Annotated in this window: 45 protein-coding genes and 1 tRNA gene (1 of these 46 only partly in view); 30 read left to right on the top strand and 16 right to left on the bottom strand. The window is 31.4% G+C overall.

From position 1 onward, the window contains the following. A protein-coding gene (locus ACFQ1R_RS00250; protein WP_379924064.1) for an N-acetylmuramoyl-L-alanine amidase family protein crosses the window boundary here: on the bottom strand, positions 1-545 show its 5' portion. The gene continues 604 nt to the left of window position 1, outside the view; 545 of the gene's 1149 nt are visible here — the first part of the coding sequence; its start codon is at positions 543-545; the stop codon falls past the left edge of the window. A gap of 188 nt (positions 546-733) precedes the next feature. On the opposite strand from ACFQ1R_RS00250, the gene ACFQ1R_RS00245 reads away from it, so the two are divergent. Together ACFQ1R_RS00245 and ACFQ1R_RS00240 are read left to right on the top strand one after the other, a co-directional pair. Then, the gene (locus ACFQ1R_RS00245) at positions 734-3511 is read left to right on the top strand and encodes a putative LPS assembly protein LptD (RefSeq protein ID WP_379926288.1); all 2778 of its coding nucleotides are present in this window, start codon (positions 734-736) and stop codon (positions 3509-3511) included. A 35-nt stretch (positions 3512-3546) separates the two neighbouring features. Next, positions 3547-3927, top strand: a complete 381-nt coding sequence (locus ACFQ1R_RS00240; RefSeq protein WP_379924063.1) for a RidA family protein — start codon at positions 3547-3549, stop codon at positions 3925-3927. A gap of 15 nt (positions 3928-3942) precedes the next feature. Here the strand turns inward: ACFQ1R_RS00240 and ACFQ1R_RS00235 are convergent, their stop codons facing one another. Beyond that, on the bottom strand, positions 3943-5361 hold the full coding sequence (locus ACFQ1R_RS00235; protein ID WP_379924062.1) for an ATP-binding protein: 1419 nt from the start codon (positions 5359-5361) through the stop codon (positions 3943-3945). 148 nt (positions 5362-5509) lie between these two features. On the opposite strand from ACFQ1R_RS00235, the gene ACFQ1R_RS00230 reads away from it, so the two are divergent. From ACFQ1R_RS00230 to ACFQ1R_RS00195, 8 genes are all read left to right on the top strand, one after another. Further along, a complete protein-coding gene (locus ACFQ1R_RS00230; RefSeq protein ID WP_379924061.1) occupies positions 5510-6550 on the top strand; it encodes a GMP reductase in 1041 nt (346 codons plus the stop codon). Positions 6551-6593: 43 nt separating this feature from the next. After that, on the top strand, positions 6594-7598 hold the full coding sequence (locus ACFQ1R_RS00225) for a sugar kinase (RefSeq protein WP_379924059.1): 1005 nt from the start codon (positions 6594-6596) through the stop codon (positions 7596-7598). A 242-nt stretch (positions 7599-7840) separates the two neighbouring features. Beyond that, a complete protein-coding gene (locus ACFQ1R_RS00220; protein ID WP_379924058.1) occupies positions 7841-11176 on the top strand; it encodes a transglutaminase family protein in 3336 nt (1111 codons plus the stop codon). Between the two features lie 13 nt (positions 11177-11189). Beyond that, entirely contained in the window at positions 11190-13751 is a 2562-nt protein-coding gene (locus tag ACFQ1R_RS00215) for a circularly permuted type 2 ATP-grasp protein (RefSeq protein ID WP_379924056.1), read from the top strand. A 91-nt stretch (positions 13752-13842) separates the two neighbouring features. Further along, positions 13843-14733 carry a transglutaminase family protein gene (locus tag ACFQ1R_RS00210; protein WP_379924054.1) on the top strand — a complete coding sequence of 297 codons (891 nt, stop codon included), beginning with the start codon at positions 13843-13845 and terminating at the stop codon, positions 14731-14733. 123 nt (positions 14734-14856) lie between these two features. Beyond that, positions 14857-16104 (top strand): toll/interleukin-1 receptor domain-containing protein, encoded by a 1248-nt coding sequence (locus ACFQ1R_RS00205; protein ID WP_379924053.1) that lies wholly within the window; start codon positions 14857-14859, stop codon positions 16102-16104. Between the two features lie 190 nt (positions 16105-16294). After that, positions 16295-16666 carry a transposase gene (locus ACFQ1R_RS00200; protein ID WP_100613106.1) on the top strand — a complete coding sequence of 124 codons (372 nt, stop codon included), beginning with the start codon at positions 16295-16297 and terminating at the stop codon, positions 16664-16666. Next, complete coding sequence (locus tag ACFQ1R_RS00195; RefSeq protein WP_379926287.1) at positions 16666-17517, top strand: IS3 family transposase; 852 nt, start codon at positions 16666-16668, stop codon at positions 17515-17517. The genes ACFQ1R_RS00200 and ACFQ1R_RS00195 overlap by 1 nt, the downstream gene beginning before the upstream one ends. Positions 17518-17580: 63 nt before the next feature. Here ACFQ1R_RS00195 and ACFQ1R_RS00190 read toward each other — a convergent pair whose 3' ends face one another. The 5 genes from ACFQ1R_RS00190 to ACFQ1R_RS00170 form a co-directional block, all read right to left on the bottom strand. Next, positions 17581-18801 carry an ATP-binding cassette domain-containing protein gene (locus ACFQ1R_RS00190; RefSeq protein ID WP_379924052.1) on the bottom strand — a complete coding sequence of 407 codons (1221 nt, stop codon included), beginning with the start codon at positions 18799-18801 and terminating at the stop codon, positions 17581-17583. Positions 18802-18816: 15 nt separating this feature from the next. Further along, a complete protein-coding gene (locus ACFQ1R_RS00185; RefSeq protein ID WP_379924051.1) occupies positions 18817-19677 on the bottom strand; it encodes an N-acetylglucosamine kinase in 861 nt (286 codons plus the stop codon). 84 nt (positions 19678-19761) lie between these two features. Continuing rightward, positions 19762-20766, bottom strand: a complete 1005-nt coding sequence (gene gap / locus ACFQ1R_RS00180) for a type I glyceraldehyde-3-phosphate dehydrogenase (RefSeq protein WP_379924050.1) — start codon at positions 20764-20766, stop codon at positions 19762-19764. A gap of 17 nt (positions 20767-20783) precedes the next feature. Beyond that, complete coding sequence (pfkA, locus tag ACFQ1R_RS00175; protein ID WP_379924049.1) at positions 20784-21770, bottom strand: 6-phosphofructokinase; 987 nt, start codon at positions 21768-21770, stop codon at positions 20784-20786. 158 nt (positions 21771-21928) lie between these two features. Next, complete coding sequence (locus ACFQ1R_RS00170) at positions 21929-26305, bottom strand: translocation/assembly module TamB domain-containing protein (RefSeq protein ID WP_379924048.1); 4377 nt, start codon at positions 26303-26305, stop codon at positions 21929-21931. Between the two features lie 275 nt (positions 26306-26580). Here ACFQ1R_RS00170 and tsaD point away from each other — a divergent pair, with 275 nt between their 5' ends. The 7 genes from tsaD to ACFQ1R_RS00135 all read left to right on the top strand — a co-directional run bounded on the left by tsaD (position 26581) and on the right by ACFQ1R_RS00135 (position 33201). Further along, positions 26581-27603 carry a tRNA (adenosine(37)-N6)-threonylcarbamoyltransferase complex transferase subunit TsaD gene (tsaD, locus tag ACFQ1R_RS00165; protein ID WP_379924047.1) on the top strand — a complete coding sequence of 341 codons (1023 nt, stop codon included), beginning with the start codon at positions 26581-26583 and terminating at the stop codon, positions 27601-27603. 558 nt (positions 27604-28161) lie between these two features. Continuing rightward, on the top strand, positions 28162-28800 hold the full coding sequence (locus tag ACFQ1R_RS00160) for a peptidylprolyl isomerase (protein ID WP_379924046.1): 639 nt from the start codon (positions 28162-28164) through the stop codon (positions 28798-28800). Continuing rightward, positions 28800-29510, top strand: coding sequence for a 16S rRNA (uracil(1498)-N(3))-methyltransferase (locus ACFQ1R_RS00155; RefSeq protein WP_379924045.1), 711 nt, complete (start codon positions 28800-28802; stop codon positions 29508-29510). Before ACFQ1R_RS00160 ends, ACFQ1R_RS00155 begins: the two co-directional genes overlap by 1 nt. Next, on the top strand, positions 29507-30151 hold the full coding sequence (locus ACFQ1R_RS00150; protein WP_379924044.1) for a DUF4159 domain-containing protein: 645 nt from the start codon (positions 29507-29509) through the stop codon (positions 30149-30151). Before ACFQ1R_RS00155 ends, ACFQ1R_RS00150 begins: the two co-directional genes overlap by 4 nt. A 245-nt stretch (positions 30152-30396) precedes the next feature. Next, positions 30397-30897, top strand: coding sequence for a TrmH family RNA methyltransferase (locus ACFQ1R_RS00145; protein ID WP_379924043.1), 501 nt, complete (start codon positions 30397-30399; stop codon positions 30895-30897). A 21-nt stretch (positions 30898-30918) separates the two neighbouring features. After that, positions 30919-32007 (top strand): AI-2E family transporter, encoded by a 1089-nt coding sequence (locus tag ACFQ1R_RS00140; protein ID WP_379924042.1) that lies wholly within the window; start codon positions 30919-30921, stop codon positions 32005-32007. Positions 32008-32013: 6 nt separating this feature from the next. Next, positions 32014-33201, top strand: a complete 1188-nt coding sequence (locus ACFQ1R_RS00135) for a THUMP-like domain-containing protein (RefSeq protein WP_379924041.1) — start codon at positions 32014-32016, stop codon at positions 33199-33201. On the opposite strand, the gene ACFQ1R_RS00130 is transcribed toward ACFQ1R_RS00135, so the two are convergent. After that, positions 33198-34199, bottom strand: a complete 1002-nt coding sequence (locus tag ACFQ1R_RS00130; protein ID WP_379924040.1) for a hypothetical protein — start codon at positions 34197-34199, stop codon at positions 33198-33200. The two genes, ACFQ1R_RS00135 and ACFQ1R_RS00130, sit on opposite strands and share 4 nt — an antisense overlap. A 74-nt stretch (positions 34200-34273) precedes the next feature. Beyond that, positions 34274-34347 (bottom strand) — tRNA-Arg (locus tag ACFQ1R_RS00125). Between the two features lie 206 nt (positions 34348-34553). Here ACFQ1R_RS00125 and ACFQ1R_RS00120 point away from each other — a divergent pair. The 11 genes from ACFQ1R_RS00120 to ACFQ1R_RS00070 all read left to right on the top strand — a co-directional run bounded on the left by ACFQ1R_RS00120 (position 34554) and on the right by ACFQ1R_RS00070 (position 46977). Then, positions 34554-35186: a Crp/Fnr family transcriptional regulator gene (locus ACFQ1R_RS00120; RefSeq protein ID WP_379924039.1), complete on the top strand. Its 633-nt coding sequence runs from the start codon at positions 34554-34556 to the stop codon at positions 35184-35186. Positions 35187-35255: 69 nt separating this feature from the next. Then, a complete protein-coding gene (locus ACFQ1R_RS00115; protein WP_379924038.1) occupies positions 35256-36047 on the top strand; it encodes a sulfite exporter TauE/SafE family protein in 792 nt (263 codons plus the stop codon). Positions 36048-36081: 34 nt separating this feature from the next. Beyond that, complete coding sequence (locus tag ACFQ1R_RS00110) at positions 36082-37491, top strand: MBL fold metallo-hydrolase (RefSeq protein ID WP_379924037.1); 1410 nt, start codon at positions 36082-36084, stop codon at positions 37489-37491. Positions 37492-37544: 53 nt separating this feature from the next. Next, positions 37545-37844: a thioredoxin gene (gene trxA / locus ACFQ1R_RS00105; RefSeq protein WP_379924036.1), complete on the top strand. Its 300-nt coding sequence runs from the start codon at positions 37545-37547 to the stop codon at positions 37842-37844. A gap of 227 nt (positions 37845-38071) precedes the next feature. Further along, entirely contained in the window at positions 38072-39403 is a 1332-nt protein-coding gene (locus ACFQ1R_RS00100; RefSeq protein ID WP_379926286.1) for a cytochrome ubiquinol oxidase subunit I, read from the top strand. A 2-nt stretch (positions 39404-39405) separates the two neighbouring features. Continuing rightward, a complete protein-coding gene (gene cydB, locus ACFQ1R_RS00095) occupies positions 39406-40482 on the top strand; it encodes a cytochrome d ubiquinol oxidase subunit II (RefSeq protein ID WP_379924035.1) in 1077 nt (358 codons plus the stop codon). A gap of 130 nt (positions 40483-40612) precedes the next feature. Further along, on the top strand, positions 40613-41923 hold the full coding sequence (locus ACFQ1R_RS00090; protein WP_379924034.1) for a TolC family protein: 1311 nt from the start codon (positions 40613-40615) through the stop codon (positions 41921-41923). A gap of 74 nt (positions 41924-41997) precedes the next feature. Beyond that, positions 41998-43077, top strand: coding sequence for an efflux RND transporter periplasmic adaptor subunit (locus ACFQ1R_RS00085; protein WP_379924033.1), 1080 nt, complete (start codon positions 41998-42000; stop codon positions 43075-43077). A gap of 127 nt (positions 43078-43204) precedes the next feature. Continuing rightward, positions 43205-46399 carry an efflux RND transporter permease subunit gene (locus tag ACFQ1R_RS00080; protein ID WP_379924031.1) on the top strand — a complete coding sequence of 1065 codons (3195 nt, stop codon included), beginning with the start codon at positions 43205-43207 and terminating at the stop codon, positions 46397-46399. A gap of 74 nt (positions 46400-46473) precedes the next feature. Beyond that, positions 46474-46779, top strand: coding sequence for a hypothetical protein (locus ACFQ1R_RS00075; protein ID WP_379924030.1), 306 nt, complete (start codon positions 46474-46476; stop codon positions 46777-46779). Between the two features lie 12 nt (positions 46780-46791). After that, on the top strand, positions 46792-46977 hold the full coding sequence (locus tag ACFQ1R_RS00070) for a YgaP family membrane protein (protein ID WP_379924029.1): 186 nt from the start codon (positions 46792-46794) through the stop codon (positions 46975-46977). Positions 46978-46988: 11 nt separating this feature from the next. On the opposite strand, the gene ACFQ1R_RS00065 is transcribed toward ACFQ1R_RS00070, so the two are convergent. The 7 genes from ACFQ1R_RS00065 to ACFQ1R_RS00035 form a co-directional block, all read right to left on the bottom strand. After that, positions 46989-48950 carry a protein-disulfide reductase DsbD family protein gene (locus tag ACFQ1R_RS00065; RefSeq protein ID WP_379924028.1) on the bottom strand — a complete coding sequence of 654 codons (1962 nt, stop codon included), beginning with the start codon at positions 48948-48950 and terminating at the stop codon, positions 46989-46991. Between the two features lie 15 nt (positions 48951-48965). Then, a complete protein-coding gene (locus ACFQ1R_RS00060; protein ID WP_379924027.1) occupies positions 48966-49415 on the bottom strand; it encodes a protein-disulfide reductase DsbD domain-containing protein in 450 nt (149 codons plus the stop codon). 374 nt (positions 49416-49789) lie between these two features. Then, positions 49790-51289, bottom strand: a complete 1500-nt coding sequence (locus ACFQ1R_RS00055) for an FGGY family carbohydrate kinase (protein WP_379924026.1) — start codon at positions 51287-51289, stop codon at positions 49790-49792. A gap of 64 nt (positions 51290-51353) precedes the next feature. Continuing rightward, on the bottom strand, positions 51354-52325 hold the full coding sequence (locus ACFQ1R_RS00050) for a transketolase family protein (RefSeq protein ID WP_379924025.1): 972 nt from the start codon (positions 52323-52325) through the stop codon (positions 51354-51356). A 5-nt stretch (positions 52326-52330) separates the two neighbouring features. Further along, complete coding sequence (locus ACFQ1R_RS00045) at positions 52331-53155, bottom strand: transketolase (protein WP_379924024.1); 825 nt, start codon at positions 53153-53155, stop codon at positions 52331-52333. A gap of 28 nt (positions 53156-53183) precedes the next feature. Continuing rightward, positions 53184-54599 carry an L-fucose/L-arabinose isomerase family protein gene (locus tag ACFQ1R_RS00040; RefSeq protein ID WP_379924023.1) on the bottom strand — a complete coding sequence of 472 codons (1416 nt, stop codon included), beginning with the start codon at positions 54597-54599 and terminating at the stop codon, positions 53184-53186. 393 nt (positions 54600-54992) lie between these two features. Next, the gene (locus ACFQ1R_RS00035) at positions 54993-55352 is read right to left on the bottom strand and encodes a hypothetical protein (protein WP_379924022.1); all 360 of its coding nucleotides are present in this window, start codon (positions 55350-55352) and stop codon (positions 54993-54995) included. Positions 55353-55508: 156 nt separating this feature from the next. Here ACFQ1R_RS00035 and ACFQ1R_RS00030 point away from each other — a divergent pair, with 156 nt between their 5' ends. Both ACFQ1R_RS00030 and ACFQ1R_RS00025 read left to right on the top strand, forming a co-directional pair. Next, positions 55509-56615 (top strand): tyrosine-type recombinase/integrase, encoded by a 1107-nt coding sequence (locus ACFQ1R_RS00030; RefSeq protein ID WP_379924021.1) that lies wholly within the window; start codon positions 55509-55511, stop codon positions 56613-56615. A 476-nt stretch (positions 56616-57091) separates the two neighbouring features. Further along, positions 57092-57538: a hypothetical protein gene (locus tag ACFQ1R_RS00025; protein WP_379924020.1), complete on the top strand. Its 447-nt coding sequence runs from the start codon at positions 57092-57094 to the stop codon at positions 57536-57538. Positions 57539-57671 lie beyond the last annotated feature (133 nt).

Raw genomic sequence — 57671 nt, 5'->3', positions numbered from 1 at the left:
AACATGATACTTTGATCTAAATATTCTTCTTGAACTACCAAAATACTCATAACAGATTCAGGAGAATTAGGATCGAAATTACCATATTTGGATTTATAATCGTCTTCTAAAAAAATAACCGAGTTTTCTTTTTTAGCTACTTCAAAGTTTGTTTGATTTCTATGCGTTCCTAAAACAAAGGTTTCAGTGCCATGTGCATCCGATTTGTGAGCATTACAATGCACCGATACAAATAAATTAGCTTTGGCTTTATTGGCAATTTGGCCTCTTTCAAATAAATCTACAAAAACATCCGTTTGTCTTGTGTAAACAACTTTTATGTTAGGGTTTTTTTCTAATTGTTTACCAATATCTAAAACAATATTTAATGAAATTTCACTCTCTTTATACCCATTTCCTTTATTACCATGATCATGTCCACCATGGCCAGCATCTAAAACAACCACAAATTTCTCTATAGGTTTGGTATCATTAACTGAGCGAAATGAAGAAAAAGTTAATACTTTTATAAATAATACGAAAAGTAATACTTTGTACGTTTTCATAGGATAATTTTATGGTTTTAAATCGGTTTTACACTTAACATTACAATAATTATTATGCTTAATAACTATAGTTTCTTTTACATTTTAACGATTAATAAACTTGGTTTATTACTTAAAAAAGATGCCACCTAGTTTAATTTAAAATTTAATTGAATAATAAATTTTATCACAGAAAAATATATGTAATTTTGGCTTTTCAAAAATCGAGCCATACTTTTACAAAAATACATTTAAAAGCGTTGCACACAAACAACTTTAAAATACTTTTTGCACTAAGTTTTACAATGTTTATTAACATGTTAAGCTATGCACAAGACATCCCAAAGGGTGGAATTCCTTTAGACCGAACTGTTAAAGACAGTATTCATATTTCTATTGATAGCTTAGGTATTGCTAAAGCTTCAGAAAAAGCAAAAGATTCTACCTTAAAAGATTCAATAAAACCTAAAAAAGGACTTTTGGAGCATATTGTAAAATATCATGCTACCGATTATACACGATTCAACCAAAAAGAGCATAAATTACATTTATATAATGAAGCAACTATAGATTATGGCGACATGAATATTGCTGCTGGAAGCATTACTATAGATTACACAAAAAACACTGTTTATGCTAGAGGCATTAAAGATACTTTGGGTGGCTACACACAAAAACCAGTTTTTACACAAGGTGCTAATGTGGTAGAACCGGACTCAATTATTTTTAATACTAAAACAAAAAAAGCATTAATTTTTAATTCTAAAACCGAACAAGGTGATGGGAAAATAATAGCTTCCATTACCAAAAAAGAAAATGATTCGGTTTATTTTTTAAAGAATGCAAAATATACGACCTCTGAAAATGAAGATGATCCTGAATATTATATTAGGCTTTTAAAAGCTAAAATTGTACCAGGCAAGAAAATAGTAACTGGTGCTGCAGGTTTATATATTTATGACATTCCAACGCCTGTTTGGTTGCCTTTTAGTTTCTTTCCACAATCTGAAAAACAAACATCTGGTATTATTATCCCAAGTTTTGGCGAACAAAACGACCGTGGTTACTTTTTACAAAATGGTGGTTATTATTTAGCCATAAGCGATTATGTAGATTTAGCCATTTTAGGTGATTATTACACTAATGGTAGTTATGGAACCCGACTAGAAAGTACATACGCAAAGCGCTACAAGTTTAGAGGTAATTTGGCTTTTAGATATGAAAACTTAATAAGTAGTGAACGTGGATTTCCAGATTATTCAAAATCTACTATTTACAACTTACGATGGTCGCATAGTCAAGACGGAAAATCGAATCCAAATTCGCGTTTTTCAGCTTCAGTGAATTTAGGTAGTAGTACGTTTTTTAGAAACTCACTCAACCAAGTTAATTTTGGAAATAGGCTTAATAATACACTTTCATCTTCAGTTTCCTATTCAAAAACATTTCAAGGTGAACCACAAGCCAACATAAGTTTAACAGCATCACATTCACAAAACACGCAAACGCAACAAATAAACATGACGCTTCCTACCTTTCAAGGAAGTTTAAGCAGAATATATCCGTTTGCTTCAAAAACTGGCACAAAAAAAGGCATAATACAGAATATAAATTTGCAATATAACATTCGAGGTGAAAACCGAATTCAAACAACCGATTCATTATTCTTCAAAAAAGAAATGTTTGATGATGCTAAAGCTGGTTTTCAACACAGCATACCACTAACTACCAACTTTAAATTGTTCAAATATTTTAGTTTAAGTGCTAGCAGTAATTTTAATGAAGTATGGACGTTTAATACTATAAACAAGACTTATGATGCCGTAACTAAAACATCAACTATAGAAGATGTAAAAGGTTTTGATGCTTTTAGAACTTATAACTTTAGCACCAGTTTAGGAACCACCATTTATGGTATGTTTAATTTTGAAAAAGACGGAAAAGACACTAAAATAAAAGCTATAAGGCACATTGTTCGTCCATCTATTAGCTATAATATTAATCCTGCTTTTGATAAATATTATGAAAGTGCTGAAGTGGTAAATGCTGATGGTTTAACAGCTGCCGAATTAAACCTTTTACAAAACAGTTCTACATTACAGTACACAAGGTTTGAACAAGGTATTTTTGGAACACCTGGTCAAAATTTTTCAAGCTCAATGGGTATTTCAGTTTCTAACAATTTAGAAGCAAAAGTACGCGATAGAGATAGTACTGCTACCGAGCCCAAAAAAATCATCCTTTTAAACAACCTAAACTTTTCAACATCATATAATTTTGCTGGCGATTCACTACAATGGAGTCCTGTAAGAGTAAGCGGTGGTACACAAATTTTTAATAATAAAATGAGCATCAACTTTGGTGCTACTTTAGACCCTTATGCTTTAGACAATAACAATACCAGAATTAATAAATTTAATATTGATAATGGCGGCAGTCTTTTTAGGTTAACAAGTGCCAATTTAACTGCAAGTTGGTCACTATCTAGCAGTAAAGGTGATAAAAAAGAAGATAATAGTAGGGCTATACAAGAAAATATACAAGGTGGCGGACGTGATGATGATTTATTCGGAATTTCACAAGATTTTTCAAGTCAGCAAATTGATGAAAAGAAAAACGATGAAGAAGAAGAACCAAGTGAATATTACCACTATAAAATTCCGTGGAATTTGCGTGTTGCTTACGCCGTAAATTATTCAAATGATAGGCGAAATAGTGAAATATCGTCGCATTCCTTAATGTTTTCGGGCGATATTAAACTTTCTGAAAAATGGTCTATCGGTGCATCATCTGGTTACGATTTAAAAAATGCTGGTTTTACATCAACCCAATTACGTTTTGAGCGCGATTTAATGAGCTGGCGTATGAATTTTAGTTGGGTACCATTTGGTACTTACACCTCGTGGAATTTCTTTATTGGTATCAAATCTAACATTTTAAAAGATTTAAAATATGAAAAAAGAAATCAAGCAGACTTACAGCTTTAGTTTATTATTTATTAAAAATTTAATACAACTCCGTTATGAAAAAAATTATCAATACACCAAATGCGCCTGCTCCTATTGGTCCATATAATCAAGCTATTTTAAGCGGTAACACGTTGTACACCTCAGGACAAATTGCTATTAATCCTGCAACTAGCGAACTTGTTTTAACCAATATTAAAACCGAAACAAAACAGGTAATGCAAAATTTAAAAGCTGTTTTAGAAGCTGCAAATATGACTTTTGATGACGTAATAAAATCATCAATTTTTATAAGTAATATGGATGATTTTGCTCAAATAAACGAGGTTTATGGAAGTTATTTTGACGAGGCAAATGCACCTGCACGCGAAACGGTTCAAGTAGCACGTTTACCAAAAAATGTGAATGTTGAAATTAGTATGATTGCAGTAAAATAACTTGGTACAATCTAATTAATCAAGTTTTATTTCTTGCTTAGCATATTTTGCTAAAAGTTCCTTTAATTTAACAACTTCTATAGGTTTTGCTAAAAAATCATCGATACCTGCTAGTTTAGCGTTGGCAATATCATCTTCAAAAGCACTGGCTGAAACTGCAATGATAGGTGTTTTACTTTCAGAATATTTTTCTGTGGCTTTTATGGCTTTTGTGGCTTGGTATCCATCCATATCTGGCATGTAAATATCCATAAACACCATATCAAAATCTAAAATTTTATATAATTCTACTGCTTCCAAACCATTTTTAACAAAGGTACAATCGGCACCTTGTTGTTCTAATAAAAACTTTATAACCTTTTGGTTCATTCTATTATCTTCAGCAACCAATACACTAAATTTATCAGAAAACATAGGTTTTTGTACTTCGGCTTCTGCCGTAATATTTAGTGTTTTTTTAAGTTGTAAGCTAAAATAGAACGTTGAACCTTCATTTTCCTTACTTTCTAATTTCAATTCTCCACCCATTAATTGTACAAGTTTATGAGAAATTGAAAGTCCAATACCACCACCTCTATAATCTTTTGATGCAGATGTACTAAATGTTTTAGAATCGTAAAAAATTTGTTTAATAGCTTCAATGCTCAAACCAATACCAGTATCTTTTATATAAAATGATACAATTTGATCATCATCAATACCTATCGTTTGGTCTACAATTATAGATATCTTACCTGTGTTGGTAAACTTAATAGCATTATTAATAAGATTAATTAAAACTTGTTGAATGCGAACGGTATCACCTAAAAGTGAAAATTTGCGTTTTTCATCAATTAAAAATTTATAATCAAAATGCAAGCCTTTTTCCCAAGCTTGATATTCAAATACTTTAAAAAGTTGTGATAAATCGGCTTCTAAATTTAATGCCAATAAATTAAGCTTAACGTCATCATTATCAATATCCGCATTGTTTGTAACCATATCCACCAATTGCAACAGGTGTTTTGAAGAGTATTCGGCTATCTCAACTTGGGCTTTTTGGTCGATATCTAAATTGGTTTGTTTTAAAATGTTTAACATGCCCAAAACAGTACTTAGTGGCGTACGAATTTCGTAATTCATATTTGCTAGATAAATAGATTTGTGGTCGGCTAATGTATTGGCAGCTTCAAGGCTTTGTTTTAACTCGTCTATTCTAAGGTATAAATTTGATATTCTTAAATCATTTTTTAACTGATTCTTAAAAAAATATTGAAGTATTAAAATTTGAGAAATTATAATTCCGAATAAAATTATAATCAAAATAGTGTTGCTTATTATTTGCTCAAGAAAAAAATAAGCTAATATTAAGACTATTGTTATAGAAACAAAAATAATGATTGAAAGTATTTTTTTTGTTTTTATAGATTTTACTAGCTGTAATGGGGATTTCATTTATTTTACGCACGTTTTAACAAACATATCTATAATTATACGAATTAACAAAAGTATTAGTTGTAATTAACTGCTATATTTTTATTTTGTTTTTTTAATTTTATAACTTTAGATAAAATACTTTTAAGCTTCATAAATTCATAATTACATGCGAATAGAATACGATATAAAACTAGGATTTAAAGATGTGATGATTCGTCCAAAACGTTCTACCTTAAAAAGCAGATCGGAAGTTAGTTTAGAACGCGAATTTAAGTTTTTACACAGTCCGTATTCTTGGACAGGAATTCCTATAATGGCAGCAAATATGGATACCGTTGGCACTTTTGAAATGGCTCGTGCATTAGCCAATAAAAAACTATTTACAGCCATACATAAACATTATTCAATATCAGATTGGAATGTATTTTCATCAAGTTTACCTAAAGGCATAGAAAATTATATTGCTGTAAGCACAGGCATAAGCAAAAAAGATTCTGAACATTTAGCTGCGGTTTTTAAATTTAACCCCTATTTAAAATTTATTTGTATTGATGTAGCCAATGGGTATTCTGAACATTTTGCAAATTTTGTAAAACAAACAAGAGCATTATATCCAGATAAAGTTATTATTGCTGGTAATGTTGTTACTGGTGAAATGGTTGAAGAGTTATTACTTTCTGGTGCCGATGTTGTTAAAGTTGGTATTGGTCCTGGTTCTGTATGTACAACTCGTGTAAAAACGGGTGTTGGTTACCCACAACTTTCTGCCATTATAGAATGCGCTGATGCTGCACATGGTTTAGGCGGACAAATAATTAGTGATGGTGGTTGCACCATACCAGGCGATATTGCTAAAGCATTTGGTGCAGGAGCCGATTTTGTAATGCTTGGTGGCATGCTTGCTGGACATACTGAAAGTGGCGGCGAACTAATTGAAAAAGAAGGCAAACCATTCAGGAAATTTTATGGTATGAGCTCTTCTACAGCTATGGAAAAACATGTTGGTGGTGTTGCCGATTATAGAGCAAGCGAAGGAAAAACGGTTGAAGTACCTTATAGAGGTGATGTAGAAAACACATTGCAAGATATTTTAGGTGGTTTAAGAAGTACATGTACCTATGTTGGCGCGCAACGTTTAAAAGAATTAACAAAACGAACAACATTTATTAGAGTTAACGAGCAAGAAAACAGAGTTTATACAAACTAATTAATATATTACAATAAAATTAATTAAACCAACAATTTAAGCTATGAAGCAAATAATAACATTTGGAGAAGTTTTAATGCGTTTATCGCCAGAAGGAAATAAAAAATTTATACAAGCTAACTTGTTAGAATTCTATTTTGGTGGTACTGAAGTAAATGTTGGCATTTCAATAGCAAATTTTGGTGAAAAAGTAAAACATATTAGCTGTGTTTCAAACGATTTTGTTGGAGATACAGCCTTATCATACATTCAAAAATTTGGTGTTAGCACATCGGCCATTGTGCGTTCAAAAAAACCATTAGGTGTTTATTTCTTAGAAGTTGGTGCAGTTATGCGCCCAAGTTCAATTTCATATAACCGTTCGCATTCATCGTTTTCAGATATACAACCAGAAATGGTTGATTGGAAAAAAATATTATCAAAAGCAAAATGGATTCATTGGACAGGAATAACACCAGCACTAACCAAAGGCGCATACACTACTCTAAAAGAAGGTTTAATGCTTGCAAAACAAATGGGAATTGCTGTTTCTGCTGATCCTACCTATAGAAAAGGTTTATGGCAATATGGTGAAAACGCAAAAGATGTCCTTTCAGATTTAATAAATTACTCAACAATTTATATAGGTGGTATAAACGAAATTAATGAAGTTTTAGATACTAATTATAGCTATTCAAACGACGATTTTATTGAAGCCAGCAAAAAATTAATGGAACGCTTTCCTTCAATTGAAAAAGTGTTTGATAAAATAAGAACACCAATAAACGCTTCTTGGCATAAAATAAGAGCTAGAATGTGGAATGGCAAAGAGTTTAGAGAAACAAGTGATTTCGATATTACACACATTATAGATAGAATTGGTACAGGTGATGCGTTTGCTGCTGGTTTAATTTATGGTTTGCAACAGTTTGACGATTATAAATCTATGGAATTCGCTAGTGCTGCATGTGCTTTAAAACATACTTATGAAGGCGATGTTAACTATGCTACCGTTCCTGAAGTTATGGGAATTTTAGATGGAAATACGTCGGGTAGGTTTAATAGATAATTAAACATTAAAAACCGCCTTTATTTATTAAAACAATAGTCTTATTAAAAAAAATCTGAGCAATACTTGGGTATTTCTTAGATTTTTATTTTTTTATCAGAAAAAAACCATGCCTTAAATTATAGAAATAGCAATTTAAAATTGAAAAAATAAACTTTTTATATTCTTTTGCTTTTTTAGTCTGTTCGTTAATTTATCAGATAAAAATCACTTAAATTGTAAGCTCTTTAATTGGATTATTTATGGCTTTAAAAATTGTAATTTCACACAAAACTTTATACAAATACGATAGATCTGTATCATTATCACCACATATTTTCAGGCTTCGTCCGGCACCACATAGCAGAACGCCTATTGAAGCCTATTCAATAAAAATAAAACCCGAAAATCAATTTTTCAATTGGCAACAAGACCCATTTGGAAACTATTTAGCACGTTTAATTTTTCCAGAGAAAACAAAAGAATTATCCATTGAAGTTGAAATTATTGCCGACTTAAAAACCATAAATCCTTTTGATTTTTTTGTTGAAGAATATGCCGAAGAATTCCCGTTTAAATATAATGAAACAGTAAAGAAAGAACTACTTCCCTATCTTGAAATTACAGAAAAAGGGAAACTTTTACAAGACTTCTTAAAAACCATCGATAAAACACCTAGAAAAACCATTTATTTTTTAATTGATATTAACAGAAAAATATATGAATATCTTAAATATAACATTCGATTAGACCCAGGTGTACAATCCTGCGAAGAAACACTTGAACTTAAAAGTGGATCGTGTAGAGATTATGCATGGTTATTTGTACAAACATTAAGACATTTAGGTTTTGGCGCTCGCTTTGTGTCGGGCTATTTAGTTCAATTAAAATCGGATGAAAAATCATTAGATGGTCCTTCAGGTCCTGAAGAAGATTTTACCGATTTGCATGCTTGGGCAGAAGTATATCTTCCTGGTGCAGGATGGATAGGTTTTGATGCTACTTCTGGTTTATTAGCTGGTGAAGGGCATATTCCTTTAGCTTGTACTCCTTCATTTGAAAGTGCTGCACCAGTTTCTGGTATGACCGATATTTGCGAAACCGAATTTTTCTTTGAAAACTCTGTAACCCGCATTTTTGAATCGCCTCGTGTTACAAAACCCTATACCGAACAACAATGGGATGCTATAAATGAACTTGGTTTAAAAGTTGAAAAAGATTTACAAAAAGGCGATGTAAGACTAACTATGGGCGGTGAACCAACCTTTATTTCTATTGATGATATGGAAGGTGAAGAATGGAATACCGAAGCAGATGGCGACCATAAACGTGCATTAGCCAAAAACTTAGCGGCTAGATTGTATGATGAGTTTAGCGAAAACGGAATTATACATCAAGCACAAGGAAAATGGTATCCTGGTGAACCATTACCACGATGGAACATAGAATTATGCTGGCGAAAAGATGGTAAAGCCATGTGGCGAAACAGAAATAAAAACTTATTTTCTGTATTCTCTGAAAATGCAAAATTACCAAAAGATGCCGATAAATTGTTTTTAGAAACATTAACAAGTTTTCTAGGTATTACAGACAAAACTATTAAACCTGTTTACGAAGACAGTTTCTATTTTCTGTGGGAAGAAGGCAAACTACCTATTGACATTGACCCAACCAAAGAAGATGGTAATATGTTAATTAAAAACAAACTAAAAGAAATTTTAAAATCAGGAACTACAAAACCTGTGGGCTATATAGTACCATTAAATAATTATAAAGATAAATGGTTTACTTGCAATTGGTCTTTTAGGCGCAAACACATTTTTTTAATTCCAGGTAATTCACCCATAGGTTTAAGGTTACCACTAGACTCACTTTTAAGAGAACCACAACAACAAGAATTTCCAATATTTGAACCAGATCAATTTTCAAAGCAAGATGAGTTGCCACAATATTTCTACTCTGTTTTGGTTCGTCGAGAAAAATTTCTAAAAAACAAATTGAATGAACATCACGATGAATTTTTTATACGAACAGCTTTATGTGCTGAAATTAGAGATGAAAAATTACATCTATTTTTACCACCTACAACTTCAGCTGAAGTTTTTTTAAACCTTATAGCTTCCATTGAAGCAACATCGTCTGCATTAAAAATACCTGTAGTATTAGAAGGTTATGGCGCACCAAAAGACAACCGTTTAGAGTCTCTAAAAATTACACCAGATCCTGGTGTAATTGAAATTAATGTACATCCATCTAAAAATTGGTTTGAGTTAACCAACACAACATTTAAACTGTATGACCATGCTAAACAAGCACGATTAGGCACCATAAAATACATGGTAGATGGTAAGCATACAGGTACTGGTGGTGGTAATCATGTTACACTTGGAGGACTTACTCCTGCAGATAGCCCATTACTAAGAAAACCAAGTTTATTACGAAGTTTACTTACGTTTTGGCAACACCATCCTGGGTTATCCTACTTATTTTCTGGTGCTTTTGTTGGTCCAACAAGTCAAGCGCCACGTGTTGATGAAGGCAGATTAGAAAATTTATATGAATTAGAAATTGCATTTAGCAACATCCCTAAAGATGGCGATGTGCCTTTTTGGTTAACTGATAGATTATTTCGTCATTTATTAACAGATTTAACAGGAAACACACATCGTGCTGAGTTTTGTATTGATAAATTATATTCGCCAGATTCTTCTTCAGGGCGATTAGGCATCTTAGAACTTCGTGCTTTTGACATGACACCACATCCACAAATGAGTTTGATGCAAAATTTATTGGTTAGAACTTTAGTGGCTTGGTTTTGGAAAACACCTTATGAACACAAATTAATTCGTTGGGGAACAGAATTACATGATAAATTTTTAATAGAACACTTTGTTAAAGAAGACATTAAAAGTATTGTTGAACAATTAAACTTAGCAGGTTATGAGTTTAGTGAAGATTGGTTCGATCCGTTTTTTGAATTCAGATTTCCATTACTTGGGCTACAAACCGTTGGCGATATTCATCTAGAATTACGTGCTGCAATAGAACCTTGGCATGTGTTAGGTGAAGAAATGACTGGCGGTGGTACATCGCGTTATGTAGATTCTTCAACAGAACGTGTACAAATTAAAGTTTCTAACTTCATTAATGAAAGATATATATTAACTTGCAACGGTGTAAAAGTCCCTTTGAAAAAAACAACTGTAAAAGGAGAGTATGTTTCTGGTATTCGATATAAAGCTTGGAACCCATATTCTTCCCTTCACCCTACTATTGGTGTTGATACGCCTTTGGTGTTTGATGTAGTTGATACTTGGAACAAACATTCCATTGGTGGATTTACGTATTTTGTTTCGCATCCTGGAGGGCGTTCATATGAAACCTATCCTGTAAATAGTTACGAGGCAGAATCAAGACGAATAAATCGTTTTTGGGAAATTGGACATACACAAGGCGATGTAGTAAAAGTAATGGATACTAAAATTGAGGAAAAGGAAATTGAAAACTATAGAATTAAAGCAAATCCTAAAAAATTCAAATACACTGAATTAGAGGTAAATGCTGAATTTCCAAACACCCTCGATTTAAGAAAAAAGTAAGCTAACTAATTAAATGACAACCCGTTCAAATATATTATTTCAAAATTATTTCTCCGATTTTAAGAATTATGACGAAGTTCTAAAATCAAACATGACCATTAACCCCAATTGGGAAAAGTTACTTGATAACTTAACCCAAATGGGTACAGAAACCTTAATATCAAAACAAAATGAGATTGATTGGTTAATGGACGAAAATGGCGTTACCTACAATGTTTACAACGATCCAAAAGGCATGCACCGCACTTGGGAGTTAAATATTGTTCCTTTTTTATTGCATCAAAAAGAATGGGAAACTATTGAAAAAGGCATCAAACAACGTTCAGAATTACTAAACCTAATTTTGAAAGACATTTATGGTGAACGCAAACTTATTAAAAACGGTATCATACCTCCAGAAGTTGTTTATGCACACAGAGGTTTTTTAAGACAGTGCGACCAAATTCAATACAAAACAGCAAAAAATTTATTAATTTATTCTGCCGATTTAGCACGTGGACCCGATGGTCGTATGTGGGTAGTTAATGATAGAACCCAAGCACCTTCAGGTATGGGATATGCTTTAGAAAATAGGTATTCTGTTAGTAGAGTATTACCCGATATTTTCAATAATATTAATGTTAAGCATCCTACGCATTTCTTTTATGATTTTAATCAAATGCTTATCGAAGCTGCTCCTCAAAATAATAACAATCCAAACATTGTTATTTTAACACCAGGACCATTAAACGAAACCTATTTTGAGCATGCTTATATGTCATCATTTTTAGGTTATCCGTTAGTAACAGGAAACGATTTGGTTGTTAGAGACGGAAACGTATGGATGAAAACCCTAAAAGAACTTAAACAAGTTGATGTAATTTACAGGCGTGTTGATGATGTGTTTATGGATCCTTTAGAACTTCGTGAAGACTCCTATTTAGGTGTAGCAGGATTGCTAGATGTAGTTCGAGTACAAAACGTAACCATAGTTAACCCAATTGGTAGTGGTGTTTTAGAAAATTCTGGTTTAATACCGTTTATGAATGCCATTTGTAAATACTTTTTAAATGAAGAGTTAATTTTACCACAAATAGCATCGTGGTGGTGTGGACAAGAAAAAGAACGTAATTATGTTTTAAATAATCTGTCTAATTTAGTAGTAAAACGCATCGATAGATCTAATCGCGAAAGCATCTTTTTCTGTGAATTTTTAAAACCTAAACAATTAGAAAACTTAAAAAAAGAAATACTTTCAAACCCTTATAGCTTTGTAGCTCAAGAAAAAATTTCATTTTCAACAGCACCAGATTTTGTAAAAGGAACATTAGAACCACGCAAAGTTATGTGCAGAACATTTTCAATTGCACACAATGATGGTTACTCCGTTATGCCAGGAGGTTTGGTACGGGTTGCTGCCGAACGTGAAAACCTATTTGTTTCAAACCAACGTGGTGGTGTAAGTAAAGATTGTTGGATAGTTACAGATGAACACCAAACAAGCATACAAAACTACGCTTGGGATAACACCTGTAAAATTTCAATTTCAGGCATAAACGATTTACCAAGTAATACTGCCGAAAACTTATATTGGTCTGGCAGGTATTTAGGTCGCGCTTTAGTTACCGCTCGTTTTTTGCGAACCGTACTAAACAAAATGAATAATGAACAGTATAACCATAACAAACAACAATCGGAAAGTTTAACATTACTGTTACAATCTATTACAAATATAACATCCACATTTCCTGGCTTTGTAGGTGATGAAGAAGGCGAAGATGCTTTACAAAATCCTGTTGAAGAAATTGTCTCATTAATGCTTGATAAAAGCAGAATTGGTAGTTTTGCACAAACACTATCTAGTTTTAATCATTCATATTATACGCTACGCAATTTATGGTCTAAAGATATGTGGCGTGTTTTTGATGGTATTCAAAAAATATGGAAACGCTTTGAAGAAGAAGATGATAAAACATCCATTTCTGTACTCATTAAAGTATTAGATAGAATTATTACAAGACTCATTGCTTTTATGGGTCTAATTGAAGAAAGTATTTTAGTTGAACAAGGTTTGCTACTTTATTTCATTGGTTTACAAACCGAACAAGCCATGATGAATATAGCAAAATGCCGTTCGCTATTAGTAGTAAATTATAAAGAACAACCGCAGTACGAAATATTAGAAGCACTACTAACAAGCCACGAAAGTTTAAATATTTACCGTTACAGTTACCGCTCGTATTTAAGTATTGAAAATGTGATAAATCTTATTTTGTTAGATAAAGAATACCCAAAATCGTTAACCTACCAATTACGTCGTATTCAAAAAGATATTGATAGATTACCACATTCTGAAGTTACAGGAAAAGCAACCGATAGCCAAAAGTTTATTTCGGAAGCCGATTTTAAAATTAGAAGCCTAAATATAGAATCTCTACTAAAATTGGATGATGCTGCTGTAATTAGGCAAAATCTAGATGATACTTTATCAGAATTAAGCGATTTATTACACGAAACCTCGCTGGCAATATCAGACACATATTTTAATCATGCATACCAACAAAAACAATTGGTTAATCAAAATTTCCCACTTTAATTATGAAATCGCGATTATGAAAAGTGCGATAGACACTAATGAAGATTTAGGCGATTGCATTTGACCTTTAAAAAACAAATAAAATCTACATATGAAATTTCAAGTTTCACATACAACACGATATAACTACGAAAGTGGCGTAACCTTTTGCCATAACATTGCTACGTTAAAACCAAAAACCATGGTGGGGCAAACCTTGGAAGCTTATGAATTAGAAATTAGCCCAACACCTTCAGAAATTACAGAACGTTTAGATTTTTTTGGAAATACTGTAACCCGTTTTTCAATTCAAAAACACCATACTGAACTAAAAGTAACAGCAAAAAGCAAAATAGTAAGAGATTATAGTTTACAACCAGATATTGAAAAATCTGTTTCAGGTAAAACAATTACTTTAGATGATGCTATAAAAACATTAAAAATAAATACGCCCGAAACTATTGATGTTAAGCAATTTATATTAGAATCTATTTTTATTGCCAGAATTTCGGATGATATAAAAACCTATGCTGAAAAATCGTTTAAACCAAACCGTTCAGTCTTTGAAGCTGCTTATGAGTTGATGCAACGTATTTATACCGAATTTGAATTTGATTCGGAATTCAGCACCATTTCAACACCAATTCACGACGTTTTTAAGGAAAAAAAAGGTGTTTGTCAAGATTTTGCGCAATTAGGTATTGCCTGTGTACGTGCTATGGGCTTGCCAGCACGTTATGTGAGCGGTTATATTGAAACCTTACCACCACCAGGCAAAGAAAAATTGGTTGGTACCGATGCATCACATGCATGGTTTTCTGTATATATACCAACGTTTGGTTGGGTAGATTTTGATCCAACAAACAACCAAATACCAAAAAACCAACACATTACAGTATCTTGGGGACGCGATTATTATGATGTACCACCACTAAAAGGTGTTATTTATAGCACCGGAAAAAATAATATGGAAGTTGCTGTAGATATTCGGCCTGCAGTTTAAAAAATAGCATTTTTTTAGCGACTTGATTTTGTCAGAAAAAAAAACTAACTTCGTTTAACTTCTGATATAAAAACATTAAAACGATTTCATATCATTAGAGTTGCCAGTAATAGAAAGAAACATTTGGACATAGAAATAGACTTCCCGCGAAATGAATTTATAAAAGAACTTGAAAATTATATTCAAGAAGGTAAAGATTTACATAAAAAATTCAAACTACAACCAATTAATCCTGACAATCTCGAATCATTAGAACGAGAATTTATTTATTGGACAGAAGAGGTTCAAGAATTTTTAAAAATCAGATTGACTACCATTTTTGACAATGAATTTTTGACAAATTTTAAAGGAACAAATAAACTTGATTTAAAGCCTATAGTTGATGCTTTCGCTGGAGAAAAAGTTGATATGGTTAAAAACAAATATGTCCATACACTAAACCAAATCAAGAAAAAATTAGATGTTCTTAATCTATTGAAGAGAAAGACAAAATTCATAAAAACTGTAGAATATTATTCAGAATCACCTGCTGAATTTGTTCCTTTAAATCAAAAAAAAGAAATGAAAGAAATTTTTATCAGTCATTCCAGTTTAGATGCAAAATACGTTGAAAAATTAATTGATATTTTCGAAGTTATTGGTGTTCCAAGCAATAAAATATTTTGCTCTTCTTTTGAAGGTTACGGAGTGAGGCTAGGAAATGATTTCCTTGAAGACATTAGAGAAAGGCTGAATAGTAACGTATTAGTTATTTTTGTTTTATCTGAGAATTTTTATTCAAGTGTAGTAAGTCTTTGCGAAATGGGTGCAACTTGGGTCAAAACGAATAATCACATTCCAGTTTTAATACCACCATTTGATTATAGTGATGTAAAAGGAGTTATTCCGACGACAAATGGAATGAAAATTAATGAAAAAGTAAAATACAATAGTCTAAAAAGTGTGATTGAGGAATTTTTGGATTTAAAACCAATTAATAATTCTGTTTGGGAACGTAAACGAGATAATTCCTTAAAAGACTTAAAAGTGCTTTTAGAATCAGTTTCAAACTCTACAGAAAATAAAGAAATCAATAAAACTAAACGAACTGAAGAAAACTTAGACATTAACTTTTATGATAACCAAAATGACATCATAAAATCAAAAAGTCAAGAAGAATGGCCTGATGATTTTGAAATGCAACTCGACTATATCGATAGACATAAAAATGCAATTGAAAAACTTAAGAAACATAACCCAATTGATATTGACCAAGATAAATTCAAAACTATTAGGAAAAACGGTAGGAAAGAATGGCCTGACGATTTTGAAATGCAGTTAGATTATGAACAAAGACAAGTTGAAAGCCTTCGAAGGTTAAATGAAAGATAAAACTACTACTGGCAACAACGTGTATAATTAATTGCTTTGGCAAGTGCTTATTTGGAAAATTCCTTCGGAATTTTCTCTGGCAAGTTTTTGTTTACTAAATTAGTTGCTTAACCACGCAACTAACCATACACAAATACGTTGTGCGTCATTATGACCCGTCCTGAAATAAGGCTACATAATTTTAAACATTATGTATAGAAACGACAAAGTAATCAGACGGTATTCAGAACCTTTTAAACTGAAAATTTTAGATGAAATTACAACAGGTAAACTTAACAAAAACCAATTAGGCAAACTGTATGGAATTGCGCCTACCACCATCAATGAATGGATTAGAAAATACAACCGTAAAGACCTTATGAACACCAGAGTAAAAGTGGAAACAAAAGACGAGATAACACGAATTAAGGAACTACAAAAGGAGATTGAACAGCTTAAAAAGCTACTCTTAAAAAAGGATTTAGATGCTTTGGTATTAGATTCATACCTGGAAGTAGCTGCAGAAGATCTAGGCTATAAATCAGTTGCTGAGCTAAAAAAAAAGTTAAGTATAAAGCCTTAATCAAGGCCAAGGAAAAAGCTAAGGGATTTGCATCTTTAACTACCATAACCCATTGTTTCGGACATAAACGCAATGCTTATTATAAGTATAAAAACAGAGCTGATAAGCGTTTAAAAATAGAACAGCAGATTATTGAGATAATAAAGAAAAGACGCAAATCCCTACCTAGAGAAGGTGTGCGTAAACTTGTTAAATCCTTAGATAATGAGTTTACCAAAGCCAACCTTAAAGTCGGTAGAGACACACTGTTTAACGTCCTTAGGAAACATCAAATGCTTACACTCAGAAAGAAATATAGTGCTAGAACTACAAACTCTTTGCACAGGTTCTACAAGTATAAAAACATCATTAAAGATGTTCAAGTCACAAGACCTAACCTTGTTTGGGTATCTGACATAACATATATCCGAACTATTAAAGGATTTTGTTATCTAGCCCTGATTACAGACATGCATTCCAGAAAGATTGTTGGTTATGACCTGAGTGACAGCTTAGAACTAAACGGATGTGTGAGAGCCCTTAACAAAGCTATTTATCAAGCTAAAAGCATTCATGGACTCATACATCATTCCGATAGGGGTATACAATATTGTAGCAATGTATACACCCAAATCCTGAAAAGGAAAAAGATAGATATTAGTATGACAGAAGAAAATCATTGCTATGAAAATGCCCTCGCAGAAAGGGTTAACGGGATTCTTAAAGACGAATTTTATCTCGATCAAACCTTTACAAATATAGCTCACGCGAAAAGAGCTACTAAAAATGCAATTAATTTATACAACGAAATAAGATTACACTTATCTTTAGATTTTAAAACACCGAATATGGTATACAATTTAACAGCGTAAAATCAATTTTAACCTGTAGCCATATTTCAGGACAAGACACAAAAATCCTAATTCAATAAGTATTTATAATTTTCTACCTTCAGAACCAAAATCATTTTGCACTAATTCATAAACAAACTCTGGGTTTAAACCAGCTTCTTTTCTGTGAGACACATATAAAATGGCGGTATCGGTTTCTTTGGCTATTTTATTTATAAGTTCGGAGAATAGTTTAATATCAAAATCGTCGAGACCATTGGTAGGTTCGTCTAAAATAAGCAATGGCGGATGTTTTACCATAGCACGGGCAATTAACACCAAACGTTGATGACCTTTTGATAGGTCTAAAAAATTTTCTTTTCTATTATCATACATTTTCAAAACACGTAGCCATTGTTCGGTAATTTTAATTTGCTCGTTGGTTGGTTCCTTATACAAACCTACCGAATCGAAAAAACCAGAAACTATCATATTTGCAATGGAATCTAATCGCTTAAAACCTCTCAACATTTCCGAAGAAAAATAACCTATCTTTCGTTTTAAATCCCAAACGCTTTCACCACTACCCTTTTTTACTCCAAATAAAGTAATATTTTGCCCAAATGCTTTTGGGTTATCGCCATAAATCATACTTAACAAGGTACTTTTTCCTGAACCGTTTGCACCTATAAGTTGCCAAAATTCACCGTGGTTAATTTCCCAACTAATGTTATTTAAAATTGGTCTGTTGTTATAACTTACCGAAACCTTATCAAACTTAACCAACGGGTTAAAGTTTTTTGATACAGGATAATAGGCTTTTGGCAGTGCTTCAACAAATTGCAACGTTTCATTTTTAGTTGAAGCTGTAAAAGGTTTGAAAGCAACCAAATTACCTTCGTGTAGTTGATAGATAGTAGTTATAAATGGAAGTATTTCTGCTACCCTATTTGTAATTTGTATAATTTGAACAGAATTACTTAAACGGGTTAGTTCTTTTTCAATAGCAGCTTGCTTTGCAACATCTAAATTTCCAAATACATTATCAACAATAATATAATCAGGCTTTTTTGAAATAATATGCTGCAATAATGCTTGTTTACGTTCGCCTTCAGAGGAATGTAATAAACTGTTGCTAGTGGTAGTTGTTACATTAAAATGACCATGAATAATTTCTTCTTCTATAAATTTATTCAAGGTTATTTCAGAAAAAAGTTCGCCTTTTAAATTTGAAACATTTGCAATACTATTTTTAAACATGATATGCTCAATAAGTTGAGGTTTATCATCTTTATTTGAAATGTAAATTGCAAAATGCGTGTTCAAAAAAAACTTTTAGAATTATAAATTTTTAGTGTGAAATGCTACTAAGCCTTCAATTGGTCTGCGTTCAAAGTTACCAACAGTAAAGCCCATTTCTTTTGCTACTGCTTTAATTTCATCTTGAGCAAAAAAGGCTATAGAACCAGCAAAATGTACAGGAACTGTTTTTAGCTCTTCTTTGTATTGCATAATCATATTGTTTGCAAATAGGCGTATGCCTTTTTTAATAAGCTCTACAATATATTCTGAATCTTTATTTAAAAACATAAACTCTGCAAAATTTGCTAAATAAGCATTTGGGTTTGGTTGTTTGTAGATGTTATATTTTATATAATCGGCTTCTAAATTGTATTTACTGCCAAATGCCACTTTAATATCTTCAGGCATGTTATTGAAATAATATTCTCGTATTAATTCTTTGCCATAGTAATTTCCTGCGGCATCATCCATCAAAATATAACCTAACGATTGCACGCGTTGATGCAATTTAGTACCATCAAAATAACTGCAATTTGATCCTGTACCCAAAATACACACTACTGCCGCTTCGGTATCATGACTAATAGTGCCATAAACAGCAGCCATAGTATCTTCTTCAACTCTTACAATAGCGTTTTCAAAAACGTCTTTTAAAACGGTGTAAACTATTTCTTTACCACGCTCTGTACCACAGCCTGCGCCATAAAAAAAGACATGAGTAACCTCTTTTCTATGTGCTTTTAAATCTGGATTTTTTTTAATTAGTTTCTTTAGTTTATCTTCTTTTAAAATTTCAGGATTAAGCCCTTTTGTTCTTAATTTTTCCAAAATTTGCTTTCCATTATTATCTACTGCAATCCAATCACTTTTTGTAGAACCACTATCAACTATTAAAATCATATCTTTTTAAATAAAAAACTCCACAGACTTTTGTATTCAATTTACAATAAATCTGTGGAGTCATTAATAATTTATATTCTTTACTTATATTTTGCTAATATATTGAGCAAGATCAACTAATTTAGTTGAATAACCAAATTCGTTATCGTACCAAGATACTAATTTAAAGAAATTATCATTAAGTGCAATACTTGCATCAGCATCAAAAATACTTGTCATAGCTTCTGAAACGAAATCTTGAGAAACTACAGCTTCTTCAGTATAACCTAAAACACCTTTTAATTCACCTGATTCTGAAGCTTTTTTCAATACAGCTTTAACTTCATCCCAAGATGCAGATTTTTCAGTTCTTACAGTTAAATCTACTACAGAAACGTCTGGTGTTGGAACTCTAAATGCCATACCTGTTAATTTTCCATTTAATTCTGGAATAACTTTACCAACAGCTTTAGCGGCTCCTGTTGAAGAAGGGATGATATTTGCTAATGCACTACGACCACCTCTCCAGTCTTTTCTTGAAGGACCATCAACAGTTAATTGCGTTGCAGTTGTAGCGTGAACGGTTGTCATTAAACCTTCAATAATTCCGAAGTTATCATTAATAACTTTTGCTAATGGCGCTAAACAGTTTGTAGTACAAGATGCGTTTGATACAATAGTATCTGCTGCTGTAATTTTACTGTTGTTTACACCCATTACAAACATTGGCGCATCAGCCGATGGTGCAGAAATTGCTACTTTTTTAGCACCTGCAGTAATGTGTTTTTGAGCACCTTCTAAGGTTGTGAAGATACCAGTACAATCTAAAACTACTTCTGCTCCAACAGCATCCCATTTTAAATCTTCTGGGTTACGTTCTGCAGTAATTCTAATTTCATTACCGTTAACTACAAGGTTACCGTTTTTTACTTCAACAGTTCCGTTAAAACGTCCATGAGTTGAATCGTATTTTAATAAGTATGCTAAATGATCTACATCTAACAAATCGTTAATTCCTACTATTTGAATATCTGGTCTGCTTGCAGCTACTCTAAATGCAATTCTACCTATTCTACCAAATCCGTTAATTCCTAATTTTAATTTTGACATGTTCTTGTTTATAAATGTTAAGTGCTCATGATGTCTGAGACACGCAATAATTCTAAATTTATTTTTGTTTTTCCTTTAATTGCTTTTTCTAAAGGTGTTAGTTCCATTTTACCGTTTAGCAATCCTACCATGTAGTTTGTTTTACCTTCTAGTAATGATTCTACTGCTTTTACACCCATTCTACTTGCTAAAACACGATCGAAACATGATGGTGCGCCACCACGCTGCATGTGCCCAAGTACTGATACTCTTACATCGTAACCTTCCATATTTTGATCTACAAAGTCTTTAAGCTCAAAAATATTTTTACCTATTTTATCGCCTTCAGCTACAACAACGATACTTGAAGATTTACCAGATTTTCTACTTCTATTTAAAGAATCTACTAAGCGTTCTAAACCTAAATCTTCTTCAGGTATTAAAATTTCTTCAGCTCCACCAGCAATACCCGCATTTAATGCAATATGCCCTACGTCACGCCCCATTACTTCCACAAAGAAAAGTCGGTTGTGTGAACTAGCGGTATCTCTAATTTTATCAATAGCATCAACTACAGTGTTTAATGCTGTATCGAAACCTAAGGTATGCGATGTTCCAAAAATATCATTATCAATAGTTCCAGGAATTCCTATAACTGGAAATCCAAATTCTTGATTAAATATCATAGCACCTGTAAATGTACCATCTCCACCAATAGCTACCAAGCCATCTATTTCTGCTTCGACTAATTTTTTATAGGCTTTTTGTCTGCCTTCTGCTGTTCTAAATTCTTTTGATCGTGCCGATTTTAAAAATGTACCACCTTTATTAATGATACCTTTTACACTTCTGGCATCCATTGATTCAAAATCGCCTTCAATTAATCCTTCGTAACCGCGATAAACACCGATACATTCTATATTATGATAAGCACACGCTCTAACTACGGCACGAATAGCTGCATTCATTCCTGGAGAGTCGCCTCCTGATGTTAAAACTGCTAATTTTTTTATTGTTTTTGGCATTAATTCTTCTATTTATCAAAGGTAAAATTAATAAACAAAAATCATATATTACTAGTATTTAGCTATTAAAATGAGACTTATTAAACTATAACGTTTTAGTTAATGACAAAAATAGTAATCAACTTTTAATTTGTACTATTTTACTAAAAAATTACTTTTTATTTATTTGAAGTCGACTTCATTTTTACATAATCTGGAAATACGCTTTTAGTTTTTTCGTCTTCATTTTCAATAGTTATTTCATCTTCTTTTTTGGCACTTTTAAATAAGCTTTGAAGTAATTCTTTGAAGGTATCAAAATCTACACTGTATGATAGTCCGATACCCTGTGTGTAACCTACAGCATCACCAAAATTTCGAATGCTGTTTTCTCTATTAAACACATTAGCTGTTAAAGTCCCATCTTCATTTAATAGAAAGTTAATTTCAACATCACCAGCAACAACTGTTTCGCTTGCACCTGCACCACTAACTGGCACTGCCATTTTTCCATTAATTAAAACGCGATCGCTAATTTGTGTTTGTAATGTAAAACCAACTCTATCATCCGTTTGATAATTAGTGCTATTTTGACCAGCTTCAAAATATGGATTCATGTTAAATTTGCCATCACCAGAACTAAACAAGTTTCCTATAATACCATTGAGTCGTTCTGCAATGGTTCCAGAAAAATTTAGTTCACTTAAACCTCTAGAAAAACCACCGGTAGAAAGTAAATATAGTGCTTGGTTTTCTCGTTCTGCATCAGTTTCTAAACGATATTGAAGCTCTGATTTTAGGGTTGAATTTACGGTTGGAAATTTAAAATCGTAAATTGGGTCTGGTCGTTCTAAATTTCCTGTTAAACTAATATTTAACTCTACAGGTATACTTCTATTTATAGGATTATCAAGTAGTGGCGATGGGTTTGCTTGTGTTTTATAAATTGCTTTCATATTCAATAAAGCATCTAATGGATCGCCTTCCCAAGCAATAGTTCCACCTGGTTGTACCGTGAATTCTTTTTGAATTAAGCCTCCATAAGCAAAATTGTAAACACCTTCAAAAACCGAGAAATCTCCCCACATATTAAATTTTCCGTTGGTATTGATTTCAACTAATAAACCACCACGACCACGACCTTTTAAGGCATGACCTGAATTTTTATCAATAATAATTTCAACCTCGGCGTCTTCGGTTATATCTAAATCAAAATCTAATTCTAGTCCTTTTATGTCGCTGTAAATAGCTTCTTTTCCTAATCGTCTAGCTTCTTTTTCTTCTTTAGTTATAAAATGGATATAACTATTATCACCAAACGACTCGGTATCGCTTAACGGAATTTTAAAAACGGTTCCTGCTTTTGTTTCACCAACCACACTTATTACTAATTGCTCTGTTGGACCTGAAATACTTGCTCTACCACCAACAAATCCTGTTCCATAGTATAATTGGTCTTCGGCTTCTTTGGTATCTAAAACTAATAGTTTTGATGTGTTTAAGTTTAAATCTAATCGCCATTTTGAAAAATTAACATGACTTAAAGAGCCGTTTAATTGCCCTTTGGTTTTGTACTTGGTATCTGTTAATTGAATTTTATTAAACGTGAACGTTTGATTTTTAAGAGTTACTGAAGATTTATTAGCAAATTGATAATCTACATTTAAGTATGGAACGCCTAAACCTGCATTGGTTAACGTTAAATCGCCATTAATACTTGGTTGTTGTAAATTTCCAACCACATTTACTTTACCTGATGCATAACCCCGAATATTAGACAATACGCTACTTAAAAACGGATTTAATGGTGCCAAATTAAAGGTATCGAAATCTAAATCGATATTAATATTTGATTGATTTCCGTTTACGTTTATATCGCCAATGGCTCTAAATGTTTTATTTATATCATCTTTTATACTAACATCTACGTTGTAATTGGTTAGATTTTGGTTGCCTTTTATATTCGCATCAAACGAGCCAAAATCGAAATTATTCACTTTTAAATCGTTTATTACTATGGTTGAATTAGGTAAATAGCTGCCATTTTTTTGAAGCAAATCTAACTTACCATTTACGCGTCCTTCTAATTTTAAACTATCAATATCTGGAATTATTTTTGCTAAATCGACGTTTTTAAAATTAAGCTTTATATCTTTTTGGGTAGAATCTTTTAAGAAACCGGACAGCTTTATTTCTTCATTGCCATGGTTAATTTCAAACTTATCTATATTGAATTTTGATAAATCTTTTGTGAAAGAAATTTTATTAAAATTATCTTTATTATTATTTATATACCATTTGTGATCTTTGATGGTTACATCCGATTTTTTAAAACCAACTACCGATTCTTTATTTTTGTTAATGGTATGGTAAAAACTTAGGTTGAAAATATCATTATTCTTTTTACCGCCTTTAAACTCCGAACGCATAAACAAGGTATCGTTTACCGTTACATTAATTAAGCTAAACTTTGAAACGTTGTAATATTTAGTTTTTATACTATCAACCTCTACATAGGTATTAAACAGTGGATTACTATTATCTACTTGAAGTTCTATATTATTAGCAAAATAGTCTAGTAATTTAATTTGTGGCGATTTAAACGTAAGCTTAAATTGTTTTTCATCACTTTCTACACGACCTCTAATAAAGGTATTTTTACCTAACTCAATTTCTGGATAAAAAACTTCAACAATTTTATTATAAATTTTGAAATTGAAATCGACACTTTGGTTGGTTTTAAGTTTGTGAGGTATATAATTTGTGTAAATATGTCCTATAGAATTTTCAAACAATTTTTTCAAATCTTTGAAAACGAAACGCCCTTTAAGTTCGCCATCTATAATATCGGGCGATTTTATTTCTATAAATCGAATATCATCTTCAAATCTGGAAGTTAAATCTAATTTATCAAAATAATAGCTATCGTTTTGGTTTTGATATAAGGTATTTGTGAACGATATTTTTCCGTAGGCATCATCTAAACTACTACTATTCATGTTCATTTTCACATGACTTTCAAAAATAGAAATAGAATCCTTTTTTATAAAATTTAAAGCATTTAGGTTGGCATAGTCAACTTTGGCTTCAAAATCGTATTTTTTTACTGCTTCAGAAAAATCTACTAATCCTAAAAAGTTTAATCTCAAATTTTTATCATTAGCTATTAGGTTTCCATCAAAAATTTTGTTTCTAACGTTGCCTACAACTTTAATGTCGGTGTAGTTGTAATTATTATACATTACCTCAAACACTTCGCCCGTAACCTTTGTATTTAAATTTGCAGCTGTAAAGCCGTAACCATTAACATCAAAATTTAAGGAAGCTGTTCCAACGGTTGGGTCATTTAAAAATGTACCAAAATCGAAACCTTCAAAAGCTATTTTGCCGTTGTAGGACGCATTATCGATATCATTTATTTTAGTGATTTGTAAATTTGAATCTACATAACCCAATTCGGTATCTATAAAAACGTTTGCGTTTACGGTTGAAGCTGTAACTTGTGAATTTCCAACGATGTTAAATTTACCTAATTTATCAAACGACGACGGGATTGAAGCTCCCAAAATATTTGGTAATAACGCTTTTAAATCTTGATAGGTTGATGCTAACTTTTTAAACCTGGCATCCATGTAGAAATTATTAACCTCCTTATTAAATAGGTTTTTAAAATAAAAATCGCCTTCAACTTCGGTATTTGAACCAGAGGTTAGTATTAGGTTTTTAGTTTTTAAATCGTTTAAAGTTCCATAAACATCTACACTTATATTTGCTGTTTGGTTTTTTCCGAATTCATTATAAAAAACATTAATTTCATCCAATTTTATATTAGAATCTTTAAAGTTGGCTTTAACTTTAACTTTATCGGTAAAATATTGTAAATCTTCGCGTTTGTATTCAAATTTCAAGTTTCCTTTTAATTCTGAATGTTGTGTTTTTGCATCCAATTCAGCAAAGGTCATACTTGTAAGTGTGTATTTAAAATTGGTCATCATATTCTTCATAATCAAACCTCTACTATCATTAAATGCCAAGGTGTTTATTCGTGCACTTACATCGCTACCATTTATTAAAAAATTGGTGGCGTTAATATTTAATTTGGTAAACTCGAGTAATTTTGTGGATTCTCTGTTTTCATCTAGTAATCTGAAAATACCGTTATAAATTGATACATCACTAGACGACAAAAGGAATGTACTTGTAGATTTTCTGGGGTTATCACTTTCAAATTTATTAACAAAAACATCTAAATTGGTTTCTTTTTCACCTTTGTATGTTTTTATGTTAAATATTAAATCTTCAACATCAATATCACCAAAGGTTAATTTTCCATTAATTAAATTGTTAATACTTATTATAGAAGTGTTTAATTCTGCAATATTAATAAGTGTATCTTTTTTATAATCTTCAATGTAAATATTTTTAAGCTCTACATCACCATTAAATTGCAAACTAACTTGACTAATGTTTATGTTGGTTTTAAACTCTTGGTTTAAGCGTTTTGTGGCATACTTACCAAGACTTGTTTGAACTGCGGGAATAGAAAGTACAAGCACCAAAATGATGAAAAGCAGTAGTATGATACCTACTATTTTATATGCTATTTTGAATAATTTTTTGATACTTATTGTATTTTTGAATTTATTAAGAATGGCTTACACTTTCTTAGCAATTTTTTATTTTAAACTATTGACTAAGGTAAACTACATAAACTAATTTTTAACTTCAATTAAAAAATATAATTAAGTAGTTTTGCATTTACGAATAAAAGTACTGTATTAGACTTTAATTCTGATTCAAAATTAACAATTATTATGCCTAAAATTTAGTAATGGCTTCACAAAATATTTATATTCTAGGAATTGAATCGTCGTGCGATGATACTGCAGCTTCTGTAATGCACAACGGTCGTATTTTAAGCAACGTTATTGCAAACCAAAAAATACACGAAGCCTATGGCGGTGTTGTACCTGAATTGGCTTCTAGAGCGCATCAACAAAACATTGTTCCGGTTGTGCATCAAGCTTTAGAAAAAGCTGGAATAACTAAAGATCAGTTACATGCCATAGCTTTTACGCGTGGTCCAGGACTTATGGGTTCGCTTTTGGTTGGAACTTCATTTGCAAAATCGTTGGCGTATGGTTTGGATATTCCTTTAATTGATGTAAACCACATGCAAGGGCATATTTTAGCGCATTTTATTGATGAAGACGGTTTTAACAAACCGCCATTTCCGTTTTTAGCTATGACTATTTCTGGTGGACATACACAAATAGTAAAGGTTGACAACTATTTTGACATGACCGTTATTGGAGAAACAATTGATGATGCCGTTGGTGAAGCTTTTGATAAAAGTGGGAAAATTTTAGGTTTAGGTTATCCTGCTGGACCAGAAATTGATAAACGTGCCAAATTAGGAAACCCAAAAGCCTTTAAATTTACCAAACCTAAAGTTGACGGTTTAAACTTTAGTTTTTCAGGATTAAAAACTGCTATTCTATATTTTATTCAGAATGAAACCAAAACGAATTCTAACTTTATTGAAGAAAACCTAAATGATATCTGTGCTTCCATTCAATACACTATTATTGGTATTTTAATTGATAAATTAAAGTTGGCATCTAAACAAACGGGCATTAAACATATTGCCATTGGCGGTGGTGTTTCGGCAAACTCTGGTATAAGACAAGCTTTAAAAGATGGTGAACAAAAATTTGGATGGACAACCTACGTGCCTAAATTTGAATTCACTACCGATAATGCTGCTATGATTGCCATTGTGGGCTACCTAAAATATTTAGATGGCGATTTTGCTAAACAAAATGTGGCTGCTTCGGCACGGTTGAAGATATAAAAGAATGAAATATTCAAAAGCGTATTTCTGGTTTGTATTCACTGCTATTATGATTTTTAGTATTAGCATGTTTTATAAAACCAGTGAAGATGTGATTGTTTTAAATAATCATGATACGTACTTTGTAATTTCAAATTTCGATGCTTCGATAATTTTTGCTTCTATATTTGCTTTAATAGGTTTTGTTTATTGGTTTTTAAGTAAAACAAGCTTAAAACTAAACATTTTTTTAACTAAAATCCATTCTATAACAAGCATTTCATGTGTTATTATGTTTTATATCGGCATACTTTATTATAACAATATCAAAACAGAAAATGAATTTCCATTGTTCGATGATACCATCGATAACAATTCTTTTATCACTTTATTTTTTATTATTTTTTCTGTTATTCAAATACTATTCATTATCAATCTATGTAATTCAACATTAGCACATTTCTACTTTAACAATAAAACTAAAAAGTTGTAAACAACCAATTCTTAAAAACTTATTTCATTTCCATTATTATTATGTATCAATAATTTTAAATTTGAATTGAATTTAAATCCCAAATCATGACAAAAAACCTACTCTTTGCTGTACTTATTGGTACTTCTACAATTTTAAATGCCCAAAATTCAACCGAAAAAGAATTAGAAGGTATTGAAACGCCAGAGCAAATTAATAACTACCTCGAATTAAAGAAATCAAAAGACAACAAATTGATTACTTTTAATGAAGAAAAACACAAAACAATACTTGCGGGCGAACTTTTTAAACTACCAAAAGGAGGTATAAAAACAGTAACATCTAACTTTGAAAAAACCATTTACAAAGTAGTTGAAAAAACAAAAACAACCTATTACAGAGCATCTTACATTTATTTAGATGGTTCAAAATATAATTTAACCGATTTGAACACTCTAAGAACAAAACTAATAAACGAATATAAAAATGGTGCGCCTTTTGACTTTTTAGCAAAACGCTATTCTATGGATGAAAACGCCAATAAAGGTGGCGATTTAGGATGGTTTACACAAGGTGAATTGTATGCAACGTTTGAAAATGAAATTATTAACAAAAATCATGCTTTAAATGCTATATTTACAGTAGATATTCCTGAAAACAACTGGTATTACGTGGTTTTAAAAACACACGAACCTAAAGACATTTCAGAAATTAAAGTATTAAAAATTGTTGAAGCTATAAATTAATGCAACTTTTTTACAATCCAAACATAAACGAAAACACCACGCAATTTTCTTTTGAAAAAGAGGAAAGCAAACATATTGTAAAAGTACTTCGTAAAGCTGTTGGAGATACATTGCACATTACAAACGGTAGCGGTTGGTTATTTACTGCTGAAGTTGCTATTCCTAACATTAACAAATGTGTTGTAACAATCATAGCTAAAGAAAAACAACAAAAACATAATTATAGTTTACATTTAGCAGTTGCACCAACAAAAATGAACGACCGCTACGAATGGTTTTTAGAAAAAGCTACCGAAATTGGTATTGATACTATAACACCAATTATTTGCGACCATAGTGAACGAAAAATCATTAAACCCGAGCGTTTTGAGAAAATTTTACAATCGGCTATGAAACAATCACTAAGTTGCTACATGCCGAAACTTAACGAAGCTACTGCTTTTAAAGAGTTTATTTCACAAGATTTTGAAGACGATTTATTTATAGCCCATTGCGAAGAAACCGATAGAAAATCGTTAAAACAGCAACTAAAACCAAAACAAAATATTACTATTTTAATTGGTCCTGAGGGCGATTTTAGCTCAAAAGAAATTGAATTAGCAATTAAAAACAAGTTTATACCAGTAACTTTGGGCAAAACAAGGTTGCGTACAGAAACAGCAGCAATAGTTGCATGTCATAGCGTTGCATTTACAAATGAGGTATTATGAAAAAAGCTATTTTACTTTTAACTTTCAACTTACTACTTTTAACACTATCTGCACAAGAAATAGCACTTATTAAGTATAAAGGTGGTGGCGATTGGTATGCAAACCCAACAGCATTACGCAACCTAATTGTATTTTGCAACAGCAATATAAATACAAAAATAACTGCAAAACCACAAGATGTTGAAGTTGGTAGTACCGATTTATTTCAATACCCGTTTGTGCACATGACAGGACATGGAAATATTTTTTTTAGTGAACCTGATGCTGAAAACCTTCGGAATTACTTAATATCAGGCGGTTTTTTACATATTGATGATAATTATGGATTTCAACCTTATATAACCAGAGAACTGAAAAAAGTGTTTCCAAATAAAGATTTGGTTGAACTTCCTGCAAACCATCCTATTTTTAATAATGCTTTTAAATTTCCAAACGGATTACCAAAAATACACGAACATGATGGTAAGCGTCCGCAAGCATTTGGCATTTTTAATGAAAACAGATTGGTGCTTGTTTTTACCGTAGAAAGCGATTTGGGTGATGGTTGGGAAGACCAAGAAGTACATAATGATCCTGCTGATGTTAGAGAAAAAGCCTTGAAAATGGGTGCTAATATTGTAAAGTATGCTTTTGAAAATTAGATAACCGCTAATTCGCAAATTTTTATGAAAGATATATTTATTGCCTTAATTGAATATATTTTTGATTTAAACACAAAAGAAGAATTTAATTTTAGAATAATTGGAGTCATAATTCTAAAAATCATAATACTACTTTTAGCTTTTTCAATTCTATATTGGATTATAATATTGGTTAAAAAATAAAAATATTCGTGTATTAGTGGCAAAATCTACTAAACACCGCACAACTAAACAACTAACAATAAGTGCAACTAACCCATTACAATACCAACTTTTTAAAACGTACATTTCCAATAATTTTAGTTTGCGATAATGTTACAAACGCACCAAATTTGGGAAGTTTATTTAGGATATCTGATGCCTTTGGGGTTGAGAAATTGATACTTTGTGGTGAAACTATTTCAATTGGAAGGAAACTAACAAAAACATCTAGAGCTACTGAAAAGGTGGTGAATTTTGAAATATACGATAATGCTTCAAAAGTAGTTGATGATTTAAAAAATAGCGGTTATCAAATTATTTCACTTGAAATTACATCGTCAAGCAAACCCATTCATTCTATAAAATTTTCTAAAGAAAAACCTATTGCATTAGTTGTTGGTGATGAAAATTTTGGTGTTTCTGAAGCTATCTTAAATACTTCAGATGCTATTATTCATATTGATATGTATGGGCAAAATAGCAGTATGAATGTGGTACAAGCTACTAATATTGCTTTATATGAAATGACTAAGCAACTTTTGTAACTGTTTTTATATATTTACTAAATGAATTCAAACACTATAACCAACGGTATTTTAAAAGCAATTGCTATTGTTTGTGGTATTGTGCTGGTATTGTGGCTATTGTACAAAATAAAATCGGTTATTGGTTACATTGCCATAGCCTCGGTTATTTCGTTAATTGGCAGACCAATTGTCCTGTTTTTAGAACGACGTTTAAAGTTTAAAAACACCATAGCTGTTATTGTTTCCATGGCTATTTTAATTGGAATATTTGTAGGTTTGGTATGGCTATTTATTCCATTGGTTGTTAAGCAAGGTCATAATTTAGCCTTACTAGATATTGAACAACTACAAACCAATATTGAAGATTTGTATGTTGAAATAGTAACCTATTTCGATTTATATCAAATTGATATTGAGCAATCTATAAAAGAATCTAACTTACTCTCAAAAATAGATTATTCGCTTATTCCAAATTTATTAAACTCAATAATTAGTGGTTTAGGAAGCTTTAGTATAGGTTTGTTTTCAGTGCTTTTTATATCGTTTTTCTTTTTAAAAGATAGTCGTTTATTTGAAAGTGGCGTGCTTACTTTTATACCAGATAGTAAAGAAAAGCGCTGGAAAAATTCATCTACAAAAATTAAAGATTTACTATCGCGCTATTTTGTTGGACTTATTTTTCAAATTTTAATACTATTCATAATTTACACTATTGGATTGTTAATTCTTAATGTAGAAAACGCTATAGTTATTGCCTTTTTATGTGCCTTACTTAACCTTATACCCTATGTTGGTCCACTACTTGGTGCTTTTATAATGTTGGCTTTAACCATGACTAGTAACCTTGGTGAAAGTTTTAGTACTGTTATTTTACCAAAAACAATGTGGGTTTTTGTTGTGTTTATTATTGGGCAATTAATTGATAATTTTCTTAGTCAACCCATTATATTTTCAAAAAGTGTAAAATCGCATCCGTTGGAAATATTTTTAGTAATTCTAATTGCGGGCATTCTATTTGGAATAATAGGTTTAATTGTTGCTGTACCAGCGTACACAGCAATAAAAGTAATTTTAAAAGAGTTTTTATCGGAAAACGAAATTGTAAAAAAGCTTACTAAAAATTTATAGTTTCATTTGAATAAAGCTATTTTAAATACTGATATTCAAGAATTTATAAATAAAAATTTAAATTCCAACATTGCATCGTTACTACTAAAAGGAACCTCATTTTCTTCGGTTGAAACAAAAGATATTATTGAACAAATTGAAGCTAAAAAACGGTGCGAAAATAAGCTTCCTACATGGTTTCATTGTAAGGCTATTTACTATCCAAATAAGCTTAATATTGAGCAAACATCATCTGAAATAACTGCAAAATACAAAGCTAGTTTAATACAAGGTGAATCACTTATTGATTTAACTGGAGGTTTTGGAGTAGATTGTTTTCAGTTTTCAAAAGTATTTAAAACGGTTGCACATTGTGAAATTAACGAAGCTCTTTCTGAAATAGTAAATCATAATTACAAACAATTAAATATTCAAAACATTACAACGCTAAATGTTGATGGTGTTGCATATTTAAAAACCAACAACAAAATTTACGATTGGATTTATATTGACCCATCAAGACGACACGATAGCAAAGGCAAAGTATTTTTTCTAAACGATTGTTTACCAAACGTACCAGAACATATAGATTTACTGTTTAAACATTCAAAAAACATTTTAATAAAAACATCACCTTTACTCGATTTTTCAGTTGGTATTAACGAATTAAAACACGTAAAAGCCATTCATGTAGTTGCAGTAAACAATGAAGTAAAAGAATTATTATGGGTTTTAGAACATGGTTTTGAAGCTGACATTTTAATTGAAACCGTAAATATTAAAAAAGACACTAGCGATTATTTTAAGTTTTTACTTGAAAACGAAAAAGTTGCTGAATCGAAATATAGCAAACCACTAGCCTATTTATACGAACCCAATAGTGCTATTTTAAAATCAGGCGGATTTCATTCAATTACAAATAAATTAGAGGTTTATAAACTGCATAAACATTCGCATTTATACACTAGTAGCAGTTTAATTGATTTTCCTGGTAGACGATTTAAAATTGAAACCTTGCTACCTTATAACAAAAAAACAATTAAAAATTTAGGCATAAACAAAGCCAATATTACTACCCGAAATTTTAGTGAAACGGTTGAACAACTACGCAAAAAGTTAAATATAAAAGATGGTGGTAATGATTATCTTTTTTTTACTACCGGTTTAGACGATAACAAAATTGTTATTATAGTTTCAAAAGTAGATACTACTTAATCTATGCAGTTTAATTTATCAATAAAAAAGGTTTTATAGTCTATATCTACTATATTTCTAGATAGTTTTGTGCCTTTTAAAAAGATTGATTTAATGGGTGAATTTTTTAAACTCCTAATTTGCGAATTAGATATATTGCCTTTTAAACTAAATTCGCCACAATCCATATCCCAAGAATGGTAAAATGTTATTGTTTGGTTATTTTCAAGAGTTACTTTTACAAAAGACCTATTACCTGGCAAATAACTAGTACAACCTAAATCTTCAAACAAATTAAAAAACACATTTTTAATTTTACCACGTTTAAAAAGTTCAACTGTTAAATTTTTTGAGAGTGTTTCAGGGTTAATTCTAACAATTTCAACTCTATCAATTGGGTCAAATTCATTAATAGAAAAATCACAAGTATTTGAAGTTTTATCTATCCTTTTAACTTTTGGTTCTTTTACATCAACTTCCTGATTTTTTAAACTTGTCTTTCCTTCTGCTTTTTTTGTAGTTTCAGCATATAATTTAGCTATAGAATCTTGTCTTTTTTTCTGAATTTTTAAGGCTTCTTCTTTTTTTGCAAGTTCTTTAAGAGCTAACTGACGGTTTGCTTCTTCATTTTCACTTACAACTTCTTGAATATGTTCTTTTCGCTTTTTTTCTGCTTCTATAGTTTTAATACGTTCTCTTTCTTGATAGGCATAAAATAAGTCTGTTATAGCATCCGTAAAAACTAAATATTGAGAATCAACATAACCAGTCCAATCTTTATATTTCACTTTAAAAATATCTTTTCCAAAATAATCGATAACAATACATGGTTCATTACTTTCAAAATGCACTAATACTTTAGAAAAATTATTAAAATTTTTATACAAGATGCCTTCTTGTGAAAATTCAGTTGAAATGCTCGCTTCTTGTGAAAACAAATTAGCTGTAATACTTAATGATATTACTAAGAAATAAACGTATTTATTTAAATGAATTCTTTTAAACAAGAAGGTTTTCATTATTAACCCTGATTTTTTTTCGAAGATACATATAAAAACAAAAAAGCTCCACTAAAAATTAGTGAAGCTTTTTGTGAGCCCTTCAGGATTCGAACCTGAGACCGCCTCCTTAGAAGGGAGGTGCTCTATCCAGCTGAGCTAAGAGCCCTCAACACGATAAACAAAGTTTTTGTTTTCGGTGTGCAAATATAAAATTAACTATAATTCTAACAAAGATTATTCTTTATATTTTTTAAAACAATTATTTTTTATTTTTTTTAAAACCGTAAAGTGTTAAAAATAGGCTCGATACTTATTTCATTATGCATTTGTAAATATAAGTCCATATCTTTATATACTAGAAAAAGCTTTTAAATGATAAGTGAATTAAAGGATAATTATGGGTATTTGTTTGAAGATGCTCTACTAATGGAAATAAATAGTGTAGGTACTTTTAAAGAAGTTCCGGAGGGTTATCAATTAATGAATATTGGCGATTACATTAAATCGATGCCATTATTAGTAAGTGGTGCAGTAAAAATAATGCGTGAAGATGATAACGGTGATGAGCTTCTACTCTATTTTATAGAAAAAGGTGATACTTGCGCCATGACTTTATCTTGTTGTATGGGTCAAAAAAAGAGTGAAATTAGAGCAGTTGCAGAAACCCCAACAAAACTTATTATGATTACTGTTGAAAAAATGAGCGAATGGATGGGTAAATACAAAAGTTGGCAAAATTTTATTCTTCAAAGCTACCACGATAGAATGACCGAACTTTTAGAAGCCATTGATACAATAGCTTTTTTGAAAATGGACGAACGCCTTTTTAAATACTTAAAAGATAAAGCTATGGTAAACCATGATGATATTATAAATGTTACCCATCAAAACATAGCTTTCGATTTACATACATCAAGAGTAGTGATTTCTAGATTGCTAAAAAACTTAGAGAATGAAGGAAAAATAACCCTTCACAGAAACAGCATTAGAATCTTACAAATCTAATAGTGTTTGTAACTATTGTTACTTTAAAAAACTATTGTTTAGTCTAATTTTGAAGCTTTTAATACAACTATGGATTTAGTAGATTTATTAGGCTTTTTTATTGCATTTTTAATTGGTATTGTTTTAGGTCTTGTTGGTGGCGGCGGCTCAATACTTACTGTGCCTTTACTTGTATATCTATTAGGATATAACCCAGTAGTGGCAACTGCTTATTCATTATTTGTTGTAGGTGCTTCATCAATGGTTGGTGTTATTCAAAAAAACAAAGAAAAATTAGTTGACTTTAAAACAGGATTTGCATTTTCATTTCCATCTTTTTTAGCAGTTTTTTTATCTAGAAGGTTTTTAGTACCTAATATTCCTGAAGTAATTTTTAGCACAAATAATTTTGTACTTACAAAAGGCATGGCAATTATGATGTTTTTTGCTATGGTTATGATTATGGCTTCAACTTCAATGATAAAAAACACAAAAAAAGATAATCAACCATTTATAAAACTACCATATTATAAAATATTTTTTCAAGGTTTAGCAATAGGATGCATAACTGGATTAATTGGTGCTGGTGGTGGGTTTTTATACGTACCTGCTTTGGTACTTTGGGCGGGTTTACCAATGAAGAAAGCTGTTGGTACTTCATTAGTAATTATTGCAATAAATTCCATTATTGGTTTTTCAGGCGACTTACATAACTTGGAAATAAATTGGGAATTTCTATTAATATTTACTTCATTAACCATTTTAGGTGTTTTATTGGGTGGGTATTTATCGAAATTTATTTCAAATAAAAAATTAAAGAAAAGCTTTGGATGGCTTGTAATGATTATGGCATTTTATATAATGATTAAAGAAATCTACTAAAAAGTTTAAATCAAAAATATTAAAATACACTATTATGAAAATAGAACAAATATATACAGGATGCTTAGCGCAAGGTGCTTATTACATTGAAAGCGATGGCGAAGTTGCTATTATTGATCCATTAAGAGAAGTTACACCTTACATAAAGAAAGCTAAATTAAATAATGCTAAAATAAAATACATTTTTGAAACACATTTTCATGCCGATTTTGTTAGTGGGCATGTTACCTTATCTAAACTCACTGGCGCTCCAATTATATACGGTCCAACTGCAAATCCGTCTTTTGAGGCAATTGTGGCAAAAGATAAACAAGAATTTAAGCTTGGTAGTTTAACATTTATTGTTCTTCACACGCCAGGACATACCATGGAAAGCACAACCTATTTATTGAAAGATGAAAACGGAAACGATTATGCTATTTTTAGTGGAGACACCTTGTTTTTAGGTGATGTAGGAAGACCAGATTTGGCGCAAAAAGTAGCAAACATGACACAAGAAGACCTTGCAGGTTTATTGTTTGACAGTTTACGTACCAAAATAATGCCATTAGCTAACCATGTTATTGTATATCCAGCACATGGTGCAGGTTCAGCTTGCGGAAAAAATTTAAGTAAAGAAACCGTTGGTACCATTGGCGAACAAAAGCAAACCAATTATGCTTTACGTGCAGATATGACAAAAGAAGAGTTCATAAAAGAAGTAACCGATGGTTTACTACCGCCACCACAATATTTTCCTTTAAATGTAAAAATGAATAAAGAAGGGTATGATGATATTGAACATGTTATAGAACGCGGAACTAAGCCACTTACTGCACAAGCTTTTGAAGCCATAGCAAATAAAACAGGTGCTATTGTATTAGATGTTAGAAACGAAAATGATTTTGTTCAAGGCCACATTCCTAGATCTATTTTTATAGGCATTGATGGCGGTTTTGCACCTTGGGTTGGTGCTTTAATAGCCGATGTAAAACAACCCATCCTTTTAGTAACGCCAGAAGGTCGGGAAGAAGAAACTATAATTCGCTTATCAAGAGTTGGTTTTGATAATACATTAGGATACTTAAATGGTGGTTTTGAGGCTTGGAAAAATGCTGGTTTTGAATATGATACTATTTCATCTATTTCCGCAGAAAAATTTAAAAATAAAATTAACCAAAGTGCCTCTTCAGTTTTTGATGTTAGAAAAGAAGGTGAATACCAATCAGAACATGTAATAAATGCTCATAACACTCCTTTAGATTATTTAAATGAGTACCTATCAGAATTTCCAAAAGATGAAACCTTCTTTATACATTGTGCTGGCGGCTATCGTTCTGTTATTGCTGCTTCCATTTTAAAAAGTCGTGGTATTCATAACTTAATTGACGTTGCCGGTGGTTTTAAAGCTATAAAAGAAGCTGGAATACCTGTAACTAATTATGTATGTCCTTCTAAATTATAAGAATTATATCTGTTATAAATTTTTATTTTGAAAACTAAAATATTTAAAAGACAATGAGCAAATTTGATGAAATAATAAATCAAGATAAACCTGTTTTAATTGATTTTTTTGCTGAATGGTGCGGTCCATGTAAAATGATGTCTCCAATATTAAAAGATTTAAAAGATAGTTTAGGAGATGCAGTTTCTATAATAAAAATAGATGTTGATAAAAACCAAGCACTAGCAAGTAAATACCAGGTAAGAGGCGTGCCTACACTAATGGTTTTTAAAAATGGCAAACAACTTTGGAGACAATCGGGTGTTATTCAAAAAAATGAATTAATGACGTTAGTACAAAAATTTAGCTATTAATTAATTTAAAATTTAATCAATAATTATAGTTACTGTAACAAATGTTACATTTAAAATGAGTTTTAAATTATACGTTTGTAACAATTAAGATTTAAGTTAAAATACCCATTTAACTGTAATTAATAGCAATTAAAAAGACTGCCTTTTCTGGCAGTCTTTTTTTGTAATAAAAGTTGCTTATGGTTTAAAAAGTGTGTAGTATTTTTGAAGAACAAAAAAAACTATCTATGGAAGACATGCTCTTTTATGATAGAATGCAATTTGCATTTACTATCACATTTCACTACTTATTTCCGCAACTAACCATGGGACTTTCATTAATGATTGTCTATTTTAAGTGGAAATTCCTCAAAACAAAAATTGATCAATACAACGATGCAGCAAAATTCTGGATGAAGATTTTTGCGCTTAATTTTGCAATGGGTGTTGTTACAGGCATTCCTATGGAGTTTCAATTTGGAACTAATTGGGCTAAATTTTCAGAGCTTACTGGTGGCATTATTGGGCAAACATTGGCTATGGAAGGTATGTTTTCATTCTTTTTAGAATCGTCTTTTTTAGGACTTTTTCTCTTTGGTGAAAAACTACTTGGGCATAAACTTCATTTTATAACTGGCTTTTTAGTCTTTTTAGGGTCGTGGGCAAGTGGTTTTTTAATTATTGCTACACACTCTTGGATGCAACATCCTGTAGGTTTTGAAATTTTAGAAAATGGCAAATTTGTTTTAAACAATTTTGGTGCATTATTTACCAATGTTTGGCTATGGCCTTCATATTTACACAATCAAGCTGCATCTTTGGTTACAGCTTCATTTGTTGTAGCTGCTGTAGGTGCTTTTTATGTGTTAAATAATAAACATCATGAATTTGGTAAATTATTTATAAAAACGGGTGTTATTTTTGGGTTAATTTCAAGTATCATTGTTGCCTTTCCAACAGGCGATTTAGTTGCAAAAAACGTTGTAAAGCATCAACCCGTAACCTTTGCAGCTATGGAAGGTATTTTTGAAACTGAAACTGGCGGATCGGAAATTGTTCTTATAGGACAACCCGATATGAAAGAAAAAAAGCTAGATAATAAAATTGCAGTTCCTAATATCTTAAGCTTTTTAACCTATCAAAAATGGGATGCCGAAATTAAAGGATTAAATGAATTTGACGAAACCTTACACCCTACTAATGTGCCTGGTTTATATTACGCATACCATATTATGGTTGGTTTAGGTACTATTTTTATTGGCTTAATGTTGTTGGCAGTAATTCAATTATTTAGAAAAAAACTTTATGAAACCAAATGGATATTGTGGTCTATCATGTTCATGCTACCATTTCCATATATTGCAAATACAACAGGTTGGTACACTGCAGAGTTAGGCAGACAACCTTGGTTGGTTTATAATTTACTAAAAACATCAGAAGGTGCATCACCAACTGTTTCGGCTGGAAACACCTTATTTACACTATTAGGTTTTATTGGTTTATATCTTTTATTAGGGCTTTTATTTTTAATGCTTGCTGGTAAAACCATCAACAAAGGACCTCAAACTTTAAAACACTAACTATGGAATTATTTTGGTATATTGTATTAATGACCATGTTAACTGTTTACGTTATTTTAGATGGTTATGATTTTGGTGCTGGTATTATTCATTTATTTTTTGCGAAAACCGAAAAAGACAAAAAAGCCATTACAAATGCTATTGGTCCGTTTTGGGATGCAAACGAAGTTTGGCTTATTGCGGCTGGTGGCGTGTTGTTTTTTGCATTTCCAACGTTATATGCATCTTCGTTTAGTGGGTTTTATTTGCCCTTAATTATGATTCTTTGGCTTCTTATTTTTAGAGCTATTGGTTTGGAATTACGCGGACAAATACATAACAAACTATGGGAAACCATTTGGGATAAAGCCTTCGGTTTAGCTAGTTTATTTTTAGCTTTATTTTTTGGAATAGCTTTAGGTAATGTAGTAAGAGGTGTAAATTTAGGCGTGGTAACAAATGGCGTTTCTGCTCACGAACCACATTATTTCTTTTTACCATTATGGAACCCAACATTTAGTCCACATGCCGAACATTTAGGTATTATTGATTGGTTTACAATACTTTTAGGCATTATTGGTGTTGTTGCTTTAACAATACATGGTGCAAATTGGATTATTTACAAAACCAATTCTAATTTAAATTCAAAACTTAAAAGCATCATCTTCAAACTTAATTTTGTATTACTTGGTTTAGTTATAATTTCTTTACTTGTTTGGCATATTATTGAACCTAAACCATTTCACAATTTTTTAAAAAATCCTTGGCTTTTCATATTCCCAATTATAACTTTTACAGGACTTTTTGGTTTATTCAAAATTAAAACCTTCACAAAAGATGGCTTAGGGTTTTTATTTTCATCATTATTCTTATTTGGTGGTATCACTTCAACTGTTGCTTCTATTTTTCCAAAACTTTTACCTTCAACAAATAGTGTAAATCCAGATTTAACCATTTACAATATGGCAGCTGACCAATATGGACTTTCCGTTGGAGTGTATTGGTTTGTAGTAGCCATTGTATTAGTAGTTATCTATTTCACAATACAATACAAAGTTTTTAAAGGAAAAATGGATGATGTAGGTTATGGCGATCATTAAAAACATGGCATTTTATATAATTCAACACAGCAAAAAACATTTCTTAGGAAATGTTTTTTGTTTGGTAACATAGGTTACTTTCCACCTCATAATCTCGGGTTACTTTTGCTTTATCAAATTATAAAGTGAAATGAAAAAACCTATTTTTATATCCATATTCTCAATTTTAATAAATGCATTGGTATTAAATGCTCAAGAATTTAGCCTAATATCTAAAGCAGAAGTTTTAGATATTGTTTCTAAAAATAATACATCTATTAAAATATCTGAAGCAGAATTTAACCAAGCCAAAGCAGATTATGCTCAAACTAATGCAGTGTTTTTACCAAATATTACTGCAAGCTATACCGCATTATCAACCACCAACCCATTAATGGCATTCGGTTCTAAACTTAACCAAGCTATATTAACCCAAGCCGATTTTAATCCAACGCTTTTAAACAATCCAAACCAAGTTAAAAACTTTGGAACAAAGCTAGAAATACAGCAACCATTACTAAATTTAGATGGTATTTACCAACGCAAAGCTGCCAAATCTAAAATGGAAGCGATGCATTTTAAAACAGAACGCACACAAGATTATTTAGCTTTTGAAGTTGATAACGCATACATGCAATTACAATTAGCTTATAAAACCGTAGTAGTACTTGAAAAAGCTTTGGAAGCTGCAAATGCTACTAAAAAACTGGCCGATAACAGTTTTAAACAAGGGTATTTACAACGTGCCGATGTTTTAAATGTTGAAGTACGGGTTACCGAGGTTAAAAACCAACTACAAACAGCAAAAAGTAATGTTCAAAATGCATCAAATTACTTATCATTTTTAATGAATGATACTTCTTATACAACCTACAAACCATCCGATTCGTTAACTATTTTAAAAACCAATTTAGAAAACAAAAACATTTCTAAAAATCGACCAGATATTAAGGCAATGGAATTTGCTACAAATGCTTATGAGGCTATGAATAAAGCAGATAAAATGGCTTTTTTACCTCGTTTAAACGCATTTGGAAGTTACGAATTATACGATAATGAAATTTTTCAGGCAGATGCTAACGGTTATCTTATTGGTGCACAATTAAGTTGGGATATTTTTCAAGGTTCAAAACGTTTTGGAAAAACACAAAAAAGCAAATCTGAATTAGAAAAATCAAAACTAGAATACGAACAATATATAAATCAAACAACATTAGAACTTAACAAAGCAAAACGAGTTTTTTTAGATGCTGAAAACAAATTAGAACTAACACGTTTAGCCTTAGAACAATCTGAAGAATCATTAAGGATTAGAACAAATCGGTTTAAAGAAGGTTTAGAAAAAACATCCGATTTATTACAAGCCGAAACACAATTCGCCCAAAAACAATTAGAATACTATCAAACTGTTTTTGAGTACAATTATGCGCAAGCTTACTTACAATTTTTAACTAAAGAATAACCGCTAAACTGCGCTCGAAGAAACAGAATATTGTCTGGTATAACGCAGTCGAGACCTAAATAAACACAAGTAAAATGAAGAAAAAAATATATACCATCGTAGCATTTACAGCAGTTTTAGCATTAGCTAGTTGCGGTAATAAAAACAAAGAAGTTAGTGTAGATAATTCACCTGCTATTGCTGTAAAAGTGAGTCAAGTTCATTCCAATGGAACACGTCCTTTTTTAAGTGTAAGTGGAAAAATTCAAGCTACAAATAGTGCCGATTTAAGTACCCGAATGATGGGATACATTAACAAAATACATGTAAAAGTTGGCGACAAAGTTAGCAAAGGCCAATTATTAATTTCAATTAATAATACCGATTTACAAGCAAAACGTGCTCAATTAAATGCAGGAATTACCGAAGCTACCGCGGCCTACAATAATGCGCAAAAAGATTATAACCGTTATAAAAATTTATTTGCAGGAAATAGTGCTTCTCAAAAAGAAATGGATGATATGACTGCTAATTTTGAAATGGCAAAAGCACGATTAGAATCGGCAAACCAAATGAAAAACGAAGTAAATGCACAATTTGCATATACTAATATAACCGCACCTTTTAACGGCACAATCACTGGTAAAACCGTTGAAGTTGGTGATATGGCAAACCCAGGAATACCTTTAATAAGTATGGAAACACCGGGTAGTTTTGAGGTAATGGCTATGGTACCTGAAACTGAAATTTCTGAAATTAAAAATGGTACTAATGTAGATGTTTTAGTAAAATCTATAAACCAAACCATTAAAGGAAAAGTAACCGAAGTTAGCACATCAGCTAAAAATACAGGCGGCCAATATTTAGTGAAAATTGCTTTAGAAAAAACGGATGCAAACATCCTTTCTGGCATGTTTACAACAATCCAATTTCCTGTGGAACGAAAAGCAAAATCGGAGTTGGTTTTAATTCCTAATGAAGCCATTATAACTAATGGTCAACTAACTGGTATTTATACCGTTAGCCAAAGAAATACTGCTATACTACGTTGGTTGCGTTTGGGTAGAACTTTTGGAAACAACGTAGAAGTATTATCTGGTTTAAATGCAGATGAAGCCTACATAATTTCAGCTGAAGGTAAACTTTACAATGGCGCAAAAGTCAGTATTCAGTAAGTAGTAGCAATCATGAGTTTCCTGCAAGGTTTCAAAAATTTTGTGGGTATAAAAAATAAAAAGTATTAACTAAAAAATTCCCATAATCGTTTTTTCCCCTTTGGGGAAATTAAAAGGGGCTTTTATTATGAAAGAAGGAATCGCAGGAAAAATTGCAAAAATATTTATACAATCGAAACTTACAGTCCTGTTAATGATTGTGTTTATGGTTGTTGGCGTGTATAGTTCGTTTTTAATTCCGCGTGAGGAAGAACCACAAATTGATGTGCCAATGGCCGATATTTTTGTGGGCTACCCAGGAGCAAGTCCTACGGAAGTTGAATCTAGGGTAATTAAACCTTTGGAGCAATTAATTTCGAATATTAAAGGCGTGGAATATGTGTATTCTACAGCCATGAAAGAACAAGGTATGGTGATTGTGCAGTTTTATGTGGGCGAAGATATTGAGCGTTCATTTGTAAAGCTTTACAATGAAATCAATAAACATATGGACGAAATGCCACAAGGTGTTACGTTTCCGTTAGTAAAAACGCGCGCTATTGATGATGTGCCTATGTTGGGTTTAACCTTATGGAGTAAAAACTACAGCGATTACCAATTAAGCCAAATGGCACAAGAAATGGAAGCGGAAATTAAAAAGGTAAACGATGTAGCGATTACGCACAAAATTGGTGGTAGAAACCGTCAATTACGTGTAGTTTTAGATAAAGATAAATTGGCTGCTAGTGGTTTAGATTTTTTAACCGTTTCTGAAATGATTAAAGCCAATAATACACAATTAAGTTCTGGTAGCTTTGATAAAAGTGATACTGAATTTCTTGTTAATACTGGAAAATTTTTAGCATCGGCAACTGATGTTGAAAATTTAGTAGTTGGGGTGCAACAAAACCAACCTATTTATTTAAAGCAAGTTGCAACCATTATTGATGGTCCAGAAGTACCACAAAATTATGTGAGTTTAGGCTTTGGAAAAGGAAGCGAAAAAGCATCAAATTATAAATCTGAATATCCTGCGGTAACCATTTCGGTAGCAAAACGCAAAGGTGCTGATGCGATGAAAATTTCAGAAGTAATTATTGATAAAGTTGAACATTTACGCAAAAATTTAATTCCAGATGATGTTCATGTTGAAATTACTAGAAACTATGGCGAAACCGCTTCGCACAAAGTATCTGAACTTTTATGGCATCTTATAGGTTCTATTTTTGCCGTAACACTTGTGGTAATGTTAGCCATGGGTTGGCGTGGTGGTTTAGTGGTGTTTTTATCGGTTCCAATTACGTTTGCTTTAACCTTATTAAGCTATTACATGCTTGATTATACACTAAACCGAATTACCTTATTTGCTTTGGTATTTGTTACAGGTATTGTTGTAGACGACTCGATTATTATTGCCGAAAACATGCACAGGCATTTTAAAATGAAACGTTTGCCATTTAAACAAGCCGCATTATATGCTATTAACGAAGTTGGAAACCCTACTATTTTAGCAACCTTTACCGTTATTGCATCAGTATTACCAATGGCGTTTGTATCTGGTTTGATGGGTCCATACATGGCGCCAATGCCAATTGGTGCATCTATTGCCATGATTCTTTCTTTGTTTGTAGCCTTAACTATTACACCTTATTTGGGATATATTTTTTTAAGAGAAAAAGATAAAAAAGGTGCAGCTGAAAAAGAAGAAAAACCTATTGAAGACACTTACATTTATAAAGTTTACAATAAATTTGAAACACCTTTATTAGAAAACAAAACCAGACGTTGGTTGTTTTTAGGTGGTACATTTGTTCTTTTATTAGGTACAATAGTGCTGTTTTTTACAAAATCGGTTGCTGTAAAAATGTTGCCTTTTGATAATAAAAACGAGTTTCAAGTTGTTATTAATATGCCTGAAGGTACAACGCTAGAAAGAACAGCTGTTATTACTCAAGAAATTTCTCAATATTTAGCATCACGCCCTGAAGTTGTAAATTATCAAAATTATATTGGTACATCGGCTCCAATTACTTTTAATGGTTTGGTACGTCATTACGATTTGCGTGGTGGTAGTAATATGGCAGATATCCAAGTAAATTTATTAGATAAAGAAAAACGCTCTGCACAAAGTCACGATATAGCAAAATTACTGCGTCCAGACATTCAAAAAATTGCTGCAAAATACAATGCGAATGTAAAATTGGTTGAAGTACCACCAGGACCACCAGTATTATCTACAATTGTTGCTGAAGTTTACGGACCTGATTATGAAGAGCAAATAAAAATTGCAAACAACGTTCAAAACATTCTTAAAAACACTAATGATGTGGTTGACATCGATTGGATGGTTGAAAGCGACCAAACTGAATTCCAATTCGATATTAACAAAGAAAAAGCAATGTTATACGGTGTTGCGCCTCAACAAATTGCATATACCATGAATATGGCATTGTCCAAAAAAGCCATTACCAATTTGTATGATGAAGATGCTGTAAACCAAATTGGCTTAGTATTAGCTTTAGATGAAAGGGAAAAATCGACTATTACTGATATTTCTCAACTTAAATTAAAATCGAAACAAGGCAACATGATACCTATTGCAGATTTAGTTGATATTAAAGAAGTTACAAGCGCAAAAAGTATTTATCATAAAAACCAAAAACGAGTTGTGTATGTTATGGCAGATATGGCTGGCGATTTAGAAAGTCCTGCATATGCTATTCTTGGTATGGAAGAAAAACTAAAAGAAATTCCATTACCAACAGGTTACAAAATTAATGAAATGTATTTAGGTCAACCCGATTTTGAAGATGATTACACAGTAAAATGGGATGGCGAATGGCAAATTACTTTAGAAGTATTTAGAGATTTAGGTATCGCCTTTTTAGGCGCTATTATATTGATTTACATATTAATAGTAGGCTGGTTTCAAAACTTTAAAGCACCAATTGTTATGATGGTGGCTATTCCGCTATCTCTAATAGGTATTATTTTAGGACATTGGATGATGGGTGCGTTTTTTACAGCAACTTCATTTATTGGTATGATTGCTTTGGCTGGCATTATGGTTAGAAACTCTGTATTATTAATCGACTTTATAAACTTAAGAACAGCCGAAGGCATTCCATTAAAACAAGCATGTATTGAAGCTGGAGCTGTAAGAACAACACCTATTTTATTAACCGCTGGAACAGTTGTAATTGGAGCGTTCGTTATATTATTTGATCCAATTTTTCAAGGGTTAGCTATTTCATTAATGGGCGGAACTATTGTTTCTACAGTACTTACACTATTGGTAGTGCCGTTGGTGTATTACATGATTGAAAAAAAGAATTATAAATAACATGTTTAGTTGAGCAATGTCGGGAAAAACAGTATTTGATTTCGACTACCATCAAATCCATAAAAAATACACATATGAAATTAGTAATCGTAACAGCAGTAAAGCAGTTTCAAAAAGATGTTTTGCAACTCTTCAAAAAAGCACATATTGAAAACTTTAGCAGTACAGAAATTGATGGCTACAAAAATGGTTCATCGTTATTTATGGCTTCAAATTGGTTTTCAGTAGAAAAAAGTGGTAACGAATCTAGTATGTTTTTTTCTTTTACAGAAGATGAAAATATTGATGCGCTATTCACCTTAATTAAAGAATTTAATACAAATTTGGAAACGAACAATCCAATAAAAGCGATTGTTGTTCCTATTGAAAAATCAATTTAAAACTTAAATAAAATGAAAAATAGAATTGTAAGAGGTATAGCTGGTACTTTTATTATAATTAGCTTACTATTAGCTATCTACATAAATATTAATTGGTTATGGTTTACAGCATTTGTTGGTGCAAACTTACTACAATCATCATTAACAAAATGGTGTTTAATGGATACTATATTAGAAAAATTAGGGGTTAAAGACTAAAATAAAAACTATTATTTAAATTTTGAAATCCCTTCTTTTAACCAACTTTGATAAACCTTTACGTCGGGTGTATAAGCTACTGGAGCTACAAGGTTCTTTTCATTGTGATCCATTAATACATAAAATGGTTGTGAATTAGCACTATACCTTACAGCTTGCATATCAGCCCATTTGTCTCCATAATCCTTCCAATATTTTCCGGGTCTTAAGGAATATTCCCTTATTTCGCTTTTAGGCAACGGTTTTGGGTCATCGACATAAAGAGATATTAAAACGACTTCATTTTTTAAAATATTTAAAATTTCAGGTTTTATCCATACATTGTTTTCCATTTTACGACAATTAACACAGGTATATCCCGTAAAATCAATCATCACTGGTTTTCCTACTTTTTTGGCATATTCCAAACCTGTATCATAGTCATGAAAAGCCATTATATCATGTGGTGCCATTAAATGCGCTCCTTCAGGTAAATCTGTATATCCATTTACCGATGCAGAACTATTTTCTAATTTTGTAAATCCTACACCATATGGTGATTCACTATAATCTGGTGGTGGCGGAAAAGCACTAATCAAATTCAATGGCGCACCCCAAAGTCCAGGAATCATGTAAATAGTAAAGGCTAATGTTAATAAACCTAAACTTAACCGTCCTACAGAAATATGAGTTAATGGTGAATCGTGTGGTAACTGTATTTTTCCAAAAAGGTAAAATGTCAATGCTCCAAAAATTGCTACCCAAATAGCTATAAACAATTCACGTTCAAACAAATGTAGTTGTAATACATAATCTGCATTGGATAAAAATTTGAAGGCTAATGCAAGTTCCAAAAATCCTAAAACTACTTTTACAGTATTTAACCATCCTCCGGATTTTGGTAATGAATTTAACCACCCTGGGAAGGCTGCAAACAATGCGAATGGTAGAGCTATTGCCAGCGAAAAACCTAACATTCCTATAACTGGCGCAATACCTCCTTTTGATGCCGCTTCTACCAATAAAGTACCTACAATAGGTCCTGTACATGAAAAGGATACGATTGCCAATGCCAATGCCATAAAGAAAATACCAATAAGTCCTCCTCTATCTACCTGTGAATCTACTTTATTTGCCCATGAGTTTGGTAACATAATTTCGAATGCACCTAAAAAAGACACAGCAAAAACGATCAATAATAGAAAGAAAACAATGTTAAACCATGGATTTGATGCTAATGCATTCAAAGAATCAGCTCCAAACAAAGCTGTAACGGCTGTTCCTAAAAGAACGTAAATAATAATTATAAAAATGCCATAAATAATTGCATTTTTTATTCCTGCTACTTTTGTTTTACTCTGTTTAGTAAAAAAGCTAACCGTCATTGGGATCATAGGAAATACACATGGTGTTAATAGTGCTGCAAAACCTGATAAAAAAGCAATGAAAAATATACCCAAAAGTCCTTTTTTAGATTCTTTAGATGAATCTGACATTAAAGTTGTATTTAATGCAACATTTGCTACTACTGCTTTTGAACTTTCAGAAAAATTAAATACCAGTTCCTCTTCAGTAGGTGGTGAACATTGTGTGTCGTTACAAATCATATACTCAACAAAAGCATTGATTGTTGTTACACCTCTTTTTACTTCTACTTTTTGTTTAAACGTTGCTGTTTTTTCGAAGTATTTAATTTCCATGTTGAAAACAGGATCGTTTACGGTTTTTCCTTGTTCTTCCTCAGTATTTCCTATAATTGTAAAGTTACCTTCACTATCGTCATAAATAAATGATGTTGGTATTGGCCCATCTGCTGCCATAGATTGTGCATATAAATGAAACCCTGAAGGAATTTCTGCTTTTGATATTAAATAATATTCAGTTTCAGATATTTTTTCTACTGAAGTTGTCCATTTTACAGGATCTACCATTTGTGACATACTTTGAAAAATGCCAAAAAACAAGCAAAAAAGAACTACTAAAATTTTTCTCATAGTGATTGGTTCGAATTACTTAGCGACTTTAAAAACCAAGTCTACTTCAGTTGGTGGTAAACATTGTGTATCATTACACACCATAAATTCTACGGTTGCTTTTACTTCAAATGGTATTTTTCCTTTTAATTTAATACGCTGCTTAAAATCGGCTTTGTGTGCAAAATACTTAATTTTCATTTCAAAAACAGGATCATCTATCGTTTTTCCCTCGCCCTCAGTTGTATTTCCTTTTTTTAGGTAGTTTGCATTACCTTGAAAAACAAATTTGGTTGGAATTGGTCCATCTTGCGGAACCGATTGAGAATATAAATGCCATTCGCCTTCTATACTTGCTGTTGCTACTAATTGGTATTCGGAATCTGAAATTTTAACGGCTTTAGTAGTCCATTTAACTGGATTATGAATTTGAGCCATTGCTGTTAGGTTTAAACTTAAAAAAAGTAATACTAGTAGTTTTTTCATTATCAATATACCAATCTAAAAAATATTTATCAAAACTAAAACTTTGATCTCTATAAAAGTTTTAGTTTAAGATATTTTTAATAAAAGTTAATTTTTATGATTATTTTTTACATGGAGTTTATAATTTATAGAAATGAATATAATCTATTAAAATAAATAAACAATATTTTAACTCGTAAAAATAACTTTAAATTAGTGTGTAGGATTTATAACTAAAAAATAAATTGTAATTGTTTTCTGTTTTATCATCTTACATGAACAAAAAAAAACTCAAAAACATAATTTTGTATTTAAATTTCTAAGTTTTTTTATTATTAGGAATAATCATAAATTTTATATTCGAGGAAAGGCGAAAAATCTGAACTATATATTGTTTACTGTTTCTTATCATTCAATATTTGTTGCCATCCAAAATAAGCTTCATTTACAATATCATTATCCCTATTTGGAATATATTTTTTAATCATTTGTGAAGGTAATTTTGGAAGTGTTTCAAGGTTTTTCCAATGTTTAACACCTAACCCTGAAATTAAAGCTGCACCCCAAGCCGAAACATCTGTAATGCCCATATTTATTATTGGCGTTTTTAATAAATTGGCAATAAATTGCATTAAAAACCCATTAGCGGTAATGCCTCCGTTTACTTTTAATTCTTTTAAAGACGAATTGGTTTCTTTTTCAATAGAATATATTACATCTTTTATTTGAAAAGCAATAGCTTCTAAAGCAGCTCGAACAAAGTGTTCTTTAGTAGTTCCGAATGTTATTCCATGTATAGATGCTTTCCAGTCTTTTTGCCAATAGGGCGCGCCCATACCACTAAATGCAGGAATTAAATAAACACCTTCATTTGTTTTTAATGATGTAGCCATAGGTTCAATATTACTATAAGAATCAAAAACCATTAATTGATTTTTTAACCATTCAATAGTAGAACCGCAACTTACTATTATACCTTCTAAAGCATAATTTACCTGTCCGTTTACGCTCCACCCAATTGTTGTGAGCATTCCATTATTTGATTGTTTTGATATGCTTTCGGTATTATAAAGAATGGAGGAACCCGTGCCTAAGGTTGCTTTTGCCATACCATTGAAAAAACATTCTTCACCAAAAAAAGCTGCTTGCGAATCGCCAATCATTCCAGTTATTGGAATTGGCGTTATAAAAACATCATCAAAAGTTGAATTACCAAAATAATCAGATGAAAACGTGACTTCTGGTAAATTTAAGTTTTGTATTTTAAATACTTTTAAAAGTGATGCATCCCATTCCAAATTATAGATGTTATAAAACAGAGTTCTTGATGCATTAGTATGATCTGTTTTATAGCTTTTACCATTGGTAAGCTTGTACAGTAACCAAGTATCAACAGTTCCAAAAAAAGCATTTCCTGAATCAATAGCTTTTTTTACTTTATCATTATTTTCATACAACCAAGTAACTTTAGTTGCAGAAAAATAGGGATCGATGGTTAAGCCAGTACTTTTATTTATATCAGATTCTAAATGGTTTTCTTTTAGCCGCTCGCAAACTTCTACGGAACGTTTACATTGCCAAACTATAGCGTTATAAAGCGAATTTCCATCTTTATCCCATAAAATAAAGGTTTCTCGTTGGTTTGAGATGCCGCAAGATATAATATTTACTTCTTCACCTGGAAATTCGGCATTAAATTTTGTAATACAACTTTTTACAGCATCGATAACCGATTGATATATTTCTTGTGGATTTTGTTCTACAAAACTAGCTTCAGGGTAATATGATTTTAATGGTGCGGTTGCTTTAATAACTAGCTTTCCAAATTCATCAAAAATAATAGCTTTTGTTCCACTTGTTCCTTGATCTATAGATAAAATATAGGATTTTGACATGCTTATAATTAATTTTTAAATCTACAAAATAATTCACTTTTCTTTCAGTTTGGTATCCTAGAATTTAAATATCTAACAGTTTTTTGCTAATTTCATATAAACCGTCTTTTGAAATACTATAATGGTTAAAAATTTCTACTTGAGAACCTGTTATTGTATATTCGTCTGGAATTCCAACTATTTTGAATTTATTTCTGAAACCTTTTTGAAATAAATAAGATGCACAGGCTTCGCCTAAACCGCCATTTATCATATGCTCTTCAACAGTTAAAATTGGTCTACCATTTGATGCTAATTCTTCTAATAATTTTATATCTAAAGGTTTAATGGTATGCATACTAACCACGGTTGTTTTGATGCCATGTTCATCTTCCAATTTTTTAGCTGCTAACCATGCTGGATAAACGGTTTCACCTGTTGCTATTATAGCCATATCACTACCTTCTCTAACAACACGTCCTTTACCAAATTCAAATGTTTTGTTTTCTTCATTTAAAAAAGGCATGGCTTTTTTGCCATATCGCATGTAAATAGGTTTATTGGTTTTAGCTGCTAAACGTACTGCTTGTTCTGTTTCAAAATTATCGGCAGGTGCTACAATAATTAGGTTGTTTATAGCACGAAGTACGGCATAATCATGTAAACTGTGGTGTGTTGTGCCTAAAGCACCATAGCTAACGCCCGCACTAATACCAACTAAGGTTACAGGATTATCAGAATAGCAAACATCATTTTTAATTTGTTCCAAAGCACGAGCACTTAAAAAACAAGCTGGAGATACGGCAAATGTTTTTTTTCCTGCGGAAGCTAAACCTGCAGCAACACCTACTAAATTTTGTTCGGCAATACCAACTTCAACTATTTGATTTGGATATTTTTGTCCAAAAGGCACTAATTTTCCTGAACCACGCGAATCGCTGGTTACGGCTATAATATTTCTATCGGTTTCAGCCAGTGCTTCCATAATTTCAGCAAACACTTCTTGGTTGGCTTTACCCATTTTTAAATCTTTCTCTTCTATTTTATCTAACTCCATAATCTTTAAATTAATGCTTGTGCTTCTGTTAATTCTGAAAGCGCTAATTCATACTGTTCGGGTGTTGGCACACCATGATGCCATTTCGTATTGCCTTCCATGTAACTTACACCTTTACCTTTAATAGTGTGCGCTATGATGAAGTTTGGTTTACCTTTTTCTAAAGGACCATTGTTTAAAGCTTCTTCTAATGCTTCAAGATTATGACCGTCAACTTCTTTTACTGCCCAACCAAATGCTTTCAGTTTTTCAGCAACCGAAGCTGTATTCATAACATCACTATTATTTCCTGTAATTTGTTGTTTGTTATAATCTAAAATGGCATATAAATTATCGAGTTTGTAATGTGCTGCAGAAAGAAAAGCTTCCCAGTTTGAACCTTCTGGTAATTCGCCATCGCCAATTAAAGTATATACACGATGGGTTTTGTTGTCTAATTTTGCAGCAATAGCTTCACCTACGCAAATTGGCAGTCCGTGACCAAGCGCACCTGTATTTTGCTCTACACCATTTACTTTTTTTGTAGGATGGCCAATGTAGTGTGATTGATATTTGCAAAGTGTTTCTAAATCGGATTCTGGAAAGAAACCACGATCTGCTAATGTTACAAAAAGTGCTTCTACACAATGCCCTTTACTTTGAATATATCTATCTCTATCTGGATTTTTAAAATTATTTGGGTCAACATTTAATACACGATTGTAAAGTACATTCAATGTATCTACACACGACAAACTACCTCCTGTATGACCTGCTTTTGCTTTGTAGATGTATTTGAGAAGATTTTTTCTCAAGAATACAGATTTCAATTTCAATTCTTTATTCGTCATTTTTCCTTCTTTTCTGTATTTTTTGAAATTATCCTTTATGGTTATAAATATCCCAACCCATGTAATTTCCTAAAGCTTCTTCAAGAATAGCTCCTGTTTTAGAAGCGTTCATTACGACATGATGTTCAAAACCATTTCTACAAACGTGGTTCATTAAGCCTTGTAAGTTTCCTATTTTGGCTACAGCTCTATTTCCAAACGTTTTTAATGGATCGTCTGTTAATTCGCCTTCACCTATATAGGCTTTTATGATGCCTTTTGGATCGTCTGTACTTATTCTTCCATAGGTTAATGGCATTGCTGGAGTTCTACCATCTAAAGCACCATAAGTATTTTCAACACCAACACTGGTGCCTAATATAGGAGCATTGCTTATTTCTACATCTGGTAAAAATGACTTTGCCCAGTTTCCACAATGGAATAATACGCATTTTTCTGGATCGTTTGCGTAGTTATTATTCCAATCTACTAAAGCACTTGGTGAACCTGAAGCTAATTGCATGGCATACATACTTAAAGTTCCAGTAACATCAACTTCACAAGCTGAAGGCAACATATTTTCTGACATGATACTCATACTTGTACAAACATTACAGCCAAAATTTTGCTGTAAAGATGTCCAGCATTGAATTGCTGTAGCATCTAATTGGTATTCATCAACATAATCGTTTAATACCACATCTAATTTTGCTATTTGTATCATGGCATCATTAGGTGTTTTTCCTTTTGAAGCGTAGGCATTTATTTTTTCTAAATGTTGTTTAACTGAAGCATCATCTTTAGTTAGTTTGTTTGCTTTTCCAAGAATTTCAGATAAATCGGCAGTAACAACAGTTATACCATTTCTTTGTAATATTTTTTCTGAATAGCGAACGGTATTGAATGCTCCAGGTCTTGCGCCAATGGCTCCAATTCTAATATTTTTTAAACCTTTTACCACACGACAAACTGCTAAGAAATCTTTTAAATCTTTTTGAAAAATTGGATCTGATGGATGCGAAACATGTTGACTTGTTAATGTATATTTTATACCGTATTGATATAAGTTATTACAAACCGAAATTTTACCACACCAAGAATCTCTGCGGTTTACAACATTCATTTTAGATAATTCATCTGGATAAGCTTGTATTAAAACTGGCACATTTAGGTTAGCCAACTTTAAAGTATCTGCAACACCTCTTTCATCACCAAAATTTGGTAAAAGCACTAAAATTCCAGCTAATTCTTCAGAATGTTTTTTAAAAAGTTCGGCACACTTTTGAGAATCTTTATACGTTTCTACCCCACCAAGTTTTGTATCTGTAGTTTCTAATAAAATTGGTTTTAATTTTAATTTAGAAAACACTTCTATTATTTCTGTTCTTGCTTTTTCAACTAAACTATCTGGAAAAAAATCTCTATTTCCTATTATTATTCCTATGCTTAATGCTTGTTTTGACATTTTTTTATTTGTTGTGATTTTAATTCATCATTTTAAGGTACTAATTTGGTGATTTTTAAAATAAAATAGTGTTATTTTTAAACGGTGGTCAATTTTATAAAAAAAAACACTAAATAAAGCTAGCAAAATTTTAACATAATAAATTTTGTTTACTTTATAAATTTAATGGCGTTTTAGTAAAAAATAGTTAATATATATTTTTTTTAACTCTCGAAACGATTGAAACAAATAACATAGCATATTATAGCTTTATTGTTACTTAATCAATTATTAATTATGGGAAATTTTTAATAATTACAAATGAAAATTAGCCTAGTAAAGAAGCATGACACATTAAAAAAGTTTCTTTGGCATTACATTAAACCCTTTAATGTTTTAAGTTAATTTTTAAAACTATTCTTTATTTCGAATTATCAATATTTCATCATTTGAAAATTCCATCCATGCGAGGTCATATAAATAATAATAGGTTTTGCCTTTGCTATTAATATGTAAGTGTGTATGGTATTTAAAAGTAAATCTCTTTTTAACAAGCGTCATTCTATCTATGGTTGTATGTCCTTTTCTTTTACCTAAAATTTCCAAAAGAATACTTCTGTTTCTATGTAAAATGTTATCAAGATCTTTAACAACCTTATCGGTAACTTTTCTTAAATTAACATGGTAATAATTTTTACATTTTACAGAACAAAACATTTTATCATTTCTTCCTACTAAAAGTTTACTACATATTTTACATTTCTTTTGATTCATTGTTTTATAAAATATTAATTTAACATTGTGTTTTTTAATTTTATACACTTAATCGTTTTTAACGGTTAAAATACTACTATTTATAACAAATCACTTTAACTTGTAGTATTTTTAATTATTTTTAAGTAGGGCAAATTAATTTAAAAAAACAAAACTATGCAACCTGTTATATATCAGCCATTTAAAGAAGCTAAGCGTATAAAGGTTTTTATACCTTACGCCATGATTAATGTTAGGGAAGCGATAAAAAAAATGGACAGTAGTTTCTGGCATCCACACCAAAAACTGTGGTCGGTAATTAATACAACCCAAAATTTTGAGCAATTAAAAAGCATATGTGGAGAATGCTGTAAAATTGAAAAGGATGTTCGTTTTACCCCCGTTCCTAGTGTTTTATTAACTGAAAATGCTTTGGATGCTCTTTATGAACTTGAGAAAGCATTGGTTTTAAAGCAATATAGCCAATCGAGTATTCAAGTTTATAAAAAAATGTTTAGTGTATTTTTGGGGAAATTTATGCATCGTAACCTAAAAGAGGTTACAAAAGAAGACATTGAAGGTTTTGTTTATGAACTTATAAAAAAGAGTAAGATTAGTGAAAGTTATCAAAATCAATTAATTAATGCCATTAAGGCTTATTATGAACATGCACTTAAACTACCTAGGGAATATTATGAAATTCAACGACCTAAAAAAGCAGTATCTATACCTAATGTTTTAAGCAAAATTGAGGTGTTGAATATTATCCAATCACCTCAAAACATAAAACACAAAGCAATTTTGCATACTATTTATGGTAGTGGATTACGCATATCGGAACTTTTGAATTTAAGAATTGCAGATGTACACTCTAAAGACGGCTATTTATTTATAAAGGACAGTAAAGGCAAAAAAGACCGAAAGACTATTTTGCCTGAACAGTTATTAGTATTATTAAGAGATTACTATAAAGCTTATAAACCGTCGTACTGGTTATTTGAAGGGCAAACGGGTTGTAAATACAGTACAGCCAGTATTAGATCTATATTTAGAAAAGCCGTGAACGACACGAATTCAAACCCTTGGGCAACGGTACATACTTTGCGACATTCGTTTGCAACACATTGTATTGAAAACAACATAAATGTTCGGCACTTACAGAATATGTTGGGTCATAGCTCGCCAAAAACAACTGAGATATATACTAAGACTATTGAAATTAACAATAAAACTATTACAAGTCCATTGGATACATTGTTAAAAAGTAATATATTGCACACATAAACGATATAACTACAATAATTCGTATTACCTGTGGTTATACAATTGTTACCTTGCATTAAAAACACGCACTCAAACGCAAGTTTTGCGGAAAAAATATTGAGATTTAAAGCAAATTTTTACGGAATTTAAAAACAGAAAAAAAACAAGATTGCGGAATTTTAGCCCGTTTGTGGAATAAACAAAAACAGAAAAACCATGTTTGCGGAAAATCCAATCGCAGCGGAAAAATGAGCAAGTTTGCGGAATTGTTAAACGCAGAAAATCAATTAAAAAAAGAAAAAAAAGAAAGAAAAAACGCTATATTTAACGGACAATAAAAACGCAAGGTAACAATGTATAAAAATAATGCTTAGTTTTATACTTAATCAAAACTTAGTGCTTTTTTTGTTAGCTTCTGATTTTCCTGCGGAAAATCCTCGCACACAAAAACGCACTATTCTTATACGCAACGTTGTAATGCATTTAAACAAAACTGATTGGGAAAGAAAAAGTACTCTTTAAAACAGAAAATTATTTATTCGACTTTTATTGCAGGAATTATGGCAAGTGGATTTTTATTTGATAGTGTAAAAGAGAAAAATAAATCGGAAAAAATTAATAGCGGAAATTTTAAAGTTTATGGAATTGTAGAAAAACTAAAACCTTATTCGGCAAGTGGTAAAGGCATCAGAGATAGAAAAGATGTAGTCTACTTGTATTATGAAAAAAATGATACTGTTTTCCATTTAATTAAAGATATTCCTGATAAACAAATAAACAATCTCGGAATTGAAATAAACGACTGTTATTTAATCCGAATTGCTGAATCTGATAAAGATGTTTTTGAAATAGATTTCGCAAAAAAAGTTGACACAATAATTGATAAAAATGATTTTGAACACCAGATTTATCAAACGGACATTCATAAAAATATAATAGAATAAAAAACGCATTACAACAAAGTGTAAAAATAATTGCTTGGTTCTAGCCTACTCGGAAAATCCTGCGGATTTTCCTCTGGTTCGTTCCATTTTTGCTAAGTTAGTTGCTTAATCACGCAACTATCCTTACACGAAC

The sequence above is a fragment of the Mariniflexile jejuense genome, from assembly GCF_042675665.1.
Classification (GTDB): Bacteria; Bacteroidota; Bacteroidia; order Flavobacteriales; family Flavobacteriaceae; genus Mariniflexile; species Mariniflexile jejuense.
The sequence above is the reverse complement of the archived record's forward strand: the minus strand, read 5'-3'. Positions and strand labels throughout refer to the sequence as shown.

Excerpts from the sequence above, each read along its gene's own strand:
- ACFQ1R_RS00140 (WP_379924042.1), top strand. The coding sequence starts at position 30,919 with ATGAATTCAAACACTATAACCAACGGTATTTTAAAAGCAATTGCTATT.
- ACFQ1R_RS00120 (WP_379924039.1), top strand. The coding sequence starts at position 34,554 with ATGATAAGTGAATTAAAGGATAATTATGGGTATTTGTTTGAAGATGCT.
- ACFQ1R_RS00235 (WP_379924062.1), bottom strand. The coding sequence starts at position 5,361 with ATGAAATCCCCATTACAGCTAGTAAAATCTATAAAAACAAAAAAAATA.
- ACFQ1R_RS00130 (WP_379924040.1), bottom strand. The coding sequence starts at position 34,199 with ATGAAAACCTTCTTGTTTAAAAGAATTCATTTAAATAAATACGTTTAT.
- ACFQ1R_RS00115 (WP_379924038.1), top strand. The coding sequence starts at position 35,256 with ATGGATTTAGTAGATTTATTAGGCTTTTTTATTGCATTTTTAATTGGT.
- ACFQ1R_RS00200 (WP_100613106.1), top strand. The coding sequence starts at position 16,295 with ATGTATAGAAACGACAAAGTAATCAGACGGTATTCAGAACCTTTTAAA.
- ACFQ1R_RS00150 (WP_379924044.1), top strand. The coding sequence starts at position 29,507 with ATGAAAAAAGCTATTTTACTTTTAACTTTCAACTTACTACTTTTAACA.
- ACFQ1R_RS00085 (WP_379924033.1), top strand. The coding sequence starts at position 41,998 with ATGAAGAAAAAAATATATACCATCGTAGCATTTACAGCAGTTTTAGCA.
- cydB (WP_379924035.1), top strand. The coding sequence starts at position 39,406 with ATGGAATTATTTTGGTATATTGTATTAATGACCATGTTAACTGTTTAC.
- ACFQ1R_RS00035 (WP_379924022.1), bottom strand. The coding sequence starts at position 55,352 with ATGAATCAAAAGAAATGTAAAATATGTAGTAAACTTTTAGTAGGAAGA.
- ACFQ1R_RS00045 (WP_379924024.1), bottom strand. The coding sequence starts at position 53,155 with ATGACGAATAAAGAATTGAAATTGAAATCTGTATTCTTGAGAAAAAAT.
- ACFQ1R_RS00040 (WP_379924023.1), bottom strand. The coding sequence starts at position 54,599 with ATGTCAAAACAAGCATTAAGCATAGGAATAATAATAGGAAATAGAGAT.
- ACFQ1R_RS00070 (WP_379924029.1), top strand. The coding sequence starts at position 46,792 with ATGAAAAATAGAATTGTAAGAGGTATAGCTGGTACTTTTATTATAATT.
- ACFQ1R_RS00090 (WP_379924034.1), top strand. The coding sequence starts at position 40,613 with ATGAAAAAACCTATTTTTATATCCATATTCTCAATTTTAATAAATGCA.
- ACFQ1R_RS00185 (WP_379924051.1), bottom strand. The coding sequence starts at position 19,677 with ATGATTTTAATAGTTGATAGTGGTTCTACAAAAAGTGATTGGATTGCA.
- ACFQ1R_RS00155 (WP_379924045.1), top strand. The coding sequence starts at position 28,800 with ATGCAACTTTTTTACAATCCAAACATAAACGAAAACACCACGCAATTT.
- pfkA (WP_379924049.1), bottom strand. The coding sequence starts at position 21,770 with ATGCCAAAAACAATAAAAAAATTAGCAGTTTTAACATCAGGAGGCGAC.
- ACFQ1R_RS00030 (WP_379924021.1), top strand. The coding sequence starts at position 55,509 with ATGCAACCTGTTATATATCAGCCATTTAAAGAAGCTAAGCGTATAAAG.
- ACFQ1R_RS00230 (WP_379924061.1), top strand. The coding sequence starts at position 5,510 with ATGCGAATAGAATACGATATAAAACTAGGATTTAAAGATGTGATGATT.
- ACFQ1R_RS00060 (WP_379924027.1), bottom strand. The coding sequence starts at position 49,415 with ATGAAAAAACTACTAGTATTACTTTTTTTAAGTTTAAACCTAACAGCA.
- tsaD (WP_379924047.1), top strand. The coding sequence starts at position 26,581 with ATGGCTTCACAAAATATTTATATTCTAGGAATTGAATCGTCGTGCGAT.
- ACFQ1R_RS00100 (WP_379926286.1), top strand. The coding sequence starts at position 38,072 with ATGGAAGACATGCTCTTTTATGATAGAATGCAATTTGCATTTACTATC.
- ACFQ1R_RS00220 (WP_379924058.1), top strand. The coding sequence starts at position 7,841 with ATGGCTTTAAAAATTGTAATTTCACACAAAACTTTATACAAATACGAT.
- ACFQ1R_RS00050 (WP_379924025.1), bottom strand. The coding sequence starts at position 52,325 with ATGGAGTTAGATAAAATAGAAGAGAAAGATTTAAAAATGGGTAAAGCC.
- ACFQ1R_RS00075 (WP_379924030.1), top strand. The coding sequence starts at position 46,474 with ATGAAATTAGTAATCGTAACAGCAGTAAAGCAGTTTCAAAAAGATGTT.
- ACFQ1R_RS00210 (WP_379924054.1), top strand. The coding sequence starts at position 13,843 with ATGAAATTTCAAGTTTCACATACAACACGATATAACTACGAAAGTGGC.
- ACFQ1R_RS00080 (WP_379924031.1), top strand. The coding sequence starts at position 43,205 with ATGAAAGAAGGAATCGCAGGAAAAATTGCAAAAATATTTATACAATCG.
- ACFQ1R_RS00055 (WP_379924026.1), bottom strand. The coding sequence starts at position 51,289 with ATGTCAAAATCCTATATTTTATCTATAGATCAAGGAACAAGTGGAACA.
- ACFQ1R_RS00160 (WP_379924046.1), top strand. The coding sequence starts at position 28,162 with ATGACAAAAAACCTACTCTTTGCTGTACTTATTGGTACTTCTACAATT.
- trxA (WP_379924036.1), top strand. The coding sequence starts at position 37,545 with ATGAGCAAATTTGATGAAATAATAAATCAAGATAAACCTGTTTTAATT.
- ACFQ1R_RS00110 (WP_379924037.1), top strand. The coding sequence starts at position 36,082 with ATGAAAATAGAACAAATATATACAGGATGCTTAGCGCAAGGTGCTTAT.
- ACFQ1R_RS00225 (WP_379924059.1), top strand. The coding sequence starts at position 6,594 with ATGAAGCAAATAATAACATTTGGAGAAGTTTTAATGCGTTTATCGCCA.
- ACFQ1R_RS00065 (WP_379924028.1), bottom strand. The coding sequence starts at position 48,950 with ATGAGAAAAATTTTAGTAGTTCTTTTTTGCTTGTTTTTTGGCATTTTT.
- gap (WP_379924050.1), bottom strand. The coding sequence starts at position 20,766 with ATGTCAAAATTAAAATTAGGAATTAACGGATTTGGTAGAATAGGTAGA.
- ACFQ1R_RS00215 (WP_379924056.1), top strand. The coding sequence starts at position 11,190 with ATGACAACCCGTTCAAATATATTATTTCAAAATTATTTCTCCGATTTT.
- ACFQ1R_RS00240 (WP_379924063.1), top strand. The coding sequence starts at position 3,547 with ATGAAAAAAATTATCAATACACCAAATGCGCCTGCTCCTATTGGTCCA.